Source organism: Leptotrichia sp. oral taxon 417 (assembly GCF_013394865.1).
GTDB classification, from domain to species: Bacteria; Fusobacteriota; Fusobacteriia; order Fusobacteriales; family Leptotrichiaceae; genus Leptotrichia; species Leptotrichia wadei_A.
The window spans coordinates 519045-576715 of the sequence record NZ_JABXYV010000001.1 but is presented as its reverse complement, the minus strand read 5'-3'; the positions used below and the strand labels follow the sequence as shown (position 1 = coordinate 576715).

At 30.3% G+C, this 57671-nt stretch carries 46 protein-coding genes, 4 tRNA genes and 1 other RNA gene (1 of these 51 only partly in view); 8 read left to right on the top strand and 43 right to left on the bottom strand.

Annotated features, from left to right (window positions below; translation table 11 throughout):
* From HW276_RS02860 to HW276_RS02825, 8 genes are all read right to left on the bottom strand, one after another.
* On the bottom strand, positions 1-392 hold the start of the coding sequence (locus HW276_RS02860; RefSeq protein ID WP_026231251.1) for a 2,3-butanediol dehydrogenase. Its footprint begins 649 nt before the window's first position; 392 of the gene's 1041 nt are visible here — the first part of the coding sequence; it begins with the start codon at positions 390-392; the stop codon falls past the left edge of the window.
* A 500-nt stretch (positions 393-892) separates the two neighbouring features.
* A tRNA-Arg gene (locus HW276_RS02855) sits at positions 893-969 on the bottom strand.
* A 35-nt stretch (positions 970-1004) separates the two neighbouring features.
* Positions 1005-1098: transfer RNA gene (locus HW276_RS02850), tRNA-Ser, on the bottom strand.
* 12 nt (positions 1099-1110) lie between these two features.
* Positions 1111-1197: transfer RNA gene (locus tag HW276_RS02845), tRNA-Ser, on the bottom strand.
* A 229-nt stretch (positions 1198-1426) separates the two neighbouring features.
* Entirely contained in the window at positions 1427-2872 is a 1446-nt protein-coding gene (locus HW276_RS02840) for a TrkH family potassium uptake protein (RefSeq protein ID WP_178937339.1), read from the bottom strand.
* 116 nt (positions 2873-2988) lie between these two features.
* On the bottom strand, positions 2989-4341 hold the full coding sequence (trkA, locus tag HW276_RS02835; protein ID WP_178937338.1) for a Trk system potassium transporter TrkA: 1353 nt from the start codon (positions 4339-4341) through the stop codon (positions 2989-2991).
* A gap of 81 nt (positions 4342-4422) precedes the next feature.
* Positions 4423-5400 carry a porphobilinogen synthase gene (gene hemB / locus HW276_RS02830; RefSeq protein WP_178938509.1) on the bottom strand — a complete coding sequence of 326 codons (978 nt, stop codon included), beginning with the start codon at positions 5398-5400 and terminating at the stop codon, positions 4423-4425.
* A 68-nt stretch (positions 5401-5468) separates the two neighbouring features.
* Complete coding sequence (locus tag HW276_RS02825; RefSeq protein ID WP_178937337.1) at positions 5469-5939, bottom strand: bifunctional precorrin-2 dehydrogenase/sirohydrochlorin ferrochelatase; 471 nt, start codon at positions 5937-5939, stop codon at positions 5469-5471.
* Positions 5940-6152: 213 nt separating this feature from the next.
* On the opposite strand from HW276_RS02825, the gene cobS reads away from it, so the two are divergent.
* Positions 6153-6920 (top strand): adenosylcobinamide-GDP ribazoletransferase, encoded by a 768-nt coding sequence (gene cobS / locus HW276_RS02820; RefSeq protein ID WP_178937336.1) that lies wholly within the window; start codon positions 6153-6155, stop codon positions 6918-6920.
* A gap of 205 nt (positions 6921-7125) precedes the next feature.
* Positions 7126-7734 (top strand): histidine phosphatase family protein, encoded by a 609-nt coding sequence (locus HW276_RS02815; protein ID WP_178937335.1) that lies wholly within the window; start codon positions 7126-7128, stop codon positions 7732-7734.
* Between the two features lie 402 nt (positions 7735-8136).
* Here HW276_RS02815 and HW276_RS02810 read toward each other — a convergent pair whose 3' ends face one another.
* The 33 genes from HW276_RS02810 to HW276_RS02650 form a co-directional block, all read right to left on the bottom strand.
* Complete coding sequence (locus tag HW276_RS02810) at positions 8137-10521, bottom strand: autotransporter outer membrane beta-barrel domain-containing protein (protein ID WP_178937334.1); 2385 nt, start codon at positions 10519-10521, stop codon at positions 8137-8139.
* A gap of 228 nt (positions 10522-10749) precedes the next feature.
* Positions 10750-11916 (bottom strand): nicotinate-nucleotide--dimethylbenzimidazole phosphoribosyltransferase, encoded by a 1167-nt coding sequence (locus HW276_RS02805; RefSeq protein WP_178937333.1) that lies wholly within the window; start codon positions 11914-11916, stop codon positions 10750-10752.
* A 142-nt stretch (positions 11917-12058) separates the two neighbouring features.
* Positions 12059-13378 carry a glutamate-1-semialdehyde 2,1-aminomutase gene (gene hemL, locus HW276_RS02800; protein ID WP_178938508.1) on the bottom strand — a complete coding sequence of 440 codons (1320 nt, stop codon included), beginning with the start codon at positions 13376-13378 and terminating at the stop codon, positions 12059-12061.
* A 241-nt stretch (positions 13379-13619) separates the two neighbouring features.
* Positions 13620-13694: transfer RNA gene (locus tag HW276_RS02795), tRNA-Cys, on the bottom strand.
* A 39-nt stretch (positions 13695-13733) separates the two neighbouring features.
* Entirely contained in the window at positions 13734-14819 is a 1086-nt protein-coding gene (mnmA, locus tag HW276_RS02790) for a tRNA 2-thiouridine(34) synthase MnmA (RefSeq protein ID WP_178937332.1), read from the bottom strand.
* Positions 14820-14837: 18 nt separating this feature from the next.
* On the bottom strand, positions 14838-15230 hold the full coding sequence (locus HW276_RS02785; RefSeq protein WP_255460297.1) for a hypothetical protein: 393 nt from the start codon (positions 15228-15230) through the stop codon (positions 14838-14840).
* A gap of 29 nt (positions 15231-15259) precedes the next feature.
* Complete coding sequence (locus HW276_RS02780; protein ID WP_178937331.1) at positions 15260-16507, bottom strand: RNA-guided endonuclease TnpB family protein; 1248 nt, start codon at positions 16505-16507, stop codon at positions 15260-15262.
* A 422-nt stretch (positions 16508-16929) separates the two neighbouring features.
* Positions 16930-17046: a MarR family transcriptional regulator gene (locus tag HW276_RS02775; protein ID WP_082719398.1), complete on the bottom strand. Its 117-nt coding sequence runs from the start codon at positions 17044-17046 to the stop codon at positions 16930-16932.
* Positions 17047-17081: 35 nt separating this feature from the next.
* Positions 17082-17624: a glycosyltransferase family A protein gene (locus HW276_RS02770; protein WP_255460296.1), complete on the bottom strand. Its 543-nt coding sequence runs from the start codon at positions 17622-17624 to the stop codon at positions 17082-17084.
* Positions 17625-17659: 35 nt separating this feature from the next.
* Positions 17660-19120, bottom strand: a complete 1461-nt coding sequence (locus HW276_RS02765) for an oligosaccharide flippase family protein (RefSeq protein ID WP_178937330.1) — start codon at positions 19118-19120, stop codon at positions 17660-17662.
* Between the two features lie 168 nt (positions 19121-19288).
* Complete coding sequence (locus tag HW276_RS02760) at positions 19289-20878, bottom strand: glycoside hydrolase family 57 protein (protein ID WP_178937329.1); 1590 nt, start codon at positions 20876-20878, stop codon at positions 19289-19291.
* Between the two features lie 310 nt (positions 20879-21188).
* Complete coding sequence (locus HW276_RS02755) at positions 21189-22088, bottom strand: diacylglycerol kinase family protein (protein ID WP_178937328.1); 900 nt, start codon at positions 22086-22088, stop codon at positions 21189-21191.
* 17 nt (positions 22089-22105) lie between these two features.
* Positions 22106-25117 (bottom strand): single-stranded-DNA-specific exonuclease RecJ, encoded by a 3012-nt coding sequence (gene recJ, locus HW276_RS02750; RefSeq protein ID WP_178937327.1) that lies wholly within the window; start codon positions 25115-25117, stop codon positions 22106-22108.
* Between the two features lie 164 nt (positions 25118-25281).
* Positions 25282-26379: an RNA-guided endonuclease TnpB family protein gene (locus tag HW276_RS02745; protein ID WP_178937326.1), complete on the bottom strand. Its 1098-nt coding sequence runs from the start codon at positions 26377-26379 to the stop codon at positions 25282-25284.
* Between the two features lie 143 nt (positions 26380-26522).
* A complete protein-coding gene (locus tag HW276_RS02740; protein WP_178937325.1) occupies positions 26523-26771 on the bottom strand; it encodes a transposase in 249 nt (82 codons plus the stop codon).
* 129 nt (positions 26772-26900) lie between these two features.
* Positions 26901-27308 (bottom strand): transposase, encoded by a 408-nt coding sequence (locus HW276_RS02735; RefSeq protein WP_178937324.1) that lies wholly within the window; start codon positions 27306-27308, stop codon positions 26901-26903.
* A gap of 243 nt (positions 27309-27551) precedes the next feature.
* A complete protein-coding gene (gene lsa(C) / locus HW276_RS02730) occupies positions 27552-29030 on the bottom strand; it encodes an ABC-F type ribosomal protection protein Lsa(C) (protein WP_178937323.1) in 1479 nt (492 codons plus the stop codon).
* A gap of 72 nt (positions 29031-29102) precedes the next feature.
* Entirely contained in the window at positions 29103-29348 is a 246-nt protein-coding gene (locus HW276_RS02725; RefSeq protein ID WP_147003039.1) for a transposase family protein, read from the bottom strand.
* Positions 29321-29419: a hypothetical protein gene (locus HW276_RS11955; RefSeq protein WP_370464642.1), complete on the bottom strand. Its 99-nt coding sequence runs from the start codon at positions 29417-29419 to the stop codon at positions 29321-29323. Before HW276_RS11955 ends, HW276_RS02725 begins: the two co-directional genes overlap by 28 nt.
* A 206-nt stretch (positions 29420-29625) precedes the next feature.
* A complete protein-coding gene (gene nifJ, locus HW276_RS02715; protein ID WP_178937322.1) occupies positions 29626-33195 on the bottom strand; it encodes a pyruvate:ferredoxin (flavodoxin) oxidoreductase in 3570 nt (1189 codons plus the stop codon).
* A gap of 204 nt (positions 33196-33399) precedes the next feature.
* Positions 33400-34239 (bottom strand): sulfate ABC transporter permease, encoded by an 840-nt coding sequence (locus tag HW276_RS02710; RefSeq protein ID WP_178937321.1) that lies wholly within the window; start codon positions 34237-34239, stop codon positions 33400-33402.
* Between the two features lie 14 nt (positions 34240-34253).
* A complete protein-coding gene (gene cysT, locus HW276_RS02705) occupies positions 34254-35117 on the bottom strand; it encodes a sulfate ABC transporter permease subunit CysT (RefSeq protein ID WP_255460295.1) in 864 nt (287 codons plus the stop codon).
* Positions 35118-35222: 105 nt separating this feature from the next.
* A complete protein-coding gene (locus tag HW276_RS02700) occupies positions 35223-36470 on the bottom strand; it encodes an RNA-guided endonuclease TnpB family protein (RefSeq protein ID WP_147003035.1) in 1248 nt (415 codons plus the stop codon).
* 438 nt (positions 36471-36908) lie between these two features.
* The gene (locus HW276_RS02695) at positions 36909-37934 is read right to left on the bottom strand and encodes a sulfate ABC transporter substrate-binding protein (RefSeq protein ID WP_178937320.1); all 1026 of its coding nucleotides are present in this window, start codon (positions 37932-37934) and stop codon (positions 36909-36911) included.
* 37 nt (positions 37935-37971) lie between these two features.
* Positions 37972-39657 carry a sulfate adenylyltransferase subunit 1 gene (locus HW276_RS02690; protein ID WP_178937319.1) on the bottom strand — a complete coding sequence of 562 codons (1686 nt, stop codon included), beginning with the start codon at positions 39655-39657 and terminating at the stop codon, positions 37972-37974.
* Complete coding sequence (gene cysD, locus HW276_RS02685; protein WP_147003032.1) at positions 39657-40559, bottom strand: sulfate adenylyltransferase subunit CysD; 903 nt, start codon at positions 40557-40559, stop codon at positions 39657-39659. The genes HW276_RS02690 and cysD overlap by 1 nt, the downstream gene beginning before the upstream one ends.
* Positions 40560-41095: 536 nt before the next feature.
* On the bottom strand, positions 41096-41425 hold the full coding sequence (locus tag HW276_RS02680) for a ferredoxin family protein (RefSeq protein WP_147003031.1): 330 nt from the start codon (positions 41423-41425) through the stop codon (positions 41096-41098).
* Positions 41409-43169: an adenylyl-sulfate reductase subunit alpha gene (locus HW276_RS02675; protein WP_178937318.1), complete on the bottom strand. Its 1761-nt coding sequence runs from the start codon at positions 43167-43169 to the stop codon at positions 41409-41411. Before HW276_RS02675 ends, HW276_RS02680 begins: the two co-directional genes overlap by 17 nt.
* A 24-nt stretch (positions 43170-43193) precedes the next feature.
* Positions 43194-43544, bottom strand: a complete 351-nt coding sequence (locus HW276_RS02670) for a hypothetical protein (RefSeq protein WP_255460294.1) — start codon at positions 43542-43544, stop codon at positions 43194-43196.
* A 95-nt stretch (positions 43545-43639) separates the two neighbouring features.
* Positions 43640-44887: an RNA-guided endonuclease TnpB family protein gene (locus tag HW276_RS02665; RefSeq protein ID WP_178937317.1), complete on the bottom strand. Its 1248-nt coding sequence runs from the start codon at positions 44885-44887 to the stop codon at positions 43640-43642.
* Between the two features lie 443 nt (positions 44888-45330).
* Positions 45331-45447, bottom strand: a complete 117-nt coding sequence (locus HW276_RS02660) for a MarR family transcriptional regulator (RefSeq protein ID WP_178936916.1) — start codon at positions 45445-45447, stop codon at positions 45331-45333.
* A 35-nt stretch (positions 45448-45482) separates the two neighbouring features.
* Positions 45483-46187, bottom strand: a complete 705-nt coding sequence (locus tag HW276_RS02655) for a sulfate/molybdate ABC transporter ATP-binding protein (RefSeq protein ID WP_255460293.1) — start codon at positions 46185-46187, stop codon at positions 45483-45485.
* Between the two features lie 23 nt (positions 46188-46210).
* A complete protein-coding gene (locus tag HW276_RS02650; RefSeq protein WP_178937316.1) occupies positions 46211-47920 on the bottom strand; it encodes a nitrite/sulfite reductase in 1710 nt (569 codons plus the stop codon).
* A gap of 346 nt (positions 47921-48266) precedes the next feature.
* On the opposite strand from HW276_RS02650, the gene dapD reads away from it, so the two are divergent.
* The 3 genes from dapD to HW276_RS11950 all read left to right on the top strand — a co-directional run bounded on the left by dapD (position 48267) and on the right by HW276_RS11950 (position 51466).
* A complete protein-coding gene (gene dapD / locus HW276_RS02645; protein WP_178937315.1) occupies positions 48267-48965 on the top strand; it encodes a 2,3,4,5-tetrahydropyridine-2,6-dicarboxylate N-acetyltransferase in 699 nt (232 codons plus the stop codon).
* A gap of 176 nt (positions 48966-49141) precedes the next feature.
* The gene (locus HW276_RS02640) at positions 49142-50284 is read left to right on the top strand and encodes a hypothetical protein (RefSeq protein WP_178937314.1); all 1143 of its coding nucleotides are present in this window, start codon (positions 49142-49144) and stop codon (positions 50282-50284) included.
* A 108-nt stretch (positions 50285-50392) separates the two neighbouring features.
* Entirely contained in the window at positions 50393-51466 is a 1074-nt protein-coding gene (locus HW276_RS11950) for an LD-carboxypeptidase (protein ID WP_178937313.1), read from the top strand.
* A gap of 207 nt (positions 51467-51673) precedes the next feature.
* On the opposite strand, the gene HW276_RS02630 is transcribed toward HW276_RS11950, so the two are convergent.
* Positions 51674-52252, bottom strand: a complete 579-nt coding sequence (locus tag HW276_RS02630) for a hypothetical protein (protein WP_178937312.1) — start codon at positions 52250-52252, stop codon at positions 51674-51676.
* Positions 52253-52822: 570 nt separating this feature from the next.
* Positions 52823-53482, bottom strand: coding sequence for an RsiV family protein (locus HW276_RS02625; protein WP_178937311.1), 660 nt, complete (start codon positions 53480-53482; stop codon positions 52823-52825).
* Between the two features lie 208 nt (positions 53483-53690).
* Here HW276_RS02625 and rnpB point away from each other — a divergent pair.
* The 3 genes from rnpB to HW276_RS02610 all read left to right on the top strand — a co-directional run bounded on the left by rnpB (position 53691) and on the right by HW276_RS02610 (position 57490).
* Positions 53691-54051, top strand: an RNA gene (gene rnpB, locus HW276_RS02620) — RNase P RNA component class A.
* 308 nt (positions 54052-54359) lie between these two features.
* A complete protein-coding gene (glgP, locus tag HW276_RS02615) occupies positions 54360-56624 on the top strand; it encodes a glycogen/starch/alpha-glucan family phosphorylase (protein ID WP_178937310.1) in 2265 nt (754 codons plus the stop codon).
* A gap of 182 nt (positions 56625-56806) precedes the next feature.
* Positions 56807-57490, top strand: coding sequence for an acetylase (locus tag HW276_RS02610; protein ID WP_147003021.1), 684 nt, complete (start codon positions 56807-56809; stop codon positions 57488-57490).
* Positions 57491-57671: the final 181 nt, after the last annotated feature.

The following is a 57671-nucleotide window of genomic DNA, read 5'->3' as shown; positions in this document are numbered from 1 at the left end:
ACTACAAATTCAGAAAAACCTCCTCCTCCACCTGCAAGTCCAACAAAATTCAAGTTTGGATCCAAATTATATTTCCCAATTAATCCATTTTTTGCCAAAATAGGCTCAACTGTAACTCTATCTCCAACTTTGAATTTAGTAACTCCGCTTCCGATCTCTATAATTTCTCCACAAAATTCATGTCCCATTGTAATTGGCGCTTTTTCTCCCGTATAAGGATGCGGTTCATTTGCAGGAATAAAAATCGGTCCCCCTAGATATTCATGTAAATCACTTCCACAAATTCCTGCATATTTTACTGCAATTTTTACTTGTTTTTCCTTTCTTATTTCTGGAATTTCAACTTCTTCTACTCTTACATCTTTTCTATTATGCCATCTCGCCGCTTTCATTGTTGCCAACTTATTCCCTCCTATGCTTAAGTTATTTGTAAAAGTCTAAAATCTCCAATAATTACAATACTTTTACACTTGTAATTCTTACTATTTTTCTCTGACATTTTTGATATAAAATTTTAATATTTCAGGTTAAAATACTGTATTTTTTGAGTTTTTATATTATTACTTTTACAATCACCTATTATACTATTTTAGACTTTAATAGTATACCCTATTTTTTTTCAAAATCAATATGTACTTACAATTTTTTTCATCTAAATATTTTAATAACAAAGTAATTTAAATAAAATATTATTTTATATCATTTTCTAATAAGAGGTCTTGATCCCTTGCTAAACAGCATGTAATTTATAATAAATCTGCTATTTAAATGGGAAATAGTATCAAACTCTATTACAAAAAAAATGAAGAGTTTTAAAAACGTCCCCAAAATGTCCCCAAAGGTATTTTTAAATCTCTTCAAACTATGTAAATACTGTATTATTTTTATAAAATGGCGCACCTGACAGGAGTTGAACCCATAGCCTTCTGATCCGTAGTCAGACGCTCTATCCAATTGAGCTACAGATGCATGTATATTTTTTCCATTCTTTTATTAAAAAAAAATGGCGGAGAAGGAGGGATTTGAACCCTCGATCCAAGTTTTAGCCCGGATACTCCCTTAGCAGGGGAGCGCATTCGGCCTCTCTGCCACTTCTCCAAAATTATTTAATGGCGGGTGAACTGGGATTCGAACCCAGACATCTTGCGATTTCGCCGGTTTTCAAGACCGGTCCCTTAGCCGTTCGGACATCCACCCGTAAACTACTTAATTAGTATAACATACATTGTTATTATTTGTCAATAACTTTTTTAAATTTTTCTAAAAGTTATATAAAAAGCATATATAATTAAGATCAAATCTAGAATAGAATAATTATTTTACTTAACAAGGGGCACCAAAACCCCTTGCTTTACACAATATATTAATTATACTTCCTATTTAAATATGCTCGTTTTTCAGGCATTCTAATATGAATTAACTTTATCTATTTCAATTTCCAAGTTGTTGGCGAAAATAATATTAACATTGGAAAAATTTCTAATCTTCCTGCCAACATTCCAAAACTTAAAATCACTTTTGAAAAATTGCTTAATTCGGCAAAGCTAAATGCTGGTCCAACTTTTCCCAATCCAGGCCCAATATTGTTAAATGTAGCGGCTACAGCACTAAAAGCTGTCATAAAGTCATCTGTAGAATAGGAAACCATTAGCAATATTCCTCCAAAGACTAACGAATAAACTAAAAAGTATACTGCAATGCTCTTTTGCATTTTCATATTTACAGGCTTGTCATCATATTTTATTGTAACTACACGATTTGGGCTTATCATTTGAATTATTTCTGCAAAATAGATTTTTACCATTAAAACGACTCTTGATATTTTTAATCCTCCAGCCGTAGATCCCGCACACGCTCCAAAAAACATTAAAATTAACAGTATAACTTGCGAAAATAATGGCCATTTTCCAAAATCAGCTGTGGAATATCCTGTTGTCGTAATAACTGACGAAACCGAGAAAAATACATCTCTTATACAATGTAAAATCGAATCATAACTTTTGCAGATATTTAGAACTATTAGGACAATCGCTCCAAATACAATTAACAAATAATATTTTAATTCTTCATTTTTAAATACATCTTTTATCTTTCCAATTAAAATAAAATAATAAATGTTAAAGTTTACTCCAAACACTATCATTCCAATTCCAAGCACCACTTCAATGTAAGGGCTATTATACGGTAAAATGCTTCCATTTCTTGCTCCAAATCCACCCGTTCCAGCTGTACCAAATGCCAGAAGCGAAGATTCAAATAAATCAAGTCCTCCAAACATTAGTAAAATTATTAAAACAATTGTCATAACAATGTAAATTTTGTAAAGCATTCTGGCAGTTGTTGACAATTTTGAAACTAATTTTCCAAATGTCGGTCCAGGAACTTCAGCCTTCATTACGTGAACCGATGTTGCAGAACTTGGAAAAATTGCAAGTGCCAATACCAGAACTCCCATTCCACCCACAAAATGGGTAAAACTTCGCCAAAATAAATTAGAATGGCTGATTTTGCTAAGATCTGTTATTATACTTGATCCAGTTGTCGTAAATCCACTTACAATTTCAAAAAAAGCATCAACAAACGACGGTATTTCCTTTGTAAATACAAACGGTAATGCCCCAAATATAGACATCAGAATCCAAGACAGCGACACGATTATATATCCTTCTCTTCCTTGAATCCGCTGATTTTCAGGAATTTTTGCTGAAAGCAGGAATCCAATTGCCAAAAGAAGAATAATTACAGATCCATAGGCAATTTTATACTTTGCGCTTTCATTATATAAAAAACTTATAATCAAAGGCAAAACCATTAATCCAGCTTCAAGTATAAGTATCTTTCCGGTTATAAAACCTATCATTTTTTTATTCATTTTTACTCCTTAAATTCAATATGCACAATAAGAGTTTATAAAATAATATTTCCCAATTTTTAATTTTAATTCAGTTCAATTATTAGTGCATATTTAAATTTCTCCAAAATTAAATTTTATTCTAAAATATCATCAAAATCTTCGATGGAAGATGCTGTTATAACAATCATCACACTATCACTACTTTTTATTACATCATTTCCTCCTGGGAAAATCATCTTTTCATTTCTCAATATGCTTGCAATCAATATTCCTTTTTTTATTTTTAGATCTTTTAGCGGAATATCAATAGCATTACTATTTTCATTAATTTCAAATGTAATGAATTCCACTTGATTCTCAAGCCTGTATAAGAAGCTCATTGTAGAACCACGCATATTAGCCTTTGATCTTACAACGCTTATTATCATATCTGAAATAACCTTTTTAGGCACAACTGCAGATGTTCTTGTATTTTTTTCAAGCATAGGAATCAGTAATGTTCTGCTCATTTTCGTAATCAATTTAGAATTTGTTATGGAATTTACAAACATTGTAATTACTGCATTTTCCTCATCACTATCTGTAAGAATTGCAGTTGCATCATAATTACTTATTCTTTCCTGCATTAAAAATTCCTGGTCAGCTTCATCCCCTCTTATGACAATCGCCTTAGGATAAGCCTCACTCAGCTTTTCTGCCCGTTCTTTGTTATTTTCAATAACTTTTACCTTAATTCTATTTTCCAGCAATTTTCCAATCAAATAGTGGGAAATTGTTCCTCCGCCGACAAGCAATGCAGAATCAATTTTTAAATTGCTTTTTTCAATTTTATCGTAAAATTTATGTACTGCCTCCTTTGATCCTGCAATATGGACAATATCCCCTTCTAAGATAGTAAAATCTCCACTTGGAATAAATACATCTTCACCTCTTCTTACAGTACAAATAATCACTTTATCCTTTGAACTGAATTCGAGTTCTTTTAACTGCATTCCATTTAAAAAATTATCTTTTTGAACTCTTATTGAAATAAATCCAGCTCTTTGACCAAAAAAGTTTTCTACACTTAAAGCGACTGGAAACATTAATTTATTTGCAATACTTTTAGCAGTTTCCTGTTCAGGATTTATCATAAGCGAAATTCCAAGCCCTTCCCTTACAAACTGCATATTTGAACTATATTCAGGATTTCTCACTCTTGCTATTGTAAATTTTGTTCCAAGTTTTTTTGCTATAATAGAAGAAATTATATTTAACTCATCTGATTCTGTTGCCGCAATAAAAATATCAGCCGTATCTGTCCCCGCTTCCAACAAAGTTTCATAAGAAGCCCCATTTCCAACAAGTCCTGTTATATCATAAGTTTCCACAAGTCTATTTAATATTTTCTCTACCTTCTCAATTAGAATAACATCATTTCCTTCTGCCGAAAGTTCACTGCAAAGCGACTCTCCAACAACACCAGCTCCCGCTATAACTATTTTCATATTTTTTTCTCTTTCTTTATAAAATTTTTATTTATTTTTTTATATAATATATTTGATAAATTATTTTTTATTTTATTACCTTCATTTTAAAAAATCTTGAATATATTTTGCAACTTCCTTTGCATAATAAGTAATAATCGCATCTGCTCCTGCCCGTTTCATAGCATACATTTGCTCTATCACAATTTTCATTTCATCAATCCAGCCATTTTGAGCCGCAGCCTTTACCATCGAATATTCCCCAGAAACACTGTAAGCCACAATTGGAACTTCAAAAGTATCACTTACTTTTTTTATTACATCAAGATATGCCATCGCAGGCTTTACAATTATAATATCCGCTCCTTGCCGTAAATCTTCGGCAACTTCATCTATTGCATCCTTTGAATATTGAAAGTTCATCTGATAGGACTTTCTATCGCCAAATTGTGGCGCCGAATCTGCCGCATCTCTGAAAGGTCCATAAAATGCAGATGAATATTTTACAGAATATGCCATTATTGGAATATTTTCAAAATGATTTTGAGCCAAAACTTCTGAAATTTTTTCCACACGTCCATCCATCATATCCGATGGAGCCACAATGTCAACTCCTGCCCTCGCATAAGAAAGTGCCGTTTTTCCCAAAACTTCCAAAGTTTCATCATTTTTAACACAGCCGTTTTCATCAAGTATCCCGCAATGTCCGTGATCCGTGTATTCACAACAGCAAATATCGCAAATCACAAGAAAATTATCATAATTTTTCTTAATAAATCTAACTGCATTTTGAATAATTCCATTTTCATTATATGCTTCCGTAGCACAAGCATCCTTTTTTTCAGGAATACCAAAAAGCAAAATCGAATTTATTCCTAATTTTACAAGTTCATCCAATTCTTCCGAAAGTCTATCAATTGAATATCTAAAAATTCCAGGCATCGATGGAATTTCACTTTTAATATTTTCACCTTCCTCAACAAAAATCGGATAAATCAAATCATCCTTTGAAATATAGACATTCTTTACAAGATTTCTAATAACTTCATTTTTTCTCAGTTTTCTATGTCTTTTAAACATTTTTACTTCACCTTTTTTCATTTCCTCTATTTATAATTTAAAATCAGATTATTCAACAATCTATTTTTTTATTTTTCAATTCTATCCAAAATCTTTTGAATCTCGCTTTTCATAGCACGTGAACGTCTGCAATTTTTCCCGCTCGTAGAAACTGCAATTTGAAACTCATCATTTTTTACAATTCCTCCAAACATCACATTCATCTTAGTTTTTGAAGATACATTATTAATCAGTATTCCTTTAGAATCACAAATTTCAGCCACATTTTCATTCAATTCCTCATTATCCGTAGCTGCAATAACTAAAAAATACTCTTTTACAAGTTTTTCAATCTCATCTTTATCATTTTCAATTTTTCTATTATTCTCTATTCTCAAGTTTTCCAGTTCCAGCAACTTCTCTTCTGCAATATTTTCCGCAATAACCGTAATATCAGCCTCATATTCCATAATTTTGCTAATCTTTTTAAATGCAACTTTTCCGCCGCCAATAACCAAAACTTTTTTATCTTTTAAATTTACAAATAATGGAAACCACATATTTTAATACTCCTTCTGTTTTTTATTTGATGACAATAGAATAACATATTATAAAAAGAAAAACAAGCGATTTAAAACATAATATTTTTTTTCACTATTTTTTTACAAAAAAACAAAAATAACGTGATTTTTTTATATAAAAATGATAAAATAAATCTATTTGATAACTACGAAAATAAACAAAAAAATCTAAAAAATAAAAATGGAGATATTATGAAGTACATAAAAAATTTTTTTGAACAATTTATCATTCTCATTCAATTTATGACACGAATCCCAATACCGCTAAAAATCAGCTACAGCGAAAAAAAATTTGGAAAATCAATAAAATTTTTCCCTTTAGTCGGCTTAATCATCGGCTTAATTTTATATTTTGCAAATTTTTTAATTATAGTCTATTTAAAAAATATTTTTTATAACAAAACAATAATTGCCATATTTTTAATAATTTTAGAAATCCTGATTGTAGGAATAATCCATATTGATGGGCTTGCTGATACTTTTGATGGACTATTCAGCTACGCAAAAAAAGAAAAAATGCTAGAAATTATGAAAGACTCAAGAATCGGAACAAATGGAGCGGTTGTTTTAATTTTATATTTTATCACAAAAACTGTCCTAATCTCTGAAATAATCACAACAAACCCCAAATATCTCATAATCTTTCCGATTATTGCCAGACTTTCAACCCCAGTAAATGCTGGACTTTCTAACTATGCCCGAAAATCTGGAATGAGTAATGCCATAATTTCTGAAAATGGCATCTTTGAAGCGATTTTTTCACTTGCTCTATCAATTATTCTAGTTTTTTATATAATTGACATAAAAGGAATTATTACTATATTCATTGCATTTATATTTATAATTATTTTTATGTTAAATGTACGAAAAAAAATTGATGGAATAACTGGCGATACAATGGGAGCTTGCCTTGAACTTACTTCAATTCTAGTTTTATTTTTAGGAATTGTTTTACGATAAAATACAGTAAAAAAATAATTGATAATTGTAAAAATAATAAGACAAAAACTCAATAAATATAGTGTTTTTTTCTAAAAATATCAAAATTTCATTGCAAAAACACTGAAGAAAAATAATAAAAATTAGAACTATAAAAGCATTATAACTATTAGAAAATTTAGACTTTTACAAATAACTATAAAAAATAAAGAAAGGAAAAAATAAAATGACAGAAATTTTATTTATACGCCACGGCGAAACAGATTATAATAAACAAAATTTATATTACGGACATTTGAATCCAGGTTTGAATGAAACTGGAATTAATCAGTTAAAAAATACAAAAAAGAAACTTGAAGAAATGAATGAAAAAATCGACATAGTTTTTTCAAGCGACTTGAAAAGATGTAGACAAAGCCTTGAATTACTTGAACTTGATGAAAATATTAAAAAATATTTTTCAGAAGAGTTAAGAGAACTTAATTTTGGAGATATTGAAGGAAAAAGTTATGATAAAATTAGAAAAGAATTTCCGTATTATATTGATGAAATGAAAAATAATTGGAAATATTTTAGAACAAAAGGAGGAGAAAGCCTTGATGATTTACAAAAACGAATTATAAAAAAAATTGATGAAATAAAAGAAAAATATCAAAATAAAAAAATTCTTATTGTAGCTCATGCTGGTGTCATTCAAACTGCAATTAGTTATTATTTATTTAATAATTTAGATGGATATTGGAAATTTAAGCTGGATAATGGGAGTATTACGAAGATGGTTGTGACAGATGATGGGTTTATTTATTTTGATTATATAAACCATAAGCCGCAATAGTGAACTACTCCCACTTGTAGAAGAAGGAGACTTCTTGCTGTCTGTTGTTAAAAATCATATAAACTTAGGATTTGAGTAAAATAGTCACAGTTTTGGAATTTATACTAAACCCCATTTGAATAACGAATATGTTGTAAATCTTTTTAGCAGATTAAACCTGATATTTATTTTCAAATAATTAAAATAAATATTCGCTTTTTAAATGGGGAATAGTATTAGTTTTAAATCAGTTTTACTACATTTGTCATCAGTCAATAAATTTGTTATGGATATTATTTAATAAGGGGCCTTGACCCCTTAAAGCAAACAAAATATCTTCTCTATTTTTCAAACAGGATTTGACATAAATATTTTTACTGTGCCATAATTAACAAAAAAATCAATCAAATTTTAAAATTTTCACTAAAAAGTATGCTTAAATCCAATTGTTCCTTTGTATCCTGAACGATTTGAATTATTGAAAGAGTGTTCATATCTTGTATCAACGTAAAGATTACTTTTTTGTCCTAAAGGAGCTTGAGCACCTAGTCCAATTTCTCCCCAAGTTGTACCAATTTTTTCAGTTATTTTGTCTGAACCAATGTTTGTGTACTTGCTATCGTATTTTGTGAAGTCGTGCCACACGTTTGCGACTGCGTAATACGAGTTTGTTCTACTATTACCATTGTCACCATTGTATGCTAATCTTACGCCAGCTCTTCCACGAAGTCCGTTTCTGTTATCTTGGTTGACATTTCTTAATCCGTCATTAAACGATTTTGTATTCAGATATTGGTAAATTAATTGAGCTTGCGGTTCAACTGACCAATTCCCATTTTTTGAGATATTGAAAGATTTTCCAGCTTCTCCTGAAAGTAATAATCCAAAGCCGTTTTGTTTTGCATTGTAATCATCTCTTGAATTATATTTGTTTTGTAAATAAGAAACTTGTCCTACTAAATCGTAATACGAACCTTTTGGAGTATATTTAGTTTTTGTAATTCCTAATGAAATACTTTCAGATTTTCCTTTTCCTGTATACTTGCTATCAGAAATTTTTCCATTTTCAGCACGGTATTCATCAAAAAAGTCCGTATTTGCTCTGTTATACGAAATATATCCACCTAGCAAATGATCATTTCCATTTTTATCCTTATTAATTTTAAAATCGTGTCCAATTTGTACCCCGTAAAGATTTCCTTCATACTGGAATCTGTCTGTTCCATTTTCATTTAATCCGCTTCCATAAATTCTTGTCCAAATTTGCCCTTTATCAGCTGACATATTTTCTAAATCAAGAATTCTATTTTCCCCTCTTCTTTCATGTAAAGTTCCAATAATTGAGTATCCCATTTCCATATTAACTTTTGGCATCAATACATATGCAGAAACAGGTTGTGCCATAATGTAAATTGGACGGCTAGAACCAGAAGATCCACCAGTTGTTCCCCCAATTATTCCAGCAGTTGCCCCAGAACTTTCAAGTGGCGAGATTGTCCAGTAATATTCCCAAATTCCATTAACTTGTCTACTAGTAAGCTGTGCTTCAGCTACTCCAGCTGTTCTTGCAGTTCCAATAAATGTAGTTGGTGTAGAATTTCCAGCTACTTTTATAACTGGGACACTATTTAATCTTGTAGAAAGTTGCTGAATAGTTCCATCTATAACATTGTAATCTTCTTCCTCTTCAAAAGAAGAAGGAGAGACTCTAGTACTTCCTGATGCATTTCCAGTGATGTAGACTAAATCTGATTCAGAATTTTCTCCATTTTCTCCTCCTGGAGCATTCCAAAGAGTATTCATTATTATGTTTCCATTATTTCCATGATAATTTCCTTCAATTGTGAAAACATCTTTGTAAGAACCATTGTAAAGATCTATTTCTCCTGCATTTGTCAATGTCCCATCATTGTTAATTCCGTCAGAAGTTAATTTTAAAGTGTATTTATCAGTTTCTCCATCAGCTTCTGTTGGATAAAAAGATACCATTAATCCAGCATCTTTATCAATATTTAAATTATTTATTGTTGCTGTTGTTGAATTATTTGAACTACTTTTACTAAATGCCCACATAGAATTCCCCTTTAAATTAACATTTAAAACAGATTTCCCTTCTTTGTGCATTAGTCCGTCTAAATTAAAATCTGTTGCATTAACGGTTAATTCTGAATATTTATTATTTGAAATATCTCCTTCTACTTCTACTAACCAATTTTTAATTTCCGAAATGCCACTTACTAAAAAACCATCACTATCTAAATGACCAATTAGATTAAGTTCAGCTCCTTTAATATTATAACCATTTCTAGCTTCTACTGTTATCAAAGGTTTATCTATAAAGTTTGTACTAGAAACACTTATATTATTTAGTGTTATTTTTGGATTTATCCCATTAACAAAATTTCCTGAGGCATCAGTTATCGAATAACGAATAGCTGCTTCATCACTATTAAAATTTGTTGATTTCGAAGAATTTGTTCCTGTTCCTTCAAATGAAGAATTTGCACCAGAAATTGTTAATAATGTTCTTGCTGTAAAAGGTGTTGTAGCCGTTGTTGAAAAAACTTCTTCATCTCCTGTAAAAGTAAGTTTTTTACCATCAACTTTAAAAATGTTTCTAGTACCACCAGAAATATTAACTTCTCTATCTCCTGTACTAGAATTTACAATATATTCACCATTAGCATTTGGAGCTATAGGTGTTGCCACCGAAAGTCCACCTGTCATCAAAAATGTGATTAGAAGTGCTTTTGTGTACTTTTGTTTCTTTTTTAGAATTTTCTTTAAAAATCTTTCTATTTCTTTCATAATTGTCTCCTTTGTTGCTTTTTTTTTTTTTTTGAAAATTTAATTATATTATACCATTTTTTTTAGTTTCTGTCAAAAAAATATAAAATTATAAATCAGCAACTCTCTGATGAAATATTACAAAAAATTTTATTATAAACATAAATTAAATTTTAACAAAAGATAGCAAGAAGTCTCCGGCTTCTACAAGCGGGAGTAGTTCACTATAGCAAAAGTACCTAAATATTTCTAAACATCAGGATATTCCCTCACAACCTTCGTAATATTACAAGCACCTTCAATCACAGGAAACATCATAACCGCCCCAGTTCCTTCCCCCAATTTCATATTCATAAAAAGCATCGGCTCTAAATTCAGTTCCTTCATAATATATTTCATTCCTGGCTCTTCACTTAAATGTGAAGCAATCATAAATTCTCTGGAAACTGGGCAGATTTTGTAGGCAATAAGAGCGGAAACAGCGGAAATAAAGCCGTCTATCACAACAGGAACACGATTTTTAGCACATCCTAAATAAGTTCCAGCCATTCCGGCAATATCCAATCCTCCAACTTTAGCCAGCACATTTATTATGCTTTTTTGAGATTCTTCTGTTTTAAAGTTTTCAAAATTTATTTTACTTTCAAAATCCATATTTCCTTGTTCTTTTCTAATCTTCTTTTTTCCTTTAGCATTTTTACTTTTTTCAAAAAAATCCAGCAAACCATTTACTTGAATTGCCTTTTTTATAACATTTTTTTTATGTCCCAAAGTTTTATCATCAATTCCGCTCCCATAGCCAACAATCTCATCTATCGGCAAATCCGTAAGAACCTTCAAAATCGCACTGCTAGTTGTAGTGTTCCCAATCCCCATTTCTCCAGTTGCAAACAAATTATATCCATCCTTCACAAATTTATCAACCATCTCAATTCCAGTTTCAATCGCTTTCACAGCCTGTTCATAAGTCATTGCGGCTTCTTTTGAAATATTATTAGTTCCAAATTCCATAATTTTTTTATCAATAATCCCTTTGAAATTTATCTTATTTTTAATATCCGAACTTTTATCAATTCCCAAATCTACTACTTTAATATCCGCATTGTAAATCATCCCAAGAGCATTAATCGATGATTTTCCATTTAACATTGCTTCCACAACATATTGTGTTATCACTCTTTTAGATTTACTTACCTTTTCCCGTTCTACTCCATTATCAGCCGCCATAACAAGCACCATCTTTTTATCAGGCTTATAATTTTTGTCAATTCCTTCCAGCCGAATTGCCAATTTTTCGAGCTTTCCCAGTCCTTTGGGAGTTTTTAACAAGGAATTTAGTTCTTTTTCCTTTTCTTCCATTCTATTTTTATCTAGCGGTTTTATTTTTTTTATTGTATCAAATAATAATTTCCCCATTTATTATTCCTCTATTCGCAATTTTATTATTTAGAAATGCTAACAATAAGTATTTTTCAACAAGGTATCAAACCCTCTTGCCATAAAATATATTTTCTATTTTTCAAAATTATAAGTTTATACAATTTTTAATAATTCAATTTTAAATATGTTTGGGTATAGTTCCAGACTTTTTAGCAATTTTTTCAAAAGTTTTTTCCACACCAGCTAATATTTTCTCCATATCCTCATCATTATGAATATAAGAAACAAAATGCGCTTCATATTTTGAAGGTGGCACAATCACACCATTTTCTAGCATTGTGTTAAAATATATGCTGTAAAACTCACTATTTGTATTCATTGCATCTTCCAAAGTTTTTACTTTTTCCTTTGCAAAAAATATTGTGAAAAGGCTTCCAAAATAATTTACAGTTGCTGGAATGTCATATTTTTTTATTAATTCATTAATTTTATTTACTAGATTTTCTGTTTTTTTGTTTATATTTTCATAAATTTCAGGATTTTCCTTTAAAATTGAAATAGTTTCTATTCCAGCTGCAACTGAAATTGGATTTCCAGAAAGCGTTCCAGCGTGATAAACATTTCCGACAGGCGAAATCAAGTCCATAATTTCCTTTTTTCCTCCAAAACCGCCAACTGGATAGCCTCCGCCAATAATTTTCCCTAAAATGATCAAATCAGGTGTAATTCCAAATATTTTCTGAGCTCCTCCCAACGAAACTCTAAATCCTGAAATTACCTCATCAAAAATCAGCACAATATTTTCCTTTTGTGTAATTTCACGCACTTTTTCCAAATATTCCTTTTCTGTTTCAATAAGTCCCATATTTGCAGGAATCGGCTCAATAATCACACATGCAATATCCTTATTATTTTCCAAAGTTTCCTTTAATTTTTCAAAATCCCCAAAAGGCAATGTTATTGTATCCTTCACAACGCCTTCAGTAATTCCGTTACTATCCTGATGCTCAAAAGTCAAAAGCCCTGATCCAGCCTTAACTAACAGCGAATCCGAGTGTCCGTGATAACATCCTTCAAACTTTATAATCTTATTTTTACCAGTAAATGCACGAGCAAGTCTCACACTAGCCATAGCCGCTTCTGTTCCGGAAGTAGTCAATCTCAACTTTTCAATCGAAGGAAAACAGCTTTTCACAAGCTCTGCCAATTCCACTTCCTTTTTCGTAGGCAGCCCAAACGAAGTCCCATTTTCAAGTTCTCTTTTCACAACTTCCAAAACTTGCGGATAATTATGTCCCAAAATCATCGGACCCCAAGATCCAATCATATCCACATATTCATTCCCATCTTCATCATAAAGTTTACTTCCATTTCCACTTTTAATAAAAATCGGATACTCCTTATCAACAGACTGAAATGCCCTAACTGGACTATTTACTCCACCAGGTATTGATTCCTTTGCTTTCTTGTAAATTTTTTTTGAATTATCTGTATTCATTTTCATTTTCCTCTTTTCTTTATTTCATTTTTGCTTTATTTTACTTAATTTAGACAAAATTACTTTTGAATATATTTTATCATATTTATTTTATTTTGGAAATATTATACTATTTTGGACAGACTAAAAATATTTTACTTCGTTCTATCTTTTATTTAAATAATTCATTTTTAAAACAAAAAAAAATAACTACACAAAGTAGTTATCAATATAATTATAATTATTATTGGTAATTTATTAATGGAGGCGACAACCAGATTCGAACTGGTGTACAAGGTTTTGCAGACCTCTGCCTAAGCCACTCGACCATGTCGCCACTTGACTTTTATAAGTTTATCATACTTTTAGATTTTTGTCAAATATTTTTTATTTCTCCTCCACCAACAATCTCATTTTCCAAATAAAATACAATATGCTGCCCTTCAGAATTTTCATGAGTTTTTTCATCAAATTCAAAAATTAGTTTATTTTTATTTTTTTCATTTTCTAAGATTTTTAGTTTCCCAGCCAATCCTTTTGAAGAAAATCTTGGACGTGCAGTTAATTGTTTTCCAGTTATATTTTTCAAATCACAATGAAATTTATAATTTATCACTTCAATTTCCTTTACCAGCAATTCTTCAAAATCCCCTACGACAACTTCATTTGTTTCAGGTCTAAGTTCCAGCACAAAAAATGGCTTTCCCAAATTAAGCCCCAGTCCATGCCGCTGTCCAACCGTGTAAAACTGGTAACCTATATGCTCTCCAATGACTTTCCCGTTTTTATCTACAAAGTTCCCCTTTTTCACGTCATCTCCAAGCACTTTTTTCAAAAATGGAATATATCCGTTTGGAGCAAAGCAGATTCCTTGGCTATCTGGCTTATTGTGTGTATGAATTCCATTTTGTCTGGCAATTTCACGAACTTCTGACTTTTTGTATTCTGAAAGCGGAAATAAAAATCGCTCCACTACTTCCTTATCCAGCCGATAAAGCATGTAAGTCTGATCTTTTCTGTTATTTTTATCCCACAAAAGCATGTTATTTTGGCTAACTTTTGAATAATGCCCTGTTGAAATATGCTTTATTCCCATTTTATCAGCAAATTCCACAAGTTTTCTTATTTTCACCTTTTCATCGCAAATCACACAAGGCGACGGCGTTTTTCCTGCATTATACATTTCCACAAAATATTCCATCACATCTTTTTTAAACTCTTCCACAACATTTAAGACATAATGCGGAATTCCTAAAGTGTAGCAAGTATATCTCGCATCATTTATATCATCCAGAGAACAGCATGTTTTTCCTGGATTTTCCGAAAGTTCATCAGGCAAATGCTTTAACGTGACTCCGATTACTTCATATCCCTGCTGCTTTAACAAAAGAGCGGCAACGGAACTGTCTATTCCACCGCTCATTCCAACAACAACTTTTTTGTCATCTAATTTTTTATCCATTTTTTATTTTTATTTCTCCTATTTTTTACAACTTAACTTTTTCCACATAAATTCCCCAACTGGAATTGCAAATATTAAAAATAATTTATTTTTGCTTTCTTGAAATATTTTTCTAAATTTATAACCAGCCACTTTGCAAAATTTGTAATAAACAGCATTATTTAAAATTTTCTGCTTAAAAGTCAACTTTTGAGAATTTATTTCATTGTGATAAAGTGCCTGCCCTTTCGGATTTTTCAAAAGTAAATTATTATATTTCGCAGTCAGCCCATCTTCCTGATATTCCTTTATCTCAATTTTCTCATTTACGTAAACCATTTTATATTTCTCGCAAATTCTATTATAAACAACAGCTTCCGTACTGAACCTCCCACGACTAAAGTCGCAGGGTTCTAAAATCTTTAAAAACATTTAAAAATTTTCTAAGAAGTTTGATAGCTTTACACTACCCTTATTCTTTTAGGTGTGTTCAGCTCACCTCTATTGTATAGGACACTTAAGTCCACAACTTTACTTTTTCTTAATATATTTAATGCTCCATTACAATCTGCATTTATGAGTTTACCTGTGCTTGTTTGATATAGTCCTCTTTTTATTCTTTTTCCACTGAATATATATTTTTGCGAATTTTCTTTATCATATATTGGAATTTCATCTCTATCAAAGAAACTTGCTTTTGATGTATAACTCTCTTCTTGCAGTTTAAATTCTATTCCATATAGTTTACATAGATATATTAATTTATCTCTTAATTTCCCATATGGTATATTTACAAAGTTCTGATTATTTATACTTCCAATATTTGAATTTCTTTGAAAATCTTCATTATATCCTACAACTAGTTTTCCTATATCATTATTAAGACAATAATTTACAATTATTCTTGCTGCTTTTGAAAGATAATCATTTATACGATTATTTCTCTTTCTAACTATTCTTTTTTGCCTTAATGTTATATGCTCTATCTTTTGCTTATCTTTAATGCTTTGCAATTTTGCATTTATCTTGTTATAGTATTGATTTATTGATTTTAATTTTCTACCATCTATTATGAATGAAGTTCCAGTATTTGTAACACAAGTACAAAGATTATTTATACCTAAATCAATTCCTAGTGCATTGTTTTTATTTAATTCCCTTTGAACTTCTTCCACTTCATAAGTATATTGAATTTCAAAGTACCTAGAATGTTGTTTTGGTATTATTCTAATCTCTTTTATTTTCTTGTTTTTTAATACTGGTGGTAGCTTTATTGCGATTTCCTTATGTATCTTTCTAAATGAATTTGAATAAGGAACTATCAGAATATCATCTTTTAATCTTACAAAACCTATAACAAGAGTTGTAAAACCATCTTTAGCAAGATATTTAGGTAATTTTATATCTTTAAAATTATATTGACCATTCTTAGCAAGTTTTAAAAGTCCAAAAAATGATTTGAAACTTCCATCTACTTCTTTTAGAATTTGTTGAGCCATATTAGAATTTAATTTCTTATAATTTTCACTATTTTTAAGCATTTTATAGTTTTCATTATAACTTAAATACTTTTTATTTTGAAAATAGTGTTGTCTAACATTATATATAGCTTCATTAGTTAAGTTCTTGGCTATATGAGATAAATATTTTAAATTCCTAAACTCCTTTTTACTAAGATGTTTTACTTGTTGTTTTAATGTTAAATACATATATAATCACCTCCTTTTCATCAGAGATATTATACCATATATTCTACATTTTATCTGTCAAAAAAGTAATATTTTTTATTTATTTTTAAATATTTTTAAAGTTTTTAAAACCCCACAACAGTGGGAAGTCGTTCACATAAGTGCGCTACTACTTATGCAGTTCTCTTATGAACTTCTTGTTATCTCTAACAAGCACAGACTATATCTTATCCATAGCACATAATGTACCTTAGGCGAAACCACTTCCAATACCTATCGCTTGTATTGTACTCCCCTCACGAGGGATAGTCGTTGAACTTTCCTTTTCAGGCTTAGTTGCTGATTGTCTATTATCTTAGCACTTAGGATTTAACCTTACACCATCTAGTATATTTTTTCTGCTTTCGCCACCATCACACTTATACCATGTTTTCACTTAGATATTATGTTGTGGTTATACTAGCTTTAAGAGTTCCCAGCAATTCAGTTTCTTTGTTGCACGGTTTTGCTCCGTGTCTACATACAAGTTTCCCTATATGCTTACTAAAATTTTTGTGCAATTCATCTCACGACTAAAGTCGCGAGTGTTCTTGCACTATTTAATAAACTTCTCATCTTCAAAAACTGGAAATTTATATTTTTTTATAATTTCAGTTCTGAACATAAGCCCCTTATCGCCTTTAACCCCATATTTATTATAAATTTCAAATTGTGTCGAAATCATTTCCTTTTCTGGAAAACTAGAGCCGATAATTTCTCCGTTTGGATAAGTCGACAAGTATCCCATTCCAGCAATATCGGAATTCTTCTCATATTTTTTCCAATATTTCAAAATAATTTCAAGCCCATTTTCCACATATTCATCATCTGAATCAAGACAAATAAAAAGTTCCCCATTCGCCTTTTCTGTCGCAAAGTTATAAGCCCTCTGCTTACCGCCATTTTCCTTAAAATAATATTTTATTTCCAACTTTTTTTCACTCAAAAACTCTTCCACTTTCTCTTTAGTCCCATCAGTAGAGCCATCATCCACAATAAGCCATTCAAAGTCTTTAAAAGTCTGCTTTTGAAGCGATTTATACAATTTTTTAAGCAGTTCCTTTCGATTAAAAGTCGGTGTAAAAACTGTAAATTTCATTTTCTAATTCCCCTTATTTTCCAAAAATTTAAAATTTATCGTTTCATAATTTTTCTTTTTATTCCATTCACAAGATTTGTAATCTTAGCCAAAACTTCCTTATTTACAAGTAATTTTGTAACTATTGCCAAATATACTATTTTAAAGCCAAATTTTACTATTGAAAGCTGATCATTTGACAAGTAAAATATAATAGGATTTACAATAATTATAAAATACAGAAATAATTTTTTGTAATTAAATGAAATCTTGTATTTTTTTCTTATAATCATCATTTCCATTATCGCCCTAAACAAAAAGGCAAGCAATGTAGTCCATGCCGCAATAATCGGACCAATTTCAGGAAACTTCGGTATAAATATTATATTTCCAGCTAAATTAAATATCATTGCAAACATTGTAAAATAAAAAATGTATATGCTATCTTCGTGAAAATGGAAAAAATAATCTAGGCAAAATAATGCCTGTATTACAATTCCAGCCAAAATTAATGGCATATAATTAATTGCCTGATAATAACTTTTTGGAAATATCAATTTTATCCCTTCTGGAGCAAATAATTGGGCAATTACACAGGCAAAGGAAATAATCGCAATAAAATTTTCTACACTTCTCGTTATCGTTGGATTTGTCTTATCCTCCTTCATCGCCTCATAAAACTCCGGTGTCCAGCTATTCACAAAAGAGCCTGTAACAACCGACAAAACCCTTCCTCCAGTAAAGGCAAGCGTATATCCCCCAACTACTGCAAGAGAAACAAATTTTGCCAAAACAAGCCTGTCACTTAAATTTACAACTTGGTCTGTAAGTTCAATAAAAATAAGTGGCAATCCATTTCGCAGCGAATATTTCACATAATCAAAATTCAGCTTAAATCTAAATTTTCCAAAATAATCTTTAAAATAAAATAAAAAGACTACAAGCAATGCAACTAAGTTTGCAAACTGATTCCCAAAAACTCCCCATTTCAAATATTTTATAAAATAAATTGCAAGAATATAAGTTGTAAAAAGACTTATAACACTCCCTATCGCCACTTTCATATACATTCTCTTCATTCTGAACAAAGTTGTTGAAAGATTATTAAAAGCATTCGCTGTGGCAATTAAAATACTGACAATTATCAAGGGATAGTAGCTTACTTTGCTTAAATCCACAATGTATGAAAACAGTTTTTGAGCCATTGGCGTAAATAAAAAAACATACGTTAAAATATTAAAAACAACTATTATCAAAGTTGAAGAAAACATATAGCTTCCAAACTCATCTTCACTTTCCTTCAAATCCACATATTTTTTCATCTGAGCATTATATAGCCCTAATCCCAAAATCACCGTAAACAACGAAGTAATCGGAGCTAATGTTCCTACAATCCCAAATTCCTCCTGTGTCAGCAATCTCGTTATTATCGGCAAAAAAACAAATGAACCCATTTTTGTAACTAAATTCATAAGAGAATAAACCATTGTACCCTTTAATAAATTTTTATTATCCATCTTTCCCCATTTCCATTTTTTATACTAAATTTTATTTAAAAAATAAATTATCAGATACATTTTATACTAATTTACCTTTAAAATCAAATAAAATATTTATTTTTTCCAGTTAATTTAAAAAGGAATGTCAAAAAACACTCCTTAAATTTATTATTTTTTACATTAAAACTATAGCCAGTCAGTTCTATAAACTCTATAATCCACTTCTGGGAAAATATTATCTCTGCTTTCAATTTCTCTTAACCAGCTTTCATCCAAGTTGCCATTCTTGTAATCTTCATAAATTTTGAATAATCTATGAATGTGGTCACTTATTTTCTTGTGAGCATAACCAACCATTGTTCCAGTATACATTATAAATTCCCAGCAAGAAGTTTGTGCCATCAACAATTCTCTTGCAGCTTGGTTTAATGCTCTGTATTCCAATTCGTTGTAAGGTTCTCTTCCATTTGCCAGTTCTATCATCTTTTGTGCAGCTTTATGTAAATGTCTGTACGCATAGTCATTTGAACCATCTATCCAAACATCGTAATAACCGTTTGCTCCCCAGCTTGACATACTTACGTCAACTATTTGGTTTGTAGGGTATTTTTGTAAATATTTGTATGGTGTTATTGTAGAAAAATCAGATTCAGCTATTGCTCTGAATACCCATTCTAGGAATATAGGCCCTTCATACCACCAGTGTCCATATAATTCAGCATCATAAGGTGACACTACGATAGGTTTTCTATATTTCATTTTTGAAGCAAGATATTCAATCTGTTTTGAACGATTGAATACAAAGTTATAAGCATGTTCTTTTGCTCTATCTGCTGCTGCCTGCGGATTATAAACTGCTTTATAAGTTCCTTTCTTATCTGTTATTGCATGATATTTTATTCCTATGTTTCTTCTTACTCCATCACTGTGCAAGTAAGGTTTTACAAGTTCATAGTCTAGTTCATATCCTGCATCCTTATGGAATTCACGGTAAAGTCCATCTCCTGGATATCCTGATTCAGAACTCCAAACTTGTTCTGATGATTCCAAATCTCTGGCAAATGCAGCTACATAATTTTTAGTGTAAACTGGCGAATAAATACCATAAACTGGACGTGGATCACTATGCATAATTCCATGCGCATCAACTAGGAAGTATCTTATTCCGTGTTTTTCCAAGAACTTATCTTGTCCTGGATAATAGGCACATTCAGCTAGCCAAATTCCCTTCGGATCTCTTCCAAAATTTTTAACATAATCTTTTTTTGCCATAAGCACTTGAGCGTTTACTGCTTCAGGATAGTCTTTCATAACTGGTAAAAATCCATGTGTCGCTGTAACTGGAATGATTTCTAAGTTACCCTGATCTTGAAATTTTCTAAATGCCCCCACTAAATCTTTGTTGTACTTTTCTTCAAATACTTGTCTTGCTCTAGTATTGAACCATAAATTATGTTTTGCAACATTTAGCATGTCAGGATATGGACTTAGTCTTTCCACTTCATTTTCACAGAATTCAACTAATTTATTCATATGACGAAGATATCTTTCACGCAATAAACCATCATTTAGCATATTTACAAGCGTTCCAGACATTGTAATAGTTATATTCCAAGGAATGTTATCTCTTGTTAAATTTTCAAACATTTCAAGTAAAGGGATATACGTTTCCGTAATCGCTTCATATAACCAATCTTCTTCTAAAAATTCTTCATACTCTGGATGTCTTACATACGGCAAGTGTGCATGTAAAACAAGACTAAAATATCCATTCATAATTTTTCCTCCATACCTTTCTAAATTTTTTATATACTATAACTATACCATATTTTTGTAAAAATTCAAAACATTTTTATAAAAAATTTATTAAAAATTTAAATTTTCTTTTTTTATCATAATTTGACATTTCATATTTTAATTTTTACCCTTGCAACAAATTTATACAAAAAAAGTCCTATTCAACTGAACTACTCCCGCTTTTAGAAGCGAGAGCTTCTTGGGTTAAAGAATAAAGCCCTTTTCTCGCATTTTTAATTTTACACTAACCTGAACAGGTTTTTTTATTTAAAATTATTATATCATTTTTTTAGCAAAAAATTTTTAATTTTCCGCTAATAAACTCAATTTTTACATCCATATTTTCTCCTTCTTCTCCATCAATGCTTACGTTAATTTCTTCGGAAACTTTTTTTATTTCACATTTTTTGGCTTGTAAAGTTCGGATATAATCATTATTTGTCAGATTGCTGTTCATTAAGTCGATTAGAATTTTTGGAATATCCATCGGATTATCAATGTTTTTTACAATTAGAATATCCATAAATCCGTCATTCATACTGGCTTCATCAATTACATTTTCAAATCCGCCAACACTTTTTCCATTCAGAATTGCATATAAAATAGCCTTTTCCTTAATTGTTTTATTCCCATCCAGCACAATATCCAAGTCAAAAGTCTTTATATTTGTAAGTTCTCCAAGTCCATTCATGTAATAGGCAATTTTTCCAAACGTTTTTTTCAATGTCTTGTCTGTATTGTAGGAAATTTTAGTAAACAGTCCGCCAGCATACGATGACAAGAATACCGTTTTTCCATTAATTAACCCAAAATCAATATTTTTAGCACTTTTATCTGTAATTTTCTCTATCCAGTTTTCAATATTTTCTTCAAATTTCAATGCTTTTGCAAAGTCGTTTGATGTTCCTGTCGGAAATATTGCAACTTCTGGAAATTCAATATTTCTAGAATAAAGTTCACTTAAACAACGGCTTAACGTTCCATCTCCGCCTGATAAAATCAGAATATCGTATTTTTCATTTTTTAAAATTTCTGTAAATAGGTCATAACCCTTATTTATACTATAAAGTGTCAATGTAATCCCTTTTTCCAGCAGTTTTGTCGTGATTAAATCAAAATTGCTTAAAATCATATTGGCATTTCCAGATTTTGGATTGTAAACCAAAATAGCCTTTTTTAATTTTTTCATACATTTTCTCCTTATTTTCATAAAATCTCATTAACTGAATAATCAGAAAAAATTTTTTCTCCATCTTCCAGTAATTTTTTCAACTTAATTTTTTTCTCAATCGGCAAATATTCCAGAAAAATATTTTTTGCATTTTTTCTTTCCTTTTTTGTAGAATCCTGTAAAAATACTACATTTTCAGGCACTTCAATTTGAATATTCAGTTCTTTAATATTACTTTCATCCAAATTTTCAGTTTTTATCATAAAGTCTTCAGAATTTACTATTACACAAAATCTTTTTCCAAATTCTTGATTTTCTTTTTCAGCTTCAATTTCATTTTCACCTAAATTTTCCTGATTTTCACTTTGATTTTCTGCCTGACTATTTTTTAATTCAATTCCTTCGATTTTCTTATATTCCAGCTGTTTCAACTCTTCCTTACTTTCAAAACTTTCGCTATTTTCATTAACCTCAGAACTTTGAACATTTTCATCAATCTCATAATTAATTTCATTTTGCAGGCTAAAATCCGACTTTATAATATTTTCCAGCTCTTGCGTATCCTTATAATTGTAAAACAATGTAAATGGATAATCATTTTCCGAATATTCTTCATTTATGTCAAAATATGATTTTATAAAATTATTAAAAGCTGGCTTCTTTTCTGAACTTATTACAATCTGACTTTTTTTATCAGTTATTTTTTTATAATAAATCCCAATTGTAAGCAAAAAGTTCTCAAAGTTCGACATTTTATATTTATACTTTTCATCTTCATTAAATATATTTTTTACAATCAAGTTTTTATTTTGTCTGAAAAACTGGGAAAGTAAATTTTTAGTTTGAGTATTATATTCCATTTTTCCAATCAGAAATTCCTTTATTTTCCTAAAAATTCCAACCTGTGTATGATCGTAGCATTTAAAACTGTAATCCCTTTTTATCAAAATATTTACAATGCTATGACTGGCAGCCTGCTTCACATCTTCAATTTTCACAGTAAAATTCCAATTATAATACTGTTTCAATAGTATTAACAGATTTGAAACACTGTAATCAAGACGCCCAATAAATTTTCTCCCCTGAAAAAGTGAAACTTGATCAAATTCCATTTTCATCGTAATTTTCTTTTCTAAATCCAGCTCAATATTTGTATAGAAAACTGACTTCATTGGAAAAGATGTATTAAAAAGAGAATGATAATAGGAAAAAGTATCATCTTTTAACTGCGACACTTTTACATCTTCAATATACACCTTTGTATAATATCTATCTTGAAACATTTCTGTCTTTAACTTGTAAACAATATCATAAAACAGATTTTCATTCAGTTTCTTAAAATATTCTCCAGAATTGAACCAGACAGCATTTCTGCTAAAAAATCCTTTCTGCTTTATATCAAACATTATATGATTCTTATTTTCTCCAATGAACTTTATATTTTCAAAAAGTACGTTATTTGTCCTGAAAGTTGGCATTGGATTTCCGAAGCCAAACGGCTTTAAAAGTTCTATCACTTGAAAAAATTCATAAGAAACCTTTTGAATTGGAATTTGCTTGTCAATTTCTATTATTTTCACAAAATCCTCTTCCTTCAGTTTTGTCTTTGCAAATTTATTAATTTTTTCCTTAAATAATTCCAAATTTTTTATTCCAATCGTAAATCCAGCTGCTCCAGAATGTCCTCCAAACTTCAAAAAAAGTTCAGGCATCGACTGCAATGCCTCCAAAATGTTAAAATTCCCGATACTTCGGCAAGATCCAACTGCTATCCCTTCATCTTCTTTTACTTCAATAATAATCGCAGGCTTGTAATATTTATCCACAATTTTGGAAGCCGCTATACCAATTACTCCGTGGTGATATTCAGGTGAATAGTCTACAATTACATAATCTTCCTTCAAATCGCTTTCTTCAATATGCTTTTCCACTTTCTCCACAATTTCATTCTGCAGTTCTTTCCGCTCAAAATTCTTATTGATAAGTTCCTTTACGATTATCTCAATTTCCCTGTCATTATCAGAAATTAGCAGTTTTACAACCATTTTTGCATCTTTTAACCTTCCAGCCGCATTAAAGACAGGCGCTATGATAAAGCCCACATCATACGAATTGTATTCAGTTTTCTCATTAAAATCCGAATTTTGGGTACTAAACAGCTTGTAGAGCAAAAATCTAAGCCCCTTATTTTTAGAACGGCTAAGCTGCTCCAGACCAAATTTTGTCAAAATCCTGTTTTCCTCCACCAGCGGCACAATGTCTGCAACTGTTCCAATCGCCACCAAATCAAGATATTTATACGCTTTTGCCTTTTTCCCAATTCTTTCATAAAGACAAAGAATTACCATGAAAATAGTCCCAACTCCCGCCAGAAACTCAAATGAAAATTCATTTTCAAAACGTTTTGGATTAACAACTGCAACAGCAGCCGGAACTTTTCCACCATGCAAATTATGATGATCTGTAATAATTATCGGCAAATCTATAGAATTTGCAAATTCCACTTCCGGAAATGCCGTAATCCCGCAATCTACAGTAATTACTAAATCTGCTCCCGAATCTTTTATTTTCTTCAAAGCCTCGTTATTCAGACCATATCCTTCATCCCGAATCGGAATATAATAATTCACATTTTCAGCCCCAAGCTCCTTTAGTGCCATATACAAAATCGAAGTTGAAGTAATCCCATCTACATCATAATCCCCAAATATCCAGATATTTTTCTGCTCCTCTATCGCCCTTTCAATTTCCAAAACCGTCTTTTCCATATCCTGCAGCCCATAAGGATCTTGAATATTCTCCATTTTAGGATTTAAAAACTCAATCACTTCCTTTTCAGTTGTTATGCCCCGTGAATAAAGTATTTTCAAAATATCATTATCAATCAGGGAACCCAAATTTGAATTTTCCATAATTTGTTTTTTATTTCCGCTTTTTTTTATCCTTTTTGTTTTATCATCAAAACTTTGTTTATTGTCCCTTTCAATATATTCTCTTTCCTGTCGTGGATTAGGAATAATTTTTTCAGCCCATTTAGTTCTTCTCATAATTTTTCCCCTCTTATTTTAAACTTTATTTTTATAATTACAACTTTCCCTGTGAACTACTCCCGCTTTTAGAAGCAGGAGCTTCTTGGGAAGTATCTGCTTTTGTTAGCCAAATATGTTTACCAAGCTCTTCGGGCAGTCCCTGCCCTGTTTTTTTTATTTTCTTAATATCTCAACATTGCTTTTCCAATGTTTTTTATATTCAATGCCGCATTGTAATCTCTATCAATTTCAATTCCACAGCACTCACATTTATAACTTCTTTCTGATAATTTCAGTTCCTCTTTAACATTTCCACATTTACTGCAAGTTTTCGATGATGGAAACCACTTATCTATCTTCAAAAATTGTTTCCCTAAAAACATCAGTTTATACTCAAGTATCCTCAAAAACATTCCCCATCCATTATCTCCTACACTTTTCCCAAAATTTAATGCCTGGCTCATCCCTTTCATATTCAAATCCTCAACAACTACAACATTATACTCTTTAGATAATTTTTTCGATAATTTATGCAAAAAATCTCTTCGACAATTTTTGATATATTCATGCAATTTTGATATTTTCGCTTTTTGTTTATACCAATTTTTAGAAAATTTCACTTTTCTTGACAATGATTTTTGTAATTTCTTCAATTTTTTCTCCAACATCCTAAAATATCTTGGATAATCAGCCCTTTGGTTTTCAGAACTGACAAATAATTCAGACATTGAAAAATCAAGTCCAATTACTTTATCATTACTTGAATTTTTTTGAATTTCTTTTTCAAATTCTGTCAAGATGGAAACATAGTAATTTCCATTACTGTTTGTCAATGTTACTGACTTTATCTTGTAATCCTTCGGTATTTCTCTATGATATTTTAATTTAACTTTTTTCAATTTTGGCAAAACCAAATATTTTGTTTCCTCAATTCGTATTGAATTATTCACACAATTTGTCGTATAACTTTTAACATTATTCTTTTTAGATTTGAACCTTGGAAACTTCGCTCTCTTTTGAAAGAAATTCATAAACGATCGTTTTACATTCAATTGAGCATTTGAAAGTGCCAGACTATCTACTTCTTTTAAAAATTGATTTTCACTTTTCAAACTGGCAGGTGTAACTATTTTATTTTTTCCAGTTTCTTCATAAATTTTATTAGCGATATATAAAATCATATTATAAACAAAACGAACACATCCAAAAGTCTTATTTATCAATAATTCCTGCTCTTTATTTGGATAAATTCTGTATTTGAATGCTAAATTATATTTCATAAATTACACCTCCTTTTGATTTTGAATATTATTTTTAATTATTTCTCTTCGATATTTTATACAAAAATTGTATCACAGGTGTATCCTTTTTTCAACTTTTAAGGCTCTTTGTCAAGTGTGGGGGTGGAAAAAGTTCGGTAACCTTAAGAGATTCTAAGCTGAATAAGCTTTTTAAGGTTGTCGAATTTTTTTATCCCATAAGATATCCTTTTTATTACTTTTATCTTGTTATTTTTACCTTCAACAAATCCATTATTTATATTATATTTTTGTATATTATTTATTTCTTCTTCCCAGTTTGATAACGTTTCCCCTAACTTAATACATTCCTTTATCCCTGATTCCTTCAGTTCTCCTATCAGGTCACAGTTCATAACCGAATATAGTGACATCCTTTATTTCAAATATACTGAAAAATTTTGTCCTAAGATCATAAGCCCTTGAGAATATCTCTGAAAGGTTCTTCAGTTTCTTTAGCCTCTTCTTCTGTGAAGGACTGAATGCACTGTTTGGATTCTTTGCTATAGCTTCCAGTATTTTTTGTATTCCCTGTACTTTGCATCTGAATTGAATAATCTTATCCTCACATCCCTTATTATCCAGTTTGCTTGCCTTATGACATGATATTTGTCTGCTACAATATCAGCATGTGGAAGACAGGAGTATACTGTATTCCTGAACTGCATAAACATGTCCATTCCAACCTTTTTTATACTGTCTTTATGACAGAGAAGGAATTCCCTTATGGTTGATGATTTCCTGTCTTTTAAAATATCTATCAGGATATGGTTTGTATCATATATTGCCAGCTGGTACTTTTCTTTATCTGCATTCCCCTTAAATTCATCAAGGTATACAGTTTCATAGTCCAGTTTTTTTATTTTGACATCTTTTATTTCAGGTCTGAATGTGGTAAAATTATTTTTCATAAATACAAATTCCTTTCTTATGTCTTTTTGGCAAAAACATAATACTATGAATTTGTTATTTATGCTATTTTTCTATTTCTTTTTCAACCCCATATATATTATAGAACCAGTTTTATTTTTAATATATTGAAAATAATAATAATAAACTTTCATTTTATCTAAAATTATAAGTTTCAATGAAAGTTCTATGTAATTTTTTTATTTAATTATTTTACTTCGATAAACTGGGATTTGTTATTTAGTTTATAATCGTATTATTTTATTAGCTATATCTTCTACAAACCTCTTATCATGCTCCACAAATATTAGTGTAGGCTTTGCTTCTTTTATAATTTCCTCAATCTGTATTCTCGATATTACATCTATATAATTCAGCGGTTCGTCCCAAACAAATAAATGAGCTGGTTTTGACAAACTTGCAGCAATTAAAACTTTCTTTTTTTGTCCATCGCTATAGTTCTTCATATCCATTTCAAATAATTCTCTTGCAAAATCTAATTTCCTAAGAATTGTTTTACACAATGTTTCATCAACACCTTGCTTATGAATATACTCATTTAGGCTTCCTGTTAAATTAGATGTGTCTTGAGGAATATACGATATTTTTAAATTACTTGCTAATTTTACATCACCTGTATACTCATGATTTAGACCTAATAAAATTTTAATCAAGGTTGATTTTCCACTACCATTACATCCATATATGGCTACTATATCACCTTGTTTTATCTCAAAGCTTACATTACTTAATATCTGTCTTTCTCCATAGTATAATGATAAATCGCAAACTGATATTAGAGGATTTTTGTGATGATGTAATGGATGCAATAATAGACTTTCCTTTATTTCAATATCTTTTAGTAAATTTTGTTTTTCTTCTATTGCCTTATTTTGTCTATTCTCCAAATTCTTAGATTTTTTCATCATCTTGGCTGACTGATGACCTATATGTCCTTTGTCTGGTTTTACGCCAGATACTTTCACACCATTTTTAGTATTTTCAATTTTATCAGACCAAATTTTACTTTGTCTAGCAGCTTCTTTTAATCGTTTAATATCTTTTCTTAATTTCTCATTTTGACTGATTTCAAATCGGTCTTTCATCACTTTATTTTCATACCATGATGTAAAATTTCCTGATTGGACATCAATAGAATTCCTGTTAATAGAAATTACATGATTGATACACCCATCTAAAAAATCTCTATCATGAGATATAAGCAAAAAACCTTTTTTATTTTTCAGATATTCACTTACAACTTTTCTTCCGTCCATATCTAAATGGTTTGTTGGTTCATCAATAAGTAAAAATCCATCTTCCTTTGTAAATAAAATCGCCAAAAGAATTTTTGTTTGCTCTCCTTTAGAGAGCATTTCAAACTCTCTATAAATAAGATTTTCATCTATATTTAGCAAGTTAAGTTCTCTAAATAGTTTCCATTCTTCCTCATCTGATATTAGTTCTTTATATAACTCAATTCCTAATTTTGAAGCATCACTTATATTGGGTGGGAATTTAATAAAGTCAACGCTTTTGCTGATTTTCCCTTTATAAACTTCTTTGTTTAAAAGTAGCTTAAACAGTGTTGATTTTCCAATTCCGTTTCTTCCTATTAACCCTGTTTTCCAGTTCGTATCAAATGAAAATGATACATTATCAAATATAGGTTTTACATAGCCATAATATGAGAAAGTGAGGTTTTCAATTTTAATTGTTGACACAAAAACACCCCCTCAAATTCATAATTTATCTTTTTCTTATTCGTTCATCATATCACTTTTCTAATTCTTATGTCAATCAGAAGAATTAGTTAATCTAAATTCATCAAAGTATACAGTTTCATAGTCCAGCTCCTTATGAGGAACTTCAATGTCATGAAATATCCTCATGACAGTTGATATGCTTGTATTTTCTTCCCTTCCTATTTGAGTGAATGACTTCATCTCAGAAAGTTTTTTTCTTATCTCATCCTTGACTTCGTTTGAGATGCTGCAGTTCCTGTCCACAATACCTATTGAGGAAGTTGTCCTTTTTTGCATATAGGACAGACATACCTCTGTTTTTCTATATGGAGGATAACTTTCCTGTTTCCATAACTGAGGCTTCTTATTGAAAGCCTACGACTTCTTGCTATTTTTTTGTTAAATATTCAAATTAATAAATTATTTACCTGAATACTTAATAATTTTACCACATTTTTTTATCAAAATAAATGCTGCTCATCTTAAATATTTTCTCCAAATAATAAAATCCCCTAAAATAAAGGGGATTTTTATATTAAAAATTTTAAATTTTATTTTAATCAAAATTATATACTTATTCTTCTATTGAATAATCCATTGCCGCCATACGTTTATAATAATTCCAGTTATCCTTAGCATTTTTCAAATTTGTTTCCAGCAATTCTTTTGCCTTTTCAGGAAATTCTGCAGCCAAAGTTGCATATCTTCTTTCTCCTAGTAAAAATTCTTCATATTTTTCCCAAGCTGGATTTCTTGTATCCAATTGCAATGGATTTTTACCTTTTTCGGCTAATCTTGGATCAAATCTAAAAATTGGCCAATATCCTACTTCTGTTGCTAATTTTTCTTCTGTTTGGAATTTACCCATACCCGCTTTTATACCATGTTCAATACAAGGTGAATAAGCTATTACTATTGATGGTCCTGGATAAGCTTCAGCTTCTCTTATTGCTTTTAATGTCTGATTTTGGTTTGCTCCCATTGATACTTTAGCAACGTAGATATTTCCGTAAGTCATCAATATTGCGGCTAAATCTTTTTTCTTGGCTGGTTTTCCTGAGGCTGCAAATTTTGCAACTGCTCCAGTTCTTGAAGATTTTGATGATTGCCCTCCTGTATTTGAGTAAACTTCTGTGTCAAGCACAAGTATGTTTACATCATCTCCTGAAGCTAGAACATGGTCAAGTCCACCAAATCCTATGTCATAGGCCCATCCGTCTCCACCAAACATCCAGATAGATTTTTTGATTAAGTATTGTTTTAATTCTAATATTTCAGAAATATTATTTTTTACTTTTTCATTTGTGTTTTCAGAATTTTCTTTTTCTAATGCTGCTACTAATTCATCACGAATTTCTGTAGTTTTATCTCCATCATCAAAGTTTTCTTCAAATGAAATAAATAATTCTGCAAGTTTAGGTGAAACATATTCTTTTATTTCTCCCATTCTCTTCAAAATTCTGTGTCGAATTGTATTTATAGCCTGAAACATTCCGTATCCATATTCAGCATTGTCTTCAAATAGTGAAGATGCCCATGCAGGTCCACAACCATTTTGAGCAGTTGTATATGGTGTTGAAGGAGTAGAAGCGCCATAAATTGAAGAACATCCAGTTGCATTTGCAACCATCATTCTTTCTCCAAATAACTGTGTCACCAACTTAATATACGGTGTTTCTCCACAACCAGCACAAGCTCCGGAAAATTCAAATAGCGGTTTTGCAAATTGTGAACCTTTTACTGTATTTTTTCCTAAAATTTTATCTTTATAAGAAACATTGTTAAATAAATAATCTGTATATTCAATTTCATTTTTCTCAATTTGAGATTGAGTAGATTTCATGACAATCGCTTTTCCACGTGGTGCAGGACACACATCCACACAGGCACTGCATCCTGTACAGTCCAAAGGCGATACTTGAATTTTATAGTTCAACTCATTCATTCCACGTCCCAAAGCCTTTATTGTTGGCATTCCTTCAGGAGCTTTTGCCATTTCTTCTTCATCTAATAAAAATGGTCGTATTACAGCGTGCGGACAAACGTAGGCACATTGATTACATTGTATACACATATCTGGTTGCCATTCTGGTACTTCTGACGCTACTCCTCTTTTTTCGTAATTTGCAGTTCCTGGTTGGAAAGTTCCGTCTACCATTCCTGTTTCTATAATTGATGAAACTGGTAATTCGTTACCTTTCATATGGTTAATTGGGTCTACTATTTTCTTGATAAATTCAGGTTTTGCTGCTTCGATAATTTGTTCGTTTACTTCAAGATCTGCCCATTCTGGTAATACTTCTACTTGCTCTAAACCATCAATTCCTCTGTCAATAGCATTCCAGTTTTTTTGAACTACATCTTTTCCTTTTCTTCCATAACTTTTTTCTGCATATTCTTTCATATACTCTTTTGCTTCTTCGTGCGGAATTACTTCTGAAAGATAGAAAAATGCCGATTGCATAATTGTATTTGTTCTGTTTCCTAATCCAATTTCTTTAGCTAATTTTGTAGCATTTATAATAAAAAATTTAATTTTTTTTCTAGCTAACTCTCGTTTAATTTCATTTGGTATGCTTGGAATTAATCTTTCTTTATCCCAAATTGTATTTAATAGGAATGTTCCTCCTTCTTTTAATCCAGAAATCATATCATATTTTCCAAGGTATGCAGGTGCTGAACAAGCTACAAAACCTGGTCTTGTAACTAAGTAAGTTGAATGAATTGGATCTTTACTGAATCTCAAATGTGATCTTGTCACTCCTCCTGCTTTTTTAGAATCGTACGCAAAATAACCTTGTGCATACAAGTCTGTCTTATCTCCAATAATTTTTATTGAATTTTTATTAGCTCCTACAGTTCCATCTGAACCAAGTCCGTAAAATAAGCACTCTTTCACATCTTCGTTTCCTGTGAAAACTTCTTCTTCAAGTGCAAGTGATGTAAATGTAACGTCATCAACAATTCCTATTGTAAAATTATTTTTAGGCTCTTTTTGTGCAATATTTTTGAATACTGCTACAATTTGTTCAGGTGTTGTATCTTTTGATGACAATCCGTATCTTCCACCTACAATTTCAGGTGCATTTTCTTTTCCGTAATAAAGTGCTTTTACGTCCATGTATAATGGCTCTCCTAATGCTCCTGGCTCTTTTGTTCTGTCAAGTACGGCAATTTTTTTCACGCTTTTTGGCATTGCATCGAAGAAATATTTGCTTGAAAAAGGTCTGTATAAGTGAACATTTAGCACTCCTACATTTTCTCCTTTTTTATTTAAATAATCTACGACTTCTTTGATTGTTTCATTTACAGAACCCATTGCAACAATAACTCTTTCGGCGTTTTCGGCTCCGTAATAAACAAATGGTGCGTAATATCTTCCTGTTTTTTCGCTAATTTTTTTCATGTAATCGTTTACGATATCAGGTACAGCTTCATAAAATTTATTTTGAGCTTCTCTTGCTTGGAAATAAATGTCATCATTTTGTGCTGTTCCTCTTGTTACTGGTTTTTCTGGATTTAATGCTCTTTCTCTAAATTCTCTAACTGCTTTTTTATCAAGTAAACTTTCAAGAAAATCGTAATCCATAACTTCCACTTTATTTATTTCATGTGATGTTCTGAAACCATCAAAAAAGTGCATAACAGGGACTCTTGATTTAATTGCTGCTAAATGTGCGATTCCTGCTAAGTCCATTACTTCTTGAACCGAGCTTGTTGCAAGCATTGTCCAACCTGTCATTCTAGCTGAATAAATATCTTGATGATCTCCAAATATTGATAATGCCTGTGTTGAAATAGCTCTTGCTGCCACGTGCATTACTCCTGGTAGCAATTCTCCTGCTATTTTATACATATTAGGTATTTTCAATAGTAATCCTTGAGATGCAGTAAATGTCGTAGTTAAAGCTCCAGCTTGTAATGAACCGTGTACAATTCCTGCTGCTCCGGCTTCTGACTGCATTTCTACAACTTTCACTTGTGTTCCAAATAAGTTTTCCTTCCCGTATGATGCCCATTGGTCTACATGCTCTGACATAGTTGATGACGGAGTGATTGGATAAATTCCAGCAACTTCCGTAAATGCATAAGCTATGTGAGCTGCAGCTTGGTTACCATCCATTGTTTTCATATTTTTTGTCATTTTTCCCTCCAAAATTAAGAAATTTTATAACTATTTTACTTCAATAGTAACGCCATTTTAAAATCAAACTTAAAAACTATGGCTATTTATTCAAATCTCTATTTTTTTATTTGTTTGATTTTTTAGAAATTTGAATTTGTTATAAAATTACAATTACATATACAATTATATATTTTCTAGTTCAAATTTGCAATTATTTTTTTATTAAATCCCTTTTTTAGCAGACTTATGTTCAACAATATTTTTAATAATCAAAATTATTATCGAAATAAGTACCAAAAGTGAAGATACTGCAAAAGCTGCTGTTATTGACTCTGATGAGCCTGATAAATAAAGTGCATCTATTTCTAATGGCAATGTGAAAGTTCCTCCTCTTGCTTTTGAAAGTGCATTTACTGCACCAAATTCTCCTAATGCTCTTGCTGTACAAAGAATTATTCCATAAAGTAATCCCCATTTTATATGTGGTAGCGTTATTTTTCTAAAAATTGTGAATCCATCTGCTCCCATTAGTGCCGCTGCTTCTTCCTCATCTTTTCCTTGTGCATTCAAGATTGGAACTATTTCCCTTGAAATAAATGGAAATGTTACAAAAACAGTTGCTAAAATTACTCCTGGAATTGCGAACACTATTTTTATATCTAATACAAAAAATTTATTCAATGCCGTAATATAAGGTGCTGCCCAACCCATTCTTCCAAAGGTCATAATGAAAGCAAGACCTGCAATTACTGGTGAAATTGAGAAGGGAATGTCTATTAGCGTGGCTAAAATATGTTTCCCACGAAAAGAAAATTTTGTGAGAAGCCATGCTGCTGTTATTCCGAAAAAAGTATTTATAATTAGTGCTGAAATTGTTGCAATTATTGTCACTTTCAAGGCTGAAAGAACGTATTTGTCAGTTAGGCTTTTTATGTAAAATGCCCAGCCTTTTTGAAGTGAATTTATGATAATTGCTATTAGTGGCAATACTAGCATAATTCCAACAAATAGTACACTTATTGTTATTAATACATATTTTATCGTGTTATTTTTTTTATCCATTGCTTTCCCCTTCCCTAAATATTGTTTGTTCGCTTAAATTGGTTCATTTGAACTAAGTTTATTAAAAATAAAAGTATGAATGAAAATATTAACATTACTAAAGCTATAACAGTTGCTGAAGGATAGTCAACGTAATTTAATTTTTGCATAATTACGTAGGAAATAACTTGTGTGTGCTCTTTTAGGCTGTTTCCTGAAATATAAATTACGCTTCCATATTCTCCAATTCCTCTCGAAAATGCAAGTCCAAATCCTGTTAAAAGTGCAGGTTTTATCTCTGGAAAAATTACTTTCCAAAAAGTTGTTTTTCTATCTGCACCTAATATATACGCTGCTTCTTCGTACTGATTATCTAGTTTTTCTAATATCGGCTGAACCGCTCTTACCACAAAAGGAATTCCAACGAAAATTAATGCAATTATTATTCCAATGTGAGTGTATGAAATTTTTATTCCAAATTTTGCAAAATATTTTCCAACAATTCCAGTATCAGAATACATTTTTGAAAGCGTAATTCCTGCAACTGCGGTAGGCAAGGCAAAAGGTAATTCCAACATTCCATCTAAAAACCTTTTTCCAAAAAAATCGTATTTTACAAGTACCCACGCCAAAATTACTCCGAAAATACAATTTATAATGGCGGCAATGAATGAACAACCGACACTTGTAAAAAGTGCACTTAAAACTGCCTTTTCTGTTATAAGCTGCCAAAATTCAGAAGGTGACAACCGAAAGGAATAGACTAATATTGAGGCTAGCGGTATCAATATTAAAATTGACAACATTGCCAGTGATATTCCAAATGTCAGTCCAAAACCTGGAATTACAGTTTTTTCTTTTCTTTTTAAAGCTAATATTTTCATTTTCACTCCTTCCATTTAAAACCTTTTTATTTTTAATTTTCCTGAACCTCCCACGACTAAAGTCACAGGGTTCTAAAATCTTTAAAAACATTTAAAAATTTTCTAAGAAGTTTGATAGTCCTATGCTATCCTTATTCTTTTAGGCGTGTCCAGTTCACCTCTATTGTATAGGATGCTTAAATCCACAACTTTACTTTTTCTTAAAATATTTAATGCTCCATTACAATCTGCATTTAATTGATAACCTTTACTTGTTTGATATAGTCCTCTTTTTATTCTTTTTCCACTGAATATATATTCTTGTATATTTTCTTTATCGTATACTGGAATTATATCTCCATCAAAGAAACTTGCTTTCGATGTATAACTCTCTTCTTGCAGTTTAAATTCTATTCCATATAGTTTACATAGATATATTAATTTATCTCTTAATTTTCCATATGGTATATTTACAAAGTTCTGATTATTTATGCTTCCTATATTTGATTTTCTTTGAAAATCCTCATTATATCCTAGAACTAGTTTTCCTATATCATTATTAAGACAATAATTTACAATTATTCTTGCCACTTTTGAAAGATAATCATTTATACGATTATTTCTCTTTCTAGCTATTCTCTTTTGCCTTAATGTTGTGCGGGAGGTCTTTTGCTTATCTTTTATACTCTGTAATTTTGCATTTACCTTATTATAGTATTGATTTATTGATTTTAATTTTCTACCATCTATTATGAATGATGCTCCATTATTGGTTACACAAGTACAAAGATTATTTATCCCTAAATCAATTCCTAGTGCATTTTCTTTATTTAATTCCCTTTGAACTTCTTCTACCTCATAAATGTATTGAATTTCAAAGTACCTAGAATGTTGTTTAGGTATTATTCTAATCTCTTTTATCTTCTTGTCTTTTAATACTGGTGGTAGTTTAATTTTAATCTCCTGATGAGTTTTCTTAAACAAATTTGAATAAGGAACTATCAGAATACCATCTTTTAATCTTACAAAACCTATAACAAGAGTTGTAAATCCATCTTTAGCAAGATATTTAGGTAATTTTATTTTTTTATTATCATATTGACCATTTTTAGCAAGTTTTAAAAGTCCAAAAAATGATTTGAAACTTCCGTCTACTTCTTTTAGAATTTGTTGTGCCATATTAGAATTTAACTTCTTATAGTTTTCACTATTTTTAAGCATTTTATAGTTTTCACTATAACTTAAATACTTTTTCTTATTAAAATAATACTGTCTAATATTATATATAGCTTCATTAGTTAAGTTCTTGGCTATATGAGATAAATGTTTTAAATTCCTAAACTCCTTTTTACTAAGATGTTTTACCTGTTGTTTCAATGTTAAATACATATATAATCACCTCCTTTTCATCAGAGATATTATACCATGTATTCTACATTTTATCTGTCAAAAAAGTAATATTTTTTATTTATTTTTAAAGTTTTTAAAACCCCACAACAGTGGGAAGTGTCGTTCACATAAGTTCGCTACTACTTATGCAGTTCTCATGGCATATATACTCCTTAACAAATTAAGGAGATTAGCCTTGAACTTCTTGTTATCTCTAACAAGCACAGACTATATCTTATCCATATCCTATTTCAAGGACTTAGGCGAAACCACTTCCAATACCTATCGCTTGTATTGTACTCCCCTCACGAGGGATAGTCGTTGAACTTTCCTTTTCAGGATTAGCTGCTGATTGTCTATTATCATAATGTTTAGGATTTAACCTTAATTTTCGTACAATTCATCTCATGACTAAAGTTGCAAGTGTTCTTGCACTATTTAATAAATTTTATCAAATAAAGCACCTTCATTGAAAAATTTCTCATATGCTTTTTTCCATCCACCAAAATTATCTATTTTCGTCAATTTCATCTTTAAATCAAATTTATTTCCATATTTTTTTAAAACTTTTTGGTCATAAGGTCTATAACCGCTTTCAGCGATTATTTCTTGTGCCTTTTCAGAATATAGATATTTCAAGTATTCTGTGCTTATTTGATACGTTCCATCATTTTTTGCGATTTTATCGACTACTGCGACTGTCGGCTGAGCTAAAATACTCACACTTGGATAAACAATTTGATATTTGTCAGGATATTCCTTAACCGTTGCAATCGCCTCATTTTCCCATGCAATTAACACATCTCCCTGATTATTTTCCACAAAAGTTGTAGTCGCTGCCCTTGCTCCTGAATCCATTACAGCCACATTATCATAAATGCTCTTTACAAAATTTTTTATTTTATTTTCATCTTTTCCATATTTTTCAAGTCCATACGACCATGCTGCCAAAAAATTCCAGCAAGCTCCACCACTACTTTTTGGATCAGGTGTTATTACTTTTACTCCTTTTTTTACTAAATCGTTCCAATCCTTGATATTTTGTGGATTTTCTTTTCTTACAAGAAAAACGATTGTCGAGGTATACGGAGAAGAACTGCCTGGAAATTTATCTACCCAGCCTTTTTCTAGCAAATCTACTTTCTCAAGAAGTGCTACATCATTTTCCAAAGCTAATGTCACAACATCTGCATCAAGACCTTCAATTACTGAACGTGCTTGCGATCCTGACCCTCCGTGTGACTGGATAATATTCACATCCTTTCCATACTTTTCCTTGTAATATGCCTTAAACAGCCCATTATATCTCTCGTACAATTCACGGGTAGGATCATAGGAAACATTCACAATTTCCATTTTTTGATTATTCTTCCCAATTTTACTGTTTTGTCGCATAATTCCCACAAAATAAAGTAAAATTATAATTGCAACAAATATCAATGGCACTTTCAGTTTTTTTAGCATATTTCCCTTTTCCTTTCCCTTTTTATTTAATAATTTTTTAAATCACGTAAAAACTATCTCCACTTACTATTCTTCTATAAGTCTCAAATTTTGCCCATTTTTTGTGAATTTCTACTTTATTTTTATTTTGATTATGGTCTGCAAGATAATTTTTCATATCTTCTCTAGTTTTTATCTGCAATCCAAATCCTGCTTCATCTAACACTGGAAGCCCTGTAAAGTGGTAATCTTCCAATTTCACAATATCAAAAATCTTACGATCTCTAACTAAAACTGCCGCTTCGCTTTCAAGTGAAATAATGTCAAAATATTGCGGATACTCGAAGCTATCTCCCATTTGAGGCACAATATCGCCTACATGATACGTTTTTTCTCCTGTTTCTTCTTTAGACATTCTCGCATTTTCAAAATCAAAATACAATTCTTCAAAAATATATCCACCAATTTTTATATCATTTTTTTCAAAATATGGTTTTTCCCCAGTCGTATCAATATTTTCCACTACTCCCGCAGCAGCTGTTTGATGAGAAAGTCTATCAATTAATATCAATTCTCCCAAAGTCTTATTTTTCTTAAACAAATCAACAATAACTTTATCTGAAAATTCAATTTTACAAAGAGCAATTTCATTTTTTGTAATACTTTGCGTTTTAATTTTTTCTCCAGTATTAACGTCAATTTTATAAACAATTTCCTTCAATATTGCAGGTAGTTTCTTTGTTCCAAGTTTTGCCAAATATTCTTTTCCAACAATTAACTTATCATCATCCATCCATAATAATGCAGCTTCAACCGATTTTGAAACTGGAAGATTTTTGTTTTTTGTAATAACAGAACCACGGCTCACGTCTACTTCTTTATCTAACTGAATCGTAATAGCTTGTCCTGAAAATGCCTCTTCTACATTTCTATCCCCATTCAAAATCGTTTTCACAGTCGCAGTTTCATTACTTGGCAACACAACAATTTCTTCTCCAACTTTTATAAAACCACTTTCAATTTGCCCTTGGAATCCTCTAAATTCATGATTTGGACGACAAACTCTTTGAATTGGTACATAAAAATCAGAATTTTTAGTATCTTCTGTTACATCAACTGTTTCCAAATATTCGATAATACTTTCTTCCTTATACCAAGGCATATTTTCTGATTTTTTAGTAACATTATCTCCTTCAGTCGCACTTACAGGAATTATTTTTATATTTTCTAATTCCAATTCTTTTGCCAATTCCTTCACTTCATCGACAATTTTATTAAATTTCTCTTCGCTATAATTTGCTAAATCCATTTTATTTACTGCAAAAACGAAATGACGTATTCCGACCATTGAGCAAATTCTTGCGTGTCTTCTAGTTTGAACAAGTACACCTTTTGTAACATCTAAAAGCAAAATTGCAACTTCGGCAAATGAAGCTCCAACTGCCATATTTCTTGTATATTCTTCATGACCTGGCGTATCAGCCACAATAAAGCTACGTTTATTTGTAGTAAAATAACGATAAGCTACATCAATCGTGATTCCTTGTTCTCTTTCAGCCATCAATCCATCTAAAAGTAGCGAATAATCAATCGCTCCTCCACGTGATCCAACTTTACTATCTAAAATCAATGCTTCCTCTTGATCTGCATAAAGCAATTTCGAGTTATAAAGAATATTTCCAATCAATGTTGATTTTCCATCATCCACACTTCCACAAGTAATAAATTTTAATAATCTCACCATTAAAAATACCCCTCTCTTTTTCTTTTTTCCATGCTTGCTGCCCCACTATCTCTATCAATTACTCTACTTGTACGCTCAGATTCAACTGAACTCAATGTTTCATCAATTATTTCCTCCAAAGTTACAGCATCTGATTCCACAGCACCAGACAACGGATAATCTCCTAGCGTTCTAAAACGAACCATTTTAATTTCAGACTCTTCGCCTTCTTCCAATCGCATTCTCTCATCATCAACCATGATTAAATTTCCATCTCTTTCTACAACAGGACGTTCTGCTGCCGAATAAAGCGACACAATTGGTATATTCTCCCTTTGAATATATTCCCAAATATCTTTTTCAGTCCAATTAGAAATTGGGAAAACTCTAATACTTTCACCTTTACTAATCTCTGTATTGTAAAGTTTCCACATTTCTGGACGTTGATTTTTAGGATCCCATGCTTGTGCTGCATTTCTAAATGAGAAAATTCTTTCTTTAGCACGACTTTTTTCTTCATCTCTACGACCTCCACCAAATGCTGCCGTAAATCCATATTTATTAAGTGCCTGTTTCAACGCTTGTGTTTTCATAATATCAGTAAACGAAGATCCATGATCAAACGGATTAATATTTTTTTCAACTCCTTCAGGATTGATGTATTCAATCATTTCAATTCCAAGTTCTTTCGCCCTTTTATCACGAAAATTAATCATTTCCTTAAATTTCCAACCAGTATTTACATGTAGAAAAGGAAAAGGCGGTTTTTCAGGATAAAATGCCTTCATAGCCAAATGTAACATAACCGAGCTATCCTTCCCTATCGAATACAACATAACAGGATTTTCGCATTCAGCTGCAACTTCCCGAATAATGTATATCGCCTCTGCTTCCAATTCATCTAAGTGAGATAATTCATTCATATTATAAATCACCCTTTCTTTTTTTATTTTTTTAAACTTATGAATAAAAAAATTTAATATATTTTATTTTCTATATTATTGCACATCATATTTGTATAGTCAAGTGTATATACAATTTAATTTTACTTTGTAAATAGAATATTTTTTATATTAAAGTAATTTATTTTAAAAAAACTCACTACTCAGATTTAGAATAGTGAGAAAAAATACTGCTACATAGCATTATTTTGTATCAAAAAGAATAATACTATAATCAGTATTGTTATTTTTATATACCGTAGCATTTTTGCACCTCCTTTTTACGGAGATACTTAAAATAAGAGATCAAACTTATTTTTAAGCCACTTACATTATATAATAAAATTAATCTGAATTCTATAAAAACTCAAAAAATTATTTTTTTTATTAAAATTATTATTGTTTTTTTCTCTAAAATGTTGTATAATTAGTTTAAGAAAATACGTAGCATTTTTGAAAAAGATCAATTTAGGCTATCTCATAATTGAGGTAGCCATTTTTATTATTCATTATATTTATCAATATTTATTAGCATCTTTTCTATTTATATCAATTTCTTCTACAGTTCCATCTCTTTTTTCAATAATCCATTTTAGAATATCGCCTTCCTCTTTAGTCGTCATCGTACTTCCATTTCCACCAATATCTGCTCCGAGGAAAAATGAAATCGCCTGAACTGGACATTCCTTCACGCAGGAAACACATCCCCAGCAATCTTTTGGATATTGCATAACTGCCTTTTTGACCTTCATATCTTCAACTTTTTGCATCTCGATTAAAGTACCTGGACACACTTGCGTACATTTCGTACACCCAATACATTTATATGGATCAATTACTATGCTCATACTTGTCCTCCTTCACAATTTCCCTCGTAAATACTTCCAGCTCTCCATCAACCAATCTCGAATTTACATATTTAAAATAATTTTCATCGGTTTCAGGATAATCTAAATTTTCATTAAATGAATGCCATCTAGTTTCTTTTCTAAAGAAAAGATGTCCAATTAACGATTTACAAACCGTCAATCGCTCCTTCAATTCATAAACAAACATCAAATCATGCATATTATCTGCCGAAAGCTCATCAGAAAGCTCTATCAACTGATCAATTTTCTGTTTTGCCAATTTCAATTGTTTCTCATTAAACTGATAATTTGTCGATATTCCACCTGCATACTCATCCATAATTTTCTGCATTCCCTCTTCCATATCTTCAGTTGAAAATCTTCTAGCCTTCGTATTTCTAATTTTTTCATATTGTCCAATAATTTGTTTTTTTTGATTATCCAAAAAGTTTTCCACATTTTCATCAAGTTTTCCACAATTTTTTTCATCATTCAATTTTGAAATTATATCAAGTGCAGCAATTTCTCCTTCTGCCAATGCTCCTGTAACATATTTTTGTGGACAACCTCCAGCTACATCACCTGCTGCATAAAGTCCGTTAATCGTTGTTTCTCTATTCGTATTTACCCAAAAGCCACTTGCAGTATGCCCTCCAACAATGTAAGGCTCTGTCCCTTCAATTTCTACATCTTGCTCATTTGGATTTTTTCCACTTTCAATCCATTTCAATGTCTGACTTGGCGCCATATTCAAATATGCTTTTAACAAACTATCGCTTTCATCTTCACTAATTCCACTTGTTTTCAAATAACAAGGCCCATTTCCAAGTTGATTTTCTCGCACAGTTCCATAAACACGCTCACTTGTTGTAAGTCCATATTTATCTTCATACACAAATCCTTTCGAATTTATCTGTTTTGCTCCAACCCCCTGAGCAATTGTCCCAACTGGTGCAATTGTATCCTTACATCTCAAAGCAATAAATCTCATTTCAAAAGTTGTCATCTCAGCTCCTGCCAAAATTCCCATCGCATATCCTGCCCCAGTATTAAATGGCGGATACCACATTTTATGTCGTGAAAATCCAGGATTATTAGGCTTATAAAGCCCAGCAGCCCCTCCAGTCGAAATTATAACTTTTTTTGCCCTTATTACAAATGCTTCCTCTTTTTTTATAGAAAATCCAATAGCTCCATAAACTTTCCCATCTTTTGTGAGCAAGTCCGTAATATTAAGCGTGTTCAAAACTCTCACATTTTTTGTCTTTTTCACCGCATCAGCAAGTATCGGCTTAAAATTTTCTCCATTTATTTTTATATTTCTGTTCCCACGTGCGACATATTCTCCATTCTCATCCTTCAAAATTACAAGCCCCAATTTTTCCACTTCAGCCGTAATTTCATTAAATCTATTCGCAGCAGTAATTAACAAGTCATTCCGTACAATTCCATTCGCATCTTTTGTTGCATAATCCACATAATCTTGTGGCACACGCCCTTTTACATTGTAAGCATTTATCGCATTAATTCCAGCCGCAAGACATCCACTTCTTTTAATATTCGCCTTTTCAGCCACAATTACTGACAAATCAGAATTTTTCCCAATCGTAATCGCTGCATAACAACCAGCAGTCCCTCCACCGATAATCAAAACATCAGTTTCAAGCTCCTTAATTTTCAATTTTTCTCTTTTTTTGCTCTCTTTTTCATTGCCATTATTCTTAATTCCCTTATTTTCTGCCATAAAACACCTCACAATCTACAAAACCTAAATAATAACATCATTTTGATTTTTAATATTCGCATTTTCCACAAGTTCCACTTTTTCATCTTCACCAAAAGCATATGCCCTGTAAATATAAATATTCACTTTCTCATTCACAGAAACCGATTCTTCCTCAATTTTACGATTCCCTTTTATCAAAACTCCGTTTATTCTAACACCAATTTCAACCTCTTTTCCACGAAATAACGTATATTCCACGATTCCAGTTTCAACCGAAGCCGAATATCTAAAATTCTCATTTAACTTTATAACACTTACATTTTCTGGACGAATAATTGCCTTTTGTCCATTTTCTAAATTTTCAAAACCTTTAAATTTATTAATATTTTCCAACTCTGTCGGATTTCCCCTGAACCTCCCACGACTAAAGTCGCAGGATTCTAAAATCTTTAAAAATATTCAAAAATTTTCTAAGAAGTTTGATAGCTTTACACTACCCTTATTCTTTTAGGCATGTCCAGCTCACCTCTATTGTATAGGATACTTAAATCCACAACTTTACTTTTCCTTAATATGTTTAATGCTCCATTACAATCTGCATTTATGAGTTTACCTGTGCTTGTTTGATATAGTCCTCTTTTTATTCTTTTTCCACTGAATATATATTCTTTTTGATTTTCTTTATCATATATTGGAATTTCATCTCCATCAAAGAAACTTGCTTTTGATGTATAACTTTCTTCTTGCAGCTTAAATTCTATTCCATATAGTTTACATAGATATATTAGTTTATCTCTTAATTTCCCATATGGTATATTTACAAAGTTTTGATTATTTATACTTCCAATATTTGAATTTCTTTGAAAATCTTCATTATATCCTAGAACTATTTTTCCTATATCATTATTAAGACAATAATTTACAATTATTCTTGCTGCTTTTGAAAGGTAATCATTTATACGATTATTTCTCTTTCTGGCTATTCTCTTTTGTCTTAATGTTGTGCGCTCAATCTTTTGCTTATCTTTTATACTTTGTAATTTTGCATTTATCTTATTATAGTATTGATTTATTGATTTTAATTTTCTACCATCTATTATGAATGAAGCTCCAGTATTTGTAACACAAGTGCAAAGATTATTTATACCTAAATCAATTCCTAGTGCATTTTCTTTATTTAATTCCCTTTGAATTTCTTCTACTTCATAAATGTATTGAATTTCAAAGTACCTAGAATGTTGTTTTGGTATTATTCTAATCTCTTTTATCTTCTTGCCTTTCAATACTGGTGGTAGCTTAATTTTAACTTCCTGATGAGTTTTCTTAAACGAATTTGAATAAGGAACTATCAGAATATCATCTTTTAATCTTACAAAACCTATAACAAGAGTTGTAAAACCATCTTTATCAAGATATTTAGGTAATTTTATTTTTTTATTATCATATTGACCATTCTTAGCAAGTTTTAAAAGTCCAAAAAATGATTTGAAACTTCCGTCTACTTCTTTTAGAATTTGCTGAGCCATATTAGAATTTAATTTCTTGTAATTTTCACTATTTTTAAGCATTTTATAGTTTTCATTATAACTTAAATACTTTTTCTTATTAAAATAGTATTGTCTAATATTATATATAGCTTCATTAGTTAAGTTCTTGGCTATATGAGATAAATATTTTAAATTCCTAAACTCCTTTCTACTAAGATGTTTTACCTGTTGTTTTAATGTTAAATACATATATAATCACCTCCTTTTCATCAGAGATATTATATCATGTATTCTACATTTTATCTGTTTATTTTTAAATATTTTTAAAGTTTTTAAAACCCCACAACAGTGGGAAGCGTCGTTCACATAAGTTCGCTACTACTTGTGCAGTTCTCCCGATCTTATTCCCATTAACTTGTTAATAGGTTAGTATCTTGAACTTCTTGTTATCTCTAACAAGCACAGACTATATCTTATCCATAGTGTATTTCAACACCTTAGGCGAAACCACTTCCAATACCTATCGCTTGTATTGTACTCCCCTCACGAGGGATAGTCGTTGAACTTTCCTTTTCAGGCTTAGCTGCTGATTGTCTATTATCATAATGTTTAGGATTTAACCTTGCACCATCTAGTATATTTTTTCTGCTTTCGCCACCATCACACTTATACCATGTATTATTACCTAGGTATTATGTTGTGGTCATACTAGCTTTAAGAGTTCCCAGCAATTCAGTTTCTTTGTTGCACGGTTTTGCTCCGTGTCTACATACAAGTTTCCCCATATGCTTACTAAAATTTTCGTGCAATTCATCTCACGACTAAAGTCACGAGTGTTCTTGCACTATTTAATAAATTTTGCCACAAACGCAGTCTTTGGATTAGTATAAATTTCTTTTGGTGTCCCAATTTGCTCGATTTTCCCTCGATTTGTAACAATAATTTCATCTGCCACTTCAATTGCTTCTTCCTGATCATGAGTCACAAAAATGCTTGTAATTCCCACTTTATCAATCGTTTCCCGTAACCAGTTCCTAAGATCTTGCCTAACTTTCGCATCAATTGCCGCAAAAGGTTCATCAAGCAACAATATTTCAGGATTTGGAGCCAACGCCCTCGCAAAAGCCACTCTTTGTCGCTGTCCTCCCGAAAGCTGATTTGGATACCGTTTCCCAAGTCCTTTAATATTCACAAGTTCCATCAATTTTTCCACTCGCTCTTTAATAACCGACTTTTTCTCCTTCACAATTTTCAACCCAAAAGCAATATTATCAAAAACCGTCATATAACGAAACAATGCATAATTTTGAAAAACGAAACCAATCCCTCTTTTACTAGGCGAAACATCATTCACGACTTTCCCGTCTATCACAATTTCCCCAGAATCAGGTGTTTCCAATCCAGCAATCATTCGCAAAATCGTAGATTTCCCACTTCCTGAAGGTCCTAATAATGCCACTAATTTCCCTTTTTTTATTCCTAAATTAATGTCATTTGACGCTTTATAGTCGTTATACATTTTATTTATATTTTTTAATTCAACATACATATATTCCCTCACATTTTTTCATTTTACCAAGCCTTTTCGGCATCAATTTTACGAAATTCATTAAAATCAACATTTTCTACTTCAATTTCTTTGTAATCTTCAATCAATCCAAGAAATCTATCTTCATTTGCAAATTTTTCAAATTCAATATTTTCATTTTTTATAATATTTGCAATATCTTCAAGAAAATATGGTATTTTGCTTGCTTTTATTTCTCCCACAATTTCATTTAGTTTTACAGTTTTACCTGTAAATTCTCCTCTTACAAAAATTGCAAAATATTCTCCGTCCTTTTTACGTCTTCCACTAAATCCAAGACGTGCAATTTGAGGTGTTGCACATGAATTTGGACATCCAGCAATTCTTATTTGCGGCAAATAATTTGTAAGATTTCTTTTTTCATCATTGTCAAAAAATTCAAAAATATAGTCTAAAATTGGCGGAGTATCTAAAATTCCAACATTACAAGTTGTACTTCCGATACAAGAATATGAACTGTAAAATTCATTTCCTCCGTAATATTCGCTCATAATTTCTTTTAATTTTAAAACATCTTCTTTTTTAAGTCCACGAACCAAAATACTTTGAAAACTTGTAAGTTTCAATTCAACTTTGTAATCCAAATTTTTTACAAATTCAATTAATTTTTCTCCATCTTCCTTATAAATATTTCCTCTCGCAGGTCTTAAATAATATCCATATTCTCCCTTATACTTTCCAGCCACAATATTTCTGTCGCTTTTTACAAATTCATCATTTTTAATGCTTTCATCTGTATTTTCTTCGCTGCAAAATAATTCTATTTTTTTCAATTTCTTCTCTTTATCTAAAATTTCTCTTTCATCAAGCAATTTTCTCGTATAAATTTTAAGGCTGTCCCCTTTTTCTGCATAAAAATTAGAAATATATTCGTTACACAATTCCAAAAATTTTTCTTCTCCCAAATTTAATAAAACATAACGAAGTCTTGCTCTTGCACGAATTTTACGATTTCCATGATCGTTAAACACGCTTCTTATTGCATGTATGTAATACAAAAACTCATCTTCTTCAATAAATTCCCTTAAAACAATGGCATTAGTTGAAATCGGTCCAATTCCTCCGCCAACATACACACGGAATCCTTTTTTCCCATCTTGAATTACCGCTTGAAATCCAATGTCGTTTATTTTTACATAAAGCGAATTTTCTTCCTTATTTGAAAAAGCAATTTTATATTTTCTTGGCAAATGCATAAATGTACGACCGTCTAAAATATAATCTGTCGTAATTTTTGCATAAGGTGAAACATCAAAAACTTCTTCTTCAAAGCCTGTTGTTTCCGGTGTAATTACCGCCCTAGTCGAATCTCCGCAAGTCGCTTTTGTAAAAAAACCTCTTTTTGAAATAGTTTCCAGTAAATCTGGCAAATTTTCCCTTTTTATTCCATGCAGCTGAAAATCCTGCCTAGTTGTAAGATGAAGCCTTTTATCAGAGTATTTTTGCACAGTATCCAGCAAATACTCAAAATCTTCAATCTCAATTTTACTTTCAAAAAAACGAGGTCTTATCATAAATGTCCCTTTTTTTCTTCCCTCAGTATAAAGCGCAAATGAAGTTCTAACCGCATTCCATTCCTTTTCCTTTTCAGGATCAGTCAACGCTTCCCTTGTCAGATTTATAATAAAATCCAGCTCCTTTTTTTCTCTTTCTGCTTCATAATTTTCAATTTTCTCAAAATTATCCAGTTTCATCCTTCCACCATTCCTCTCTTTTTCTGCTCCTGTCTTTTCTCTCCAATAAAATTTATTTAAAAAATTCTTACTAAAATTCTAATATCCGATCTTAAAAATAACCTTTATTTATTTAATTATCAATATATTTGTATCTACAATTATATTTTAACATTTTTATAAAAAAACTTCCACAAATAATATTATTTTGATAACCAAAATTTTTATTTTATTAAATTCTAAACACATATAAAAGTATATTAATCAAATTAAAAAAATAATTATAGTTGTAAAAATCAAAAAAAAATGCTAAAATACGAAAAATGCAATGATTAAAAGTCAAAATATATAAAAATGGAGGAGTATAATGACAGAATTAGAAAAATCAAAGGCAATTATTCAATACATTGCTGATGCGAAAAAAGCTACGCCTGTGGAACTTTATACAGATGAAGATATAAAAAATGCTTATTCTTGTAAAGTTATTGGAAAAGATGGATTAAAAGTAGTTTTTGGAGATTGGGAAGAAATTGATAAGATTATTAAAGAAAACAATCTTACTAATTATTATCTAAAAAATGACAGAAGAAATTCTGGTGTGCCTATGCTTGACATTAAAAATATTAATGCAAGAATTGAGCCTGGAGTATTTATCCGTGATAAAGTAAGCATCGGAGACAGAGCCGTTATTATGATGGGAGCTGTTATAAATATCGGTGCTGAAATTGGTGAAGGAACAATGATTGATATGAACGTTGTTCTTGGCGGACGTGCAAAAGTCGGAAAAAATTGTCATATCGGTGCGGGTGCAGTGCTTGCGGGAGTTATTGAGCCGCCTTCAGCTGATCCAGTAGTTATTGAGGATGATGTAGTTGTAGGAGCAAATGCAGTTGTGCTGGAAGGTGTAAGAGTCGGAAAGGGATCTGTCGTTGCGGCAGGAGCAATCGTAACCGAAAACGTGCCTGAAGGCGTAGTTGTAGCTGGAACACCTGCTAAAATTATAAAAGGCGTAGATGCAAAAACTGCTTCAAAAACAGAATTAGTTGATGCCTTAAGAAATATTTAATATAAATAGAAAATAATCATAAAAATGCTTTTTGTAGAGTTTATTAAATTTTTTTATATTTTTTTATAAGCAAAATCAAATAAGCAAATGATATAATAAATGAAAAAGTTGCAAAAATTTTAAATATTATATAAATTTTTAATTTTTGTAAATTGTCAAATTAATTAGGAGGAAAAATGAAAAAACTATTACTAATAGGAGCCATTTTGGTCACAGGAGCCATCTCATTTGCTGATGGAAAAACAGATTATGAAAAAGCAGTGAAATTAGCTGGAGAAAATAAAATAACAGATGCTGTAAAAGTATTAGAAGGTGTTGCAAAAGGAACAGACGCTTCTTATGCACAAAAAGCAAATCTTGAATTAGGAGCCTATTATTTAAAAGATAATAAAATAGCTCAAGCAAAACCTTATTTACAAGCAGCTTGGGGAAATGGATCATCTACAACTCCAGAAGCTGTTGAAGCCGCAAGATTACTTTACCTTGTAGGAATCCAACAAAAAAACAAGGCTGATGCTGAAAAATATATTATCTGGACAGATGAAAAATCTGGTGGAAACAATGCTGATGTAGTATCAAGCTTAATTATTTTCTACTTTGATAATAACGAACAATCAAAAGGAACTGCAAGATATAACAAAGCTGTACAATCTGCAAATAAAGATTTCGTAGCTGAAGTTAATTACAACATTGGGCAATATTATTTAACCAAAAATAATACTGCACAAGCCAAGTCTTACTTGCAAAAAGCATATACAGGAGCTTCAGACCGTGTAAACGGAGCAGGAATTTTACTAGCTGAACTTGCAATGAATGAAAAAAATCCAGCACAAGCTGAAAAATATTTATTAGAAATGAATACAGCCGCAAAAGGTAAAAACGGTCAAATCCTTGAAATATTAGGAACTTATTATTTACAACAAAACAACCCAGCAAAAGCTGAAGAATTTTTAACAAAAACAATAGCTGTTGAACCTAAAAATTCAGCTGCAAAAATATTGCTTTTAGGAATTTACGAAGTACAAAACAATACAGCAAAAGTAAATTCAATTTATAGCCAATTAAAATCAGCTTCACCAAAAGTAACAAATAGACAAATTGGAACTTACTTTGGAAGCGTTGGTGCAGGATCATTAGCTGAAAAATATTTGCAAAAGGCAATAAACGAAGACAAAGATAATAATGCAAAAGTTGTTTTAGGTCAAGTTTATGCTGGATTAGGTAAAAAAGCCGAAGCAATCAAAATTTTACAAGAAGCTGTAAATAACAAAGTAAATGGAGCAGCAGAAGTTTTAAAACAAGTTCAAGCAATGAAATAATAAACAATTGAAATAATGAATTGTAAAGGCAATGTATCTCTAACTTTTACCAGTTAAGATAAATTGCCTGTTTTTTTAAATAATCTAAGAAATTAAAATTTAAAGGATGTGAGAACAATTAAAGCAAATAAATTATTATTAATAGCAGTATTAGCCATAGCCAGCCTTACATTAAATGCCGCTGCATACAAATCATCAAAATCTTCAGAAATAAGCACAAGAATAAGAAATTCCGCAAATTACCAAAACAGCAAAAATACCACAGAAAATGAAATTATTATTCCAGAAGGCTTAAAACCTGGCGACACAATCGGTTTAATCGCACCTGCAAACTACACTAACGAAAACAGCAATGCAGAAGTGGAATATTTAAAAAGCAGAGGATTCAATGTTGTCTATGGTCAATCATTTTATTCAAAATGGTATGGATTTGGAGGAACTGACAATGTGAGGGCAAAGGATATAAACGATATGTTTGCTAACCCTAATATCAAGGCTATTTTCGCTGTACGTGGAGGATATGGCGGAATCAGAATCGTAGATAAATTAAATTACGATACGATTAAAAAAAATCCTAAAATCATCTCAGGATTTAGCGATAACACAACATTACTTTTGGCAATTAATGAAAAAACAGGACTTGTAACATTTCAAGGACCTATGGCTGATAACTTAAAAAACATTCCTCCTGTTACAGAAAATGCTTTTAACAAAGCGTTTATGAGCAATGAATCATACAACTTGCTAGATTTTGATGATACATATTCAATCATGAAAAATGGACGTGGAAGCGGAAAAATTACTGGTGGAAATTTGTCCTTAGTAGTTGCAACGCTTGGAACGGATCACGAAATTAATACAGATGGAAAAATACTTTTTCTGGAAGAAACAAATGAAGCAAGCTATCGTATAGATAGAATGTTACAGCAGCTTAGACTCGCTGGAAAATTTGACAAATTACAAGGAATCATACTTGGCGACTTTAAAAACCCAAAACAGGCTGATCCTACAGACATGACAATTGATGAAGTATTCTATGACAATTTTGGAAAATTAAATATCCCAATCATAAAAAACTTCAAGTCTGGACACGTAAGACCTTTTATAACCGTTCCAATTGGAGCAAAAGCTAAAATGGATACTTATAATCGACAAATTATTATAGAAAAAGCTACAAAATAAAATACAATCTTTAAGGTTAAGTATAAATTTATACAGTTCCCAATCAAGCATATAAAAAAGAGGCTGTTCAAAATGATTAAAATTTTGTGTTCAGCTTCTTTTTTTATCAAAAAAATTGAGAATTTAATATCGAATATTTAAATTATATGCAATATTGAAAACTAGTGCCTTACTTAATTGTTCAAAATTTTAAATACACCCCAATTCTTACATTTTTTCTAATAAATAATCATAAATTTCTTCTATTTCTTTTGAATGCTCATCTCTTTCATAAAAACTCGCTGAGGCATAATAATTTTCTGAAATTTTTTTTAATTTTAAAATTAATCCTTCTTTGTCTTTTAATGTCTGTACACCCTTATTAACATTTATAATTTTATAATCTTTTCTATCAGTTCCATTAAATATATTTTTTATATATTTTTTATCACGGTTTCTTGAATCTTCTATTACAAAAAAACCTATTTTTTTTTCTTTATCATACAGATAATAATCAATTTTATCAAATTTTTTTAATATAAAATTTTTAGGAAGATTAACATTAAAAGTTTCATTGATTCCAGCTTTTACCATTACAATTTCTCTTTTCTTTAATGACTCAAAATAATTTTTAAATTCTATAAAATTTTCTTCTGCAAAGATTTCTACTCCCTCGATTCCATTTTTTTTTGGTGATGGAGTACAACCAATTTCTTCACATATTCCCCAACCTACCAATGTAGTTAGACAAGAATTCAATCCAAATATTAGTATTACAAATAACAAAATATATTTTAATTTTCTCATTCTATTTACCAATCCTTTCTCTCAGATTTTTTAAAACATCTTCTAAATTGTTGTTATTATTTTGTTGCAAATTATTTTTTATTTCAAGATTTTGAGTTTTTGTTTCATTTATTTTCAATGAAGAATTTCAAAGCCATATTTTCCCCCTGTTCTAATTCATCTAACTTATTTTTATATTCAAAATCTCCATCAAAATATATTCTATGCCTACTAAATTCTTTATTCAATATTCTTCATATTTGAAATTTTGACTCCTGTTAATATTAATTTATTCCCAACATCCTTTCTTATATTGTTTTTCTCAATTAATAAATTCTGTTTTTGCTCAGTTCTTTTCTATTCAAGCTCTGAATATCAATAATTTATTCGCTTCATTAACTGAAAAAGATTCGCAAAAAATAAGATACAAAAAATCATTATATGTCAAAATTTTTTTTTGATTAGAAATTAATTAATAATACCATAAATTAATTAAAAAGTCAAGTTTATATACAAAAATATAAAAAAATACACTATCATAATTAAAGTAAATTATTTTTAGTGTATTTTTATATATATTTTCTATGTAAATTATCGCAAAAGACCAATCAAGTCTGTAAGCAAGAATGGAATATAAACTTCTCCATCAGCAAAGTTAGAAGCTTCTCCTTTATTGAAAATCAAGACAAGAGCATCGTTTTCCAAATAGAAACTTTGTTGTCTGTCAATATCATCAAGTTTATCAATTTGTGGAAGTCCAAATTGTTTAAATCTTGAATTTACAACATCTGTCAGTTCACTATTAAATCCATCTACAAATAAATCTTTAAGTTGCAATTGTTTACCACTTTTTAAGTTATAAGATATTGCATTATGAAGAACTGTCTTTTGTCCTGTATCGTTATCTGTTAAGTTAATTGTAAACAAAACGCTTAAAAATAAACTGTTTTCCGCTGTAACTTCATAAGAAGTACTATATGATACATGTTTTGTGGATTTATATCTTGAAATAAAGTTTTCCATAATTGCATTCATATTCTTAACAATATCAGAATTTGCGCCACCTATAAACGATGGATAAGAAATTTTTGAGTTCTTCGTAATTTTTGTTCTAGGACTGACCCTTATACTGCTGCTTGATGTTGGAGAATACCCTTGAAATGTAAAAGTCGTATCAATCTTTTCCTTTTCCTTTGCAAATGACACATTAAATACAAGCAATGCCATAAAAAATAATGTTAATTTTTTCATTTTTATAATCACCTCAAAATTTTTTTCTAATTATTAAAACCTGTCTTATTATATCACAAGCAAGAAAATATTTCAAATTTTTTAATTTTTCTGCCACTATTTTTTTCAATATAACTGATAAAAAATTTATGTTTCTTCAAATTCTTTCCGAGTAAATAAAATAAAAGAATAAATTGACAAATATAACAAAAAAATGGTAATATAAATTCAGGTTTTGGAGTTAATCGCTTGAGAATTTTTAGAACAAAAATTTTTAAGAGGAAAGTCTGGACTTTGCAGGGCAAGAGAGGCAGTTAACGGCTGCTGGGAGAAATCCTAAGGAAAGTGCCACAGAAAAGAAACCGCCTGATTTTTTTCAGGTAAGGGTGAAAAGGTGGTGTAAGAGACTACCAGTGATTTAAGAGATTAAATCAGCTAGGTAAACCCCTCTCAAAGCAAGGGCAAGCAGAAAGCTGTTAAGAGACGGCCCGTCTTGGCTTGATTGGTAGCTCGCTAAAATCCATAAGCAATTATTGATTTAGATAAATGATTAACTAATACAGAATCCGGCTTATACCAAAGCCTATAAAACTCAGAAATTTTTCTGGGTTTTTTTATTTTTTTTGATATTTTAAAAAAAACTTTTTGTAAAGATACCTATTAAGTTATATTTTAAGCCTTTTGTCTACATTTACGTAAATGTCTTGACAAATTAAAAAAATAGTTATATAATAGGACCAACATAGTAAAACAACTTTAAAATTGGATACAAAAATTATGAATGGATACTCAAGCTATAGGTTCATTAATTTTAATTTTCCAATTTTGAAGCAGTTTAAATGATATAAAAAAATATTATAAAATAAAAATAAAATTTAAAAGGAGACAATTTAAGACAGTGAGTTATAAATTTACAGATTTTTTAAATAAAAAAAATGAAAAGCAATTAAGTGAAATGACAAATCAAGAAATTTACTATAAGTTGCTTGAATATATTAAAGAAAGAGCAGATGAAAAAACTAAAAATGAATCTAAAAAGAAAATATACTATATTTCTGCAGAATTTCTAATTGGAAAATTATTATCAAACAACTTGATTAACTTGGGAATTTATAAAGAAGTTAGAGATGAATTAAAGGCTGCAGGAAAAAATTTAAGCCACGTGGAAGAAGTTGAAACAGAACCTTCATTGGGAAATGGTGGACTTGGAAGACTTGCTTCTTGTTTCGTTGATTCAATGTCAACTTTGGGAATTAATGGAGAAGGAGTTGGACTTAACTATCATTGCGGATTATTCAAGCAAGTTTTTAGAAATAATGAGCAAAAGGCTGAAGCAAACTACTGGATTGAAGATGAAAGCTGGTTAAGAGATACAAATATCGGATATGATGTTAAATTCAAAAATTTCACTTTACATTCAAAATTAAAAAGAATTGACATTTTAGGATATGAAAGAGATACAAAAAATTACTTAAATTTATTTGACATTGAAAGTATTGACTATAATTTAATAAAAGATGGTATTTCATTCGATGAAGAAAATATTGAAAAAAATCTAACATTATTCCTATACCCTGATGACAGTACAAAAAAAGGGGAATTGCTACGTATCTATCAACAATATTTCATGGTATCAAATGCAGCAAGATTGATTATTGCTGAAGCAACTGAAAAAGGAAGCAATATTCATGATTTAGCAGATTATGCTTTTGTTCAAATTAATGATACACATCCAAGTATGGTAATTCCTGAATTAATTCGTATCATGACTGAAGAACATAATATTTCTTTTGATGAGGCAGTGGAAATTGTAACAAAAATGACTGGATACACAAATCATACAATTTTGGCAGAAGCATTGGAAAAATGGCCTTTAGATTATTTGGAAGAAGTTGTGCCAAATATTGTTGAAATTATAAAAAAACTGGATAAAATTATAAAAGATAAATATTCAAATAAAAAGGTACAAATTATAGATGATCAAAATAGAGTTCACATGGCAAATATGGATATTCACTTTTCTTCAAGTGTAAATGGAGTTGCTTATTTGCATACTGAAATATTGAAAAATAGTGAACTTAAGGATTTCTATGAAATTTATCCTGAAAAATTCAATAATAAAACAAATGGAATTACATTTAGAAGATGGCTTGAAAGCTGTAATGAAGACTTGGCTGATTACTTCAAAGAATTAATTGGTACAGATTATTTAAAAGATGCTGAACAATTAAAGGAACTTTTGAAATTTGTAGATGACAAAAATGTATATGAAAAATTAGCGCAAATTAAACACGAAAATAAAATTAAATTGAAAAAATACTTAAAACATACACAAGGAATCATTATAGATGAAAATAGTATCATTGATACTCAAATTAAAAGATTCCACGAATATAAACGTCAACAAATGAACACTTTATATGTAATTAAAAAATATTTAGATATTAAAAATGGAAAATTGCCTGAAACAAAAATAACAGTATTATTTGGTGGAAAAGCTGCACCAGCCTACATTATTGCCCAAGACATAATCCACTTGATACTTTGTCTATCAGAAATTATAAACAACGATCCAGAAGTAAACAAATACTTAAATGTTTACCTAGTTGAAAACTATAATGTAGGATTAGCTGAAAAAATTATTCCAGCAACTGATATTTCAGAACAAATCTCTCTTGCTTCAAAAGAAGCCAGCGGAACTGGAAATATGAAATTCATGCTAAATGGAGCATTGACACTTGGAACAATGGATGGAGCAAATGTGGAAATTCATGACCTTGTAGGCGATGAAAATATTTATATTTTTGGAAAACAAAGTGATGAAATAATAAAATTATATGAAACTTCAGGTTATGTTTCAAAAGATTACTATGAACAAGAAGGAATTAAAGAAGTAGTTGATTTCATAACTTCAGATGAATTAATTAAAGTTGGAAATAAAGAAAGATTGGAAAGACTTCAAAATGAATTAATAAATAAAGACTGGTTTATGACTTTAATTGACTTTGCAGATTACTGCAATACAAAGGAAAGAATGTTTAAAGATTATGAAAACAAAGACTTGTGGTACAAAAAAGTAATAAACAATATGGCAAAAGCAGGGTTCTTCTCATCAGATAGAACAATTGCACAATATGAAGATGAAATTTGGAAAACTAAATAATTAATTTAAGTAGAGAGGCTATCTTTAAATGGTAACTTTATTAAAGGTTAGCCTCTTCTTTTTTATCTTTAGTTTTTCTAAAATAATAATTAATGAAATCTAAATTTTTTTAAATATTTGACAAAAGTAAAATTATATTTTATAATAACTTATAATTTAAAATATAAAAAGGGAGAAATTTTATGAAAAAAATTTTATTTATGCTAGTTGTATTAATTTTTGGTTCTGGAATTATTGTTGCTGGCGAAGTTCCAGAAGATATTGTATTTGTAGGAGATTCAATAATGGATAGCAGTAAGCAGTATATTGCTCCTAATTTTAAAAATCCATATTTTGACACAAAAATTTCACGTCAATTTTCAACACTTCCAGGAATTGTTACAAAATTAGTTGAAAATGGAAAGTTGAAAACTACGTTAGTTGTTCACCTTGGAACAAATGGAAAATTTACAGATAAAGATTTTGACTATGTTATGAAAATGGCAAATGGGAAAGATGTATTCTTTATGAATACTGCACATAAAGATCCATGGGAACAGGAAGTAAATAAAAAACTTAAGGAAAAAGTTGCTCAATATCCAAATGCCTATCTTATAGACTGGTATTCTTACGCAAAAGGTAAAAATCAATATTTTTACAAGGACAGAACTCATCCAAATGATAAAGGACAAAGATATTATGCAGACTTTTTAACAAATGAAATTAAAAAACATTATCTTGAAGAAAATAAAGAAGAAGAAAATAAGGATACAAAAAATAATGATTCTTTGAAAAATAATCCTTCAAATCCACAAAATAATGATGGAAATAGTGAAAAAATAATAGACTTGAGAAATTTAACAAAAGATACAATAAAAAACTATTAATTTCATAATTCCAAAATATTCACAATTTAATTACAAAATTTCAAAAACTGCTTTAATTTCAAACTTAAATAGTTGAGCTATCACAAAAATAGATTTAACAATTTCTAATGTTTGTTTTAAGGTAGTTTTTTTCAATATTAATTTTTTTTAGCAGTAAAAATTTTAACGTTATATAAATCAA

Coding starts and splice junctions, on each gene's coding strand:
- HW276_RS02840 (WP_178937339.1), bottom strand. CDS start 2,872: ATGAATAAAAAAATGATAGGTTTTATAACCGGAAAGATACTTATACTT.
- trkA (WP_178937338.1), bottom strand. CDS start 4,341: ATGAAAATAGTTATAGCGGGAGCTGGTGTTGTTGGAGAGTCGCTTTGC.
- hemB (WP_178938509.1), bottom strand. CDS start 5,400: ATGTTTAAAAGACATAGAAAACTGAGAAAAAATGAAGTTATTAGAAAT.
- HW276_RS02825 (WP_178937337.1), bottom strand. CDS start 5,939: ATGTGGTTTCCATTATTTGTAAATTTAAAAGATAAAAAAGTTTTGGTT.
- cobS (WP_178937336.1), top strand. CDS start 6,153: ATGAAGTACATAAAAAATTTTTTTGAACAATTTATCATTCTCATTCAA.
- HW276_RS02815 (WP_178937335.1), top strand. CDS start 7,126: ATGACAGAAATTTTATTTATACGCCACGGCGAAACAGATTATAATAAA.
- HW276_RS02810 (WP_178937334.1), bottom strand. CDS start 10,521: ATGAAAGAAATAGAAAGATTTTTAAAGAAAATTCTAAAAAAGAAACAA.
- HW276_RS02805 (WP_178937333.1), bottom strand. CDS start 11,916: ATGGGGAAATTATTATTTGATACAATAAAAAAAATAAAACCGCTAGAT.
- hemL (WP_178938508.1), bottom strand. CDS start 13,378: ATGAATACAGATAATTCAAAAAAAATTTACAAGAAAGCAAAGGAATCA.
- mnmA (WP_178937332.1), bottom strand. CDS start 14,819: ATGGATAAAAAATTAGATGACAAAAAAGTTGTTGTTGGAATGAGCGGT.
- HW276_RS02785 (WP_255460297.1), bottom strand. CDS start 15,230: ATGTTTTTAAAGATTTTAGAACCCTGCGACTTTAGTCGTGGGAGGTTC.
- HW276_RS02780 (WP_178937331.1), bottom strand. CDS start 16,507: ATGTATTTAACATTAAAACAACAAGTAAAACATCTTAGTAAAAAGGAG.
- HW276_RS02770 (WP_255460296.1), bottom strand. CDS start 17,624: ATGAAATTTACAGTTTTTACACCGACTTTTAATCGAAAGGAACTGCTT.
- HW276_RS02765 (WP_178937330.1), bottom strand. CDS start 19,120: ATGGATAATAAAAATTTATTAAAGGGTACAATGGTTTATTCTCTTATG.
- HW276_RS02760 (WP_178937329.1), bottom strand. CDS start 20,878: ATGAATGGATATTTTAGTCTTGTTTTACATGCACACTTGCCGTATGTA.
- HW276_RS02755 (WP_178937328.1), bottom strand. CDS start 22,088: ATGAAAAAATTAAAAAAGGCTATTTTGGTTTACAATCCAAAATCTGGA.
- recJ (WP_178937327.1), bottom strand. CDS start 25,117: ATGAGAAGAACTAAATGGGCTGAAAAAATTATTCCTAATCCACGACAG.
- HW276_RS02745 (WP_178937326.1), bottom strand. CDS start 26,379: ATGAAATATAATTTAGCATTCAAATACAGAATTTATCCAAATAAAGAG.
- HW276_RS02740 (WP_178937325.1), bottom strand. CDS start 26,771: ATGTCACTATATTCGGTTATGAACTGTGACCTGATAGGAGAACTGAAG.
- HW276_RS02735 (WP_178937324.1), bottom strand. CDS start 27,308: ATGAAAAATAATTTTACCACATTCAGACCTGAAATAAAAGATGTCAAA.
- HW276_RS02725 (WP_147003039.1), bottom strand. CDS start 29,348: ATGCAAAAAAGGACAACTTCCTCAATAGGTATTGTGGACAGGAACTGC.
- nifJ (WP_178937322.1), bottom strand. CDS start 33,195: ATGACAAAAAATATGAAAACAATGGATGGTAACCAAGCTGCAGCTCAC.
- HW276_RS02710 (WP_178937321.1), bottom strand. CDS start 34,239: ATGGATAAAAAAAATAACACGATAAAATATGTATTAATAACAATAAGT.
- cysT (WP_255460295.1), bottom strand. CDS start 35,117: ATGGAAGGAGTGAAAATGAAAATATTAGCTTTAAAAAGAAAAGAAAAA.
- HW276_RS02700 (WP_147003035.1), bottom strand. CDS start 36,470: ATGTATTTAACATTGAAACAACAGGTAAAACATCTTAGTAAAAAGGAG.
- HW276_RS02695 (WP_178937320.1), bottom strand. CDS start 37,934: ATGCTAAAAAAACTGAAAGTGCCATTGATATTTGTTGCAATTATAATT.
- HW276_RS02690 (WP_178937319.1), bottom strand. CDS start 39,657: ATGGTGAGATTATTAAAATTTATTACTTGTGGAAGTGTGGATGATGGA.
- cysD (WP_147003032.1), bottom strand. CDS start 40,559: ATGAATGAATTATCTCACTTAGATGAATTGGAAGCAGAGGCGATATAC.
- HW276_RS02680 (WP_147003031.1), bottom strand. CDS start 41,425: ATGAGCATAGTAATTGATCCATATAAATGTATTGGGTGTACGAAATGT.
- HW276_RS02675 (WP_178937318.1), bottom strand. CDS start 43,169: ATGGCAGAAAATAAGGGAATTAAGAATAATGGCAATGAAAAAGAGAGC.
- HW276_RS02665 (WP_178937317.1), bottom strand. CDS start 44,887: ATGTATTTAACATTAAAACAACAGGTAAAACATCTTAGTAGAAAGGAG.
- HW276_RS02655 (WP_255460293.1), bottom strand. CDS start 46,187: ATGTATGTTGAATTAAAAAATATAAATAAAATGTATAACGACTATAAA.
- HW276_RS02650 (WP_178937316.1), bottom strand. CDS start 47,920: ATGAAACTGGATAATTTTGAGAAAATTGAAAATTATGAAGCAGAAAGA.
- dapD (WP_178937315.1), top strand. CDS start 48,267: ATGACAGAATTAGAAAAATCAAAGGCAATTATTCAATACATTGCTGAT.
- HW276_RS02640 (WP_178937314.1), top strand. CDS start 49,142: ATGAAAAAACTATTACTAATAGGAGCCATTTTGGTCACAGGAGCCATC.
- HW276_RS02630 (WP_178937312.1), bottom strand. CDS start 52,252: ATGAGAAAATTAAAATATATTTTGTTATTTGTAATACTAATATTTGGA.
- HW276_RS02625 (WP_178937311.1), bottom strand. CDS start 53,482: ATGAAAAAATTAACATTATTTTTTATGGCATTGCTTGTATTTAATGTG.
- HW276_RS02610 (WP_147003021.1), top strand. CDS start 56,807: ATGAAAAAAATTTTATTTATGCTAGTTGTATTAATTTTTGGTTCTGGA.